The organism is Sphingopyxis bauzanensis, from assembly GCF_002205675.1.
Taxonomy (GTDB): domain Bacteria; phylum Pseudomonadota; class Alphaproteobacteria; order Sphingomonadales; family Sphingomonadaceae; genus Sphingopyxis; species Sphingopyxis bauzanensis.
The window spans coordinates 112,468-168,423 of sequence record NZ_NISK01000002.1; the positions used below are offsets into that span (position 1 = coordinate 112,468).

The 55,956-nt window shown below is 63.1% G+C and carries 58 protein-coding genes and 1 tRNA gene (1 of these 59 only partly in view); 29 read left to right on the forward strand and 30 right to left on the reverse strand.

Annotated features, from left to right (window positions below; translation table 11 throughout):
- Positions 1-105 precede the first annotated feature (105 nt).
- Positions 106-555, reverse strand: a complete 450-nt coding sequence (locus CDQ92_RS07090) for a peptidylprolyl isomerase (RefSeq protein WP_088440731.1) — start codon at positions 553-555, stop codon at positions 106-108.
- Positions 556-722: 167 nt separating this feature from the next.
- Here CDQ92_RS07090 and mgtE point away from each other — a divergent pair, with 167 nt between their 5' ends.
- Together mgtE and CDQ92_RS07100 are read left to right on the forward strand one after the other, a co-directional pair.
- On the forward strand, positions 723-2,177 hold the full coding sequence (mgtE, locus tag CDQ92_RS07095; RefSeq protein ID WP_088440732.1) for a magnesium transporter: 1,455 nt from the start codon (positions 723-725) through the stop codon (positions 2,175-2,177).
- Between the two features lie 233 nt (positions 2,178-2,410).
- Positions 2,411-2,539 carry an entericidin A/B family lipoprotein gene (locus tag CDQ92_RS07100; protein ID WP_088440733.1) on the forward strand — a complete coding sequence of 43 codons (129 nt, stop codon included), beginning with the start codon at positions 2,411-2,413 and terminating at the stop codon, positions 2,537-2,539.
- Between the two features lie 20 nt (positions 2,540-2,559).
- Here the strand turns inward: CDQ92_RS07100 and tatC are convergent, their stop codons facing one another.
- The 9 genes from tatC to CDQ92_RS07145 all read right to left on the reverse strand — a co-directional run bounded on the left by tatC (position 2,560) and on the right by CDQ92_RS07145 (position 9,862).
- Positions 2,560-3,369, reverse strand: coding sequence for a twin-arginine translocase subunit TatC (tatC, locus tag CDQ92_RS07105; RefSeq protein WP_088440734.1), 810 nt, complete (start codon positions 3,367-3,369; stop codon positions 2,560-2,562).
- Positions 3,366-3,752, reverse strand: coding sequence for a Sec-independent protein translocase protein TatB (gene tatB / locus CDQ92_RS07110; protein ID WP_088440735.1), 387 nt, complete (start codon positions 3,750-3,752; stop codon positions 3,366-3,368). The genes tatC and tatB overlap by 4 nt, the downstream gene beginning before the upstream one ends.
- A gap of 33 nt (positions 3,753-3,785) precedes the next feature.
- A complete protein-coding gene (locus tag CDQ92_RS07115) occupies positions 3,786-4,019 on the reverse strand; it encodes a twin-arginine translocase TatA/TatE family subunit (protein WP_088440736.1) in 234 nt (77 codons plus the stop codon).
- A 24-nt stretch (positions 4,020-4,043) separates the two neighbouring features.
- Positions 4,044-4,643: an SMC-Scp complex subunit ScpB gene (gene scpB, locus CDQ92_RS07120; protein ID WP_088440737.1), complete on the reverse strand. Its 600-nt coding sequence runs from the start codon at positions 4,641-4,643 to the stop codon at positions 4,044-4,046.
- Positions 4,640-5,428, reverse strand: coding sequence for a segregation and condensation protein A (locus tag CDQ92_RS07125; RefSeq protein WP_188682288.1), 789 nt, complete (start codon positions 5,426-5,428; stop codon positions 4,640-4,642). The genes scpB and CDQ92_RS07125 overlap by 4 nt, the downstream gene beginning before the upstream one ends.
- Before the next feature lie 7 nt (positions 5,429-5,435).
- Positions 5,436-6,443 (reverse strand): beta-N-acetylhexosaminidase, encoded by a 1,008-nt coding sequence (nagZ, locus tag CDQ92_RS07130; protein ID WP_088440738.1) that lies wholly within the window; start codon positions 6,441-6,443, stop codon positions 5,436-5,438.
- A 108-nt stretch (positions 6,444-6,551) separates the two neighbouring features.
- A complete protein-coding gene (locus CDQ92_RS07135) occupies positions 6,552-7,331 on the reverse strand; it encodes an SPOR domain-containing protein (RefSeq protein WP_088440739.1) in 780 nt (259 codons plus the stop codon).
- Positions 7,331-9,058, reverse strand: a complete 1,728-nt coding sequence (argS, locus tag CDQ92_RS07140) for an arginine--tRNA ligase (protein ID WP_088440740.1) — start codon at positions 9,056-9,058, stop codon at positions 7,331-7,333. Before argS ends, CDQ92_RS07135 begins: the two co-directional genes overlap by 1 nt.
- Before the next feature lie 132 nt (positions 9,059-9,190).
- A complete protein-coding gene (locus CDQ92_RS07145) occupies positions 9,191-9,862 on the reverse strand; it encodes a hypothetical protein (RefSeq protein WP_188682286.1) in 672 nt (223 codons plus the stop codon).
- Between the two features lie 162 nt (positions 9,863-10,024).
- On the opposite strand from CDQ92_RS07145, the gene ispH reads away from it, so the two are divergent.
- From ispH to rnhA, 3 genes are read left to right on the forward strand one after another with little or no spacing between them, the layout of a single operon-like run.
- Positions 10,025-11,011: a 4-hydroxy-3-methylbut-2-enyl diphosphate reductase gene (ispH, locus tag CDQ92_RS07150; RefSeq protein WP_088440741.1), complete on the forward strand. Its 987-nt coding sequence runs from the start codon at positions 10,025-10,027 to the stop codon at positions 11,009-11,011.
- Positions 11,011-11,973, forward strand: coding sequence for a homoserine kinase (gene thrB / locus CDQ92_RS07155; protein ID WP_088440742.1), 963 nt, complete (start codon positions 11,011-11,013; stop codon positions 11,971-11,973). The genes ispH and thrB overlap by 1 nt, the downstream gene beginning before the upstream one ends.
- Entirely contained in the window at positions 11,970-12,428 is a 459-nt protein-coding gene (gene rnhA, locus CDQ92_RS07160) for a ribonuclease HI (RefSeq protein WP_088440743.1), read from the forward strand. The genes thrB and rnhA overlap by 4 nt, the downstream gene beginning before the upstream one ends.
- Positions 12,429-12,446: 18 nt before the next feature.
- Here the strand turns inward: rnhA and CDQ92_RS07165 are convergent, their stop codons facing one another.
- Both CDQ92_RS07165 and CDQ92_RS07170 read right to left on the reverse strand, forming a co-directional pair.
- Complete coding sequence (locus CDQ92_RS07165; protein ID WP_088441443.1) at positions 12,447-12,623, reverse strand: YegP family protein; 177 nt, start codon at positions 12,621-12,623, stop codon at positions 12,447-12,449.
- Positions 12,624-12,714: 91 nt separating this feature from the next.
- Positions 12,715-13,845: an NAD(P)/FAD-dependent oxidoreductase gene (locus CDQ92_RS07170; protein ID WP_088440744.1), complete on the reverse strand. Its 1,131-nt coding sequence runs from the start codon at positions 13,843-13,845 to the stop codon at positions 12,715-12,717.
- Between the two features lie 96 nt (positions 13,846-13,941).
- Between CDQ92_RS07170 and CDQ92_RS07175 the strand changes: the two genes are divergently transcribed.
- The 7 genes from CDQ92_RS07175 to CDQ92_RS07205 all read left to right on the forward strand — a co-directional run bounded on the left by CDQ92_RS07175 (position 13,942) and on the right by CDQ92_RS07205 (position 21,014).
- Positions 13,942-14,424, forward strand: coding sequence for an A24 family peptidase (locus CDQ92_RS07175; protein WP_088440745.1), 483 nt, complete (start codon positions 13,942-13,944; stop codon positions 14,422-14,424).
- A gap of 54 nt (positions 14,425-14,478) precedes the next feature.
- Entirely contained in the window at positions 14,479-15,516 is a 1,038-nt protein-coding gene (cpaB, locus tag CDQ92_RS07180) for a Flp pilus assembly protein CpaB (RefSeq protein WP_088440746.1), read from the forward strand.
- Position 15,517: 1 nt separating this feature from the next.
- Positions 15,518-16,999, forward strand: a complete 1,482-nt coding sequence (locus CDQ92_RS07185) for a type II and III secretion system protein family protein (protein ID WP_088440747.1) — start codon at positions 15,518-15,520, stop codon at positions 16,997-16,999.
- A gap of 25 nt (positions 17,000-17,024) precedes the next feature.
- On the forward strand, positions 17,025-17,669 hold the full coding sequence (locus tag CDQ92_RS07190) for a CpaD family pilus assembly protein (protein ID WP_088440748.1): 645 nt from the start codon (positions 17,025-17,027) through the stop codon (positions 17,667-17,669).
- Entirely contained in the window at positions 17,666-18,940 is a 1,275-nt protein-coding gene (locus tag CDQ92_RS07195; RefSeq protein ID WP_088440749.1) for a pilus assembly protein CpaE, read from the forward strand. The genes CDQ92_RS07190 and CDQ92_RS07195 overlap by 4 nt, the downstream gene beginning before the upstream one ends.
- Before the next feature lie 57 nt (positions 18,941-18,997).
- Entirely contained in the window at positions 18,998-19,966 is a 969-nt protein-coding gene (locus CDQ92_RS07200) for a type II secretion system F family protein (protein WP_088440750.1), read from the forward strand.
- A 70-nt stretch (positions 19,967-20,036) separates the two neighbouring features.
- The gene (locus CDQ92_RS07205; protein ID WP_088441444.1) at positions 20,037-21,014 is read left to right on the forward strand and encodes a type II secretion system F family protein; all 978 of its coding nucleotides are present in this window, start codon (positions 20,037-20,039) and stop codon (positions 21,012-21,014) included.
- Positions 21,015-21,074: 60 nt separating this feature from the next.
- On the opposite strand, the gene CDQ92_RS07210 is transcribed toward CDQ92_RS07205, so the two are convergent.
- Together CDQ92_RS07210 and CDQ92_RS07215 are read right to left on the reverse strand one after the other, a co-directional pair.
- Positions 21,075-22,076: a fumarylacetoacetate hydrolase family protein gene (locus tag CDQ92_RS07210; RefSeq protein WP_088440751.1), complete on the reverse strand. Its 1,002-nt coding sequence runs from the start codon at positions 22,074-22,076 to the stop codon at positions 21,075-21,077.
- 59 nt (positions 22,077-22,135) lie between these two features.
- Positions 22,136-22,549 carry a hypothetical protein gene (locus tag CDQ92_RS07215; protein ID WP_088441445.1) on the reverse strand — a complete coding sequence of 138 codons (414 nt, stop codon included), beginning with the start codon at positions 22,547-22,549 and terminating at the stop codon, positions 22,136-22,138.
- Positions 22,550-22,697: 148 nt separating this feature from the next.
- Between CDQ92_RS07215 and CDQ92_RS07220 the strand changes: the two genes are divergently transcribed.
- The 4 genes from CDQ92_RS07220 to CDQ92_RS07235 all read left to right on the forward strand — a co-directional run bounded on the left by CDQ92_RS07220 (position 22,698) and on the right by CDQ92_RS07235 (position 25,060).
- Positions 22,698-23,930: a sensor histidine kinase gene (locus CDQ92_RS07220; RefSeq protein WP_088441446.1), complete on the forward strand. Its 1,233-nt coding sequence runs from the start codon at positions 22,698-22,700 to the stop codon at positions 23,928-23,930.
- A gap of 188 nt (positions 23,931-24,118) precedes the next feature.
- Positions 24,119-24,325: a cold-shock protein gene (locus CDQ92_RS07225; protein WP_088440752.1), complete on the forward strand. Its 207-nt coding sequence runs from the start codon at positions 24,119-24,121 to the stop codon at positions 24,323-24,325.
- 3 nt (positions 24,326-24,328) lie between these two features.
- Positions 24,329-24,592, forward strand: coding sequence for a translation initiation factor IF-1 (gene infA / locus CDQ92_RS07230; protein ID WP_088440753.1), 264 nt, complete (start codon positions 24,329-24,331; stop codon positions 24,590-24,592).
- 228 nt (positions 24,593-24,820) lie between these two features.
- Positions 24,821-25,060, forward strand: a complete 240-nt coding sequence (locus CDQ92_RS07235) for a hypothetical protein (RefSeq protein ID WP_088440754.1) — start codon at positions 24,821-24,823, stop codon at positions 25,058-25,060.
- Here the strand turns inward: CDQ92_RS07235 and aptA are convergent.
- Positions 25,057-26,379 (reverse strand): omega-aminotransferase AptA, encoded by a 1,323-nt coding sequence (gene aptA, locus CDQ92_RS07240; protein WP_088441447.1) that lies wholly within the window; start codon positions 26,377-26,379, stop codon positions 25,057-25,059. The genes CDQ92_RS07235 and aptA overlap by 4 nt on opposite strands.
- Before the next feature lie 237 nt (positions 26,380-26,616).
- Here aptA and CDQ92_RS07245 point away from each other — a divergent pair, with 237 nt between their 5' ends.
- From CDQ92_RS07245 to CDQ92_RS07280, 8 genes are all read left to right on the forward strand, one after another.
- Complete coding sequence (locus tag CDQ92_RS07245) at positions 26,617-27,963, forward strand: glutamine synthetase family protein (protein ID WP_088440755.1); 1,347 nt, start codon at positions 26,617-26,619, stop codon at positions 27,961-27,963.
- A gap of 14 nt (positions 27,964-27,977) precedes the next feature.
- Positions 27,978-29,246 carry an NAD(P)/FAD-dependent oxidoreductase gene (locus CDQ92_RS07250; protein ID WP_088440756.1) on the forward strand — a complete coding sequence of 423 codons (1,269 nt, stop codon included), beginning with the start codon at positions 27,978-27,980 and terminating at the stop codon, positions 29,244-29,246.
- The gene (locus CDQ92_RS07255) at positions 29,243-30,586 is read left to right on the forward strand and encodes an aspartate aminotransferase family protein (protein ID WP_088440757.1); all 1,344 of its coding nucleotides are present in this window, start codon (positions 29,243-29,245) and stop codon (positions 30,584-30,586) included. The genes CDQ92_RS07250 and CDQ92_RS07255 overlap by 4 nt, the downstream gene beginning before the upstream one ends.
- Positions 30,587-30,593: 7 nt before the next feature.
- Complete coding sequence (locus tag CDQ92_RS07260; RefSeq protein WP_088440758.1) at positions 30,594-31,985, forward strand: glutamine synthetase family protein; 1,392 nt, start codon at positions 30,594-30,596, stop codon at positions 31,983-31,985.
- Positions 31,986-32,076: 91 nt separating this feature from the next.
- Entirely contained in the window at positions 32,077-33,183 is a 1,107-nt protein-coding gene (locus CDQ92_RS07265) for an ABC transporter substrate-binding protein (protein WP_088440759.1), read from the forward strand.
- Between the two features lie 85 nt (positions 33,184-33,268).
- Complete coding sequence (locus tag CDQ92_RS07270; protein ID WP_088440760.1) at positions 33,269-34,174, forward strand: ABC transporter permease; 906 nt, start codon at positions 33,269-33,271, stop codon at positions 34,172-34,174.
- Complete coding sequence (locus CDQ92_RS07275) at positions 34,174-35,016, forward strand: ABC transporter permease (protein WP_088440761.1); 843 nt, start codon at positions 34,174-34,176, stop codon at positions 35,014-35,016. The genes CDQ92_RS07270 and CDQ92_RS07275 overlap by 1 nt, the downstream gene beginning before the upstream one ends.
- 127 nt (positions 35,017-35,143) lie before the next feature.
- Positions 35,144-36,274: an ABC transporter ATP-binding protein gene (locus tag CDQ92_RS07280; protein WP_088440762.1), complete on the forward strand. Its 1,131-nt coding sequence runs from the start codon at positions 35,144-35,146 to the stop codon at positions 36,272-36,274.
- Positions 36,275-36,375: 101 nt separating this feature from the next.
- Here the strand turns inward: CDQ92_RS07280 and CDQ92_RS07285 are convergent, their stop codons facing one another.
- The 5 genes from CDQ92_RS07285 to CDQ92_RS21430 all read right to left on the reverse strand — a co-directional run bounded on the left by CDQ92_RS07285 (position 36,376) and on the right by CDQ92_RS21430 (position 41,244).
- On the reverse strand, positions 36,376-37,314 hold the full coding sequence (locus CDQ92_RS07285; RefSeq protein WP_088440763.1) for a DUF808 domain-containing protein: 939 nt from the start codon (positions 37,312-37,314) through the stop codon (positions 36,376-36,378).
- A gap of 16 nt (positions 37,315-37,330) precedes the next feature.
- Positions 37,331-38,704, reverse strand: coding sequence for an aspartate aminotransferase family protein (locus CDQ92_RS07290; protein WP_088440764.1), 1,374 nt, complete (start codon positions 38,702-38,704; stop codon positions 37,331-37,333).
- 186 nt (positions 38,705-38,890) lie between these two features.
- Positions 38,891-39,631 carry a gamma-glutamyl-gamma-aminobutyrate hydrolase family protein gene (locus CDQ92_RS07295; protein ID WP_088440765.1) on the reverse strand — a complete coding sequence of 247 codons (741 nt, stop codon included), beginning with the start codon at positions 39,629-39,631 and terminating at the stop codon, positions 38,891-38,893.
- Positions 39,632-39,674: 43 nt separating this feature from the next.
- Positions 39,675-40,646: a glucokinase gene (locus tag CDQ92_RS07300; protein ID WP_088440766.1), complete on the reverse strand. Its 972-nt coding sequence runs from the start codon at positions 40,644-40,646 to the stop codon at positions 39,675-39,677.
- A 244-nt stretch (positions 40,647-40,890) separates the two neighbouring features.
- The gene (locus tag CDQ92_RS21430; RefSeq protein WP_201792037.1) at positions 40,891-41,244 is read right to left on the reverse strand and encodes a hypothetical protein; all 354 of its coding nucleotides are present in this window, start codon (positions 41,242-41,244) and stop codon (positions 40,891-40,893) included.
- Here CDQ92_RS21430 and CDQ92_RS07305 point away from each other — a divergent pair.
- Positions 41,239-41,949 carry a Fic family protein gene (locus CDQ92_RS07305; RefSeq protein ID WP_201792038.1) on the forward strand — a complete coding sequence of 237 codons (711 nt, stop codon included), beginning with the start codon at positions 41,239-41,241 and terminating at the stop codon, positions 41,947-41,949. The genes CDQ92_RS21430 and CDQ92_RS07305 overlap by 6 nt on opposite strands.
- Before the next feature lie 639 nt (positions 41,950-42,588).
- Here the strand turns inward: CDQ92_RS07305 and CDQ92_RS07310 are convergent.
- The 6 genes from CDQ92_RS07310 to CDQ92_RS07335 all read right to left on the reverse strand — a co-directional run bounded on the left by CDQ92_RS07310 (position 42,589) and on the right by CDQ92_RS07335 (position 49,736).
- Positions 42,589-42,665 (reverse strand) — tRNA-Arg (locus tag CDQ92_RS07310).
- Between the two features lie 44 nt (positions 42,666-42,709).
- Positions 42,710-43,237: a DUF1254 domain-containing protein gene (locus CDQ92_RS07315; protein ID WP_088440768.1), complete on the reverse strand. Its 528-nt coding sequence runs from the start codon at positions 43,235-43,237 to the stop codon at positions 42,710-42,712.
- 1 nt (position 43,238) lies between these two features.
- Positions 43,239-43,814 (reverse strand): DUF1214 domain-containing protein, encoded by a 576-nt coding sequence (locus CDQ92_RS07320; protein WP_088440769.1) that lies wholly within the window; start codon positions 43,812-43,814, stop codon positions 43,239-43,241.
- A gap of 39 nt (positions 43,815-43,853) precedes the next feature.
- Positions 43,854-46,514 (reverse strand): pyruvate, phosphate dikinase, encoded by a 2,661-nt coding sequence (gene ppdK / locus CDQ92_RS07325; protein ID WP_188682292.1) that lies wholly within the window; start codon positions 46,512-46,514, stop codon positions 43,854-43,856.
- Between the two features lie 112 nt (positions 46,515-46,626).
- Positions 46,627-48,858: a glycine--tRNA ligase subunit beta gene (gene glyS / locus CDQ92_RS07330; protein ID WP_088441448.1), complete on the reverse strand. Its 2,232-nt coding sequence runs from the start codon at positions 48,856-48,858 to the stop codon at positions 46,627-46,629.
- The gene (locus CDQ92_RS07335; protein ID WP_088440771.1) at positions 48,855-49,736 is read right to left on the reverse strand and encodes a glycine--tRNA ligase subunit alpha; all 882 of its coding nucleotides are present in this window, start codon (positions 49,734-49,736) and stop codon (positions 48,855-48,857) included. Before CDQ92_RS07335 ends, glyS begins: the two co-directional genes overlap by 4 nt.
- A gap of 253 nt (positions 49,737-49,989) precedes the next feature.
- On the opposite strand from CDQ92_RS07335, the gene CDQ92_RS07340 reads away from it, so the two are divergent.
- From CDQ92_RS07340 to CDQ92_RS07355, 4 genes are all read left to right on the forward strand, one after another.
- Positions 49,990-50,205 (forward strand): helix-turn-helix transcriptional regulator, encoded by a 216-nt coding sequence (locus CDQ92_RS07340; protein ID WP_088440772.1) that lies wholly within the window; start codon positions 49,990-49,992, stop codon positions 50,203-50,205.
- Positions 50,180-50,812 (forward strand): hypothetical protein, encoded by a 633-nt coding sequence (locus CDQ92_RS07345; protein ID WP_237246115.1) that lies wholly within the window; start codon positions 50,180-50,182, stop codon positions 50,810-50,812. Before CDQ92_RS07340 ends, CDQ92_RS07345 begins: the two co-directional genes overlap by 26 nt.
- Before the next feature lie 68 nt (positions 50,813-50,880).
- A complete protein-coding gene (locus CDQ92_RS07350) occupies positions 50,881-51,822 on the forward strand; it encodes a TraB/GumN family protein (RefSeq protein ID WP_088440773.1) in 942 nt (313 codons plus the stop codon).
- 53 nt (positions 51,823-51,875) lie between these two features.
- Positions 51,876-52,718 carry a TraB/GumN family protein gene (locus CDQ92_RS07355; protein ID WP_237246116.1) on the forward strand — a complete coding sequence of 281 codons (843 nt, stop codon included), beginning with the start codon at positions 51,876-51,878 and terminating at the stop codon, positions 52,716-52,718.
- Between the two features lie 112 nt (positions 52,719-52,830).
- On the opposite strand, the gene CDQ92_RS07360 is transcribed toward CDQ92_RS07355, so the two are convergent.
- The 4 genes from CDQ92_RS07360 to aspS form a co-directional block, all read right to left on the reverse strand.
- Positions 52,831-53,367, reverse strand: a complete 537-nt coding sequence (locus CDQ92_RS07360; protein ID WP_088441451.1) for a J domain-containing protein — start codon at positions 53,365-53,367, stop codon at positions 52,831-52,833.
- A 54-nt stretch (positions 53,368-53,421) separates the two neighbouring features.
- On the reverse strand, positions 53,422-54,207 hold the full coding sequence (locus CDQ92_RS07365; protein WP_088440774.1) for a polyphosphate kinase 2 family protein: 786 nt from the start codon (positions 54,205-54,207) through the stop codon (positions 53,422-53,424).
- Between the two features lie 97 nt (positions 54,208-54,304).
- Positions 54,305-55,180: an alpha/beta fold hydrolase gene (locus CDQ92_RS07370; protein ID WP_088440775.1), complete on the reverse strand. Its 876-nt coding sequence runs from the start codon at positions 55,178-55,180 to the stop codon at positions 54,305-54,307.
- Between the two features lie 2 nt (positions 55,181-55,182).
- Positions 55,183-55,956, reverse strand: the final stretch of a protein-coding gene (gene aspS, locus CDQ92_RS07375; RefSeq protein ID WP_088440776.1) for an aspartate--tRNA ligase. Its footprint extends 1,008 nt past the window's final position; the window shows 774 of its 1,782 coding nt (coding positions 1,009-1,782); the start codon falls outside the window, past its right edge; it ends in the stop codon at positions 55,183-55,185.

Consider the following 55,956-nt stretch of genomic DNA (forward strand, 5'->3'; position numbering starts at 1 on the left):
TGCGATGAGTCTGGCCGATGGCGCCATCCATTGCGGCCGTCTGTAATCCGGCAAAGCGCCGCGCGGCGGACCGCCGCCTCCGCATCGACGGAGGCGGCGAACCAATCAGGAAACGGTCGCTTTAACGATCTTGCCGGGCTCACGCGGCGGCTCGCCCTTGGGCAGCGCGTCGACATTTTCCATGCCTTCGATCACTTCGCCCCAGGCGGTGTATTGATTGTCAAGGAAACGCGCGTCGTCGAAGCAGATGAAGAACTGGCTGTTCGCGCTGTTCGGGTTCTGTGCGCGCGCCATCGAGCAAACACCGCGCACGTGTGGCTGCGCGTTGAATTCGGCGGGCAGGTCGGGCATCGGGCTGCCCCCCATGCCGGTGCCAGTCGGATCGCCGCCCTGCGCCATGAAGCCCGGGATGACGCGGTGGAACACGACGCCGTCGTAAAAGCCTTCGCTGGCGAGCTGGGTGATGCGCTCGACGTGCAGCGGCGCCAGATCGGGCCGCAGGCGGATAACGACATCGCCGGTCGACAGCGAAAGGGTAAGGGTCTGGTCGGTCATGATCGGCTCCTGTCAAAAATAATCGCGGTGCCATAGCGACCAACGGCGTCAAAGCCACGCTTTAATTGCCGCAGTCGCCTCGCTGACGTTGCCATCTGGCGGTGCCGCGACTAGGGGAAAGGCACGGCCCGCCGACTGCCGTCGGCTCAAACAGGGAGGACCGCGCGATGGATAACCGCGAAGATTCCCGGTCCACCGACGATATCGCCATCACCGACGAGCGCGACCGTGAAGCGGTGGTGCGCGAAACTGAAACCGAACTCGATGAAGACGACCGGCTGAGGCCAGAATTCGTCCGCGACGTCATCGAACTGGCCGAGGCAGGCGAAGGCGAAGCGGCGCGCGAGCGTATCGGCCGCCTGCACCCTGCCGACATCGCCGATCTGTTCGAACTGGCGCGTAGCGACGAGCGCCCGATGCTCGCCGCGGTGCTGGGGAATATGCTGTCCGCCGACGTGCTGGCGGAAATGAACGATTATGTGCGCGAGGAGCTCATCGACCTGCTCGCGCCAGAGCAAGTCGCCGAACTCGCGTCCGAACTCGATACCGACGATGCTGTTGCGATCATCGAGGATATGGAAGCCGACGAGCAGCAGGCGGTGCTCGACGCGATGGAGCCCGAAGATCGCGCCGCGATCGAGGACGCCCTCTCCTTCCCCGAGGAATCCGCCGGGCGCCTGATGCAGCGCGACCTGGTCGCGGTGCCCGAGCATGTCACCGTCGGCGACGTCATCGACCGGCTGCGCGAAGACACCGCGCTGACGAGCGATTTCTGGGAAATCTTTGTCGTCGATCCGATGCATCGCCCGGTGGGCTCTTGCCAGCTAAGCTGGATCCTGCGCACCCCGCGCGACATCGCGATCAGCGATGTAATGAAGCGCGAACAAACGCTGATTCCGATCGACATGGACCAGGAAGAGGTCGCGCTGCGCTTTCAGAAATATGCGCTGATCTCGGCTGCGGTTGTCGACCGCGCCGGACGACTCGTCGGGATGATCACCGTCGATGACATCGTCCACATCATTCAGGAAGAAGCGGGCGAGGATATTCTCCGTCTGTCAGGCGCCGGTGATGGCGACATCAACGAGCCGATCCGCGAAACCTATAGCGCGCGGGTGCGCTGGCTTGTCGCCAATCTCGGTACCGCGCTGCTCGCATCGTCGATCGTCGGATTTTTCGGCGCGGCGATCGAACAGATGGTCGCGCTCGCGGTGCTGATGCCCATCGTCGCCGGGGTCGGCGGCAACGCCGGGACACAGACGCTGGCGGTGACGGTGCGCGCGCTCGCGATGAACCAGCTCACCGATTCGAACAGCTGGCGCGCCATCTGGCGCGAGATGAAGATTGCGCTGCTCAACGGCGCGACGATTGCGCTGCTCGCCGGTACGGCGACGGCATTCTGGTTCGCCAACCCGCAACTGGGCGCGGTGATCGCCGCGGCGATGGTGGTGAACATCTTTGTGGCGGGCGTGGCCGGGGTGGCGATCCCGCTCTTGCTCGACCGGCTCGATCAGGATCCTGCAGTTGCAAGCTCGATTTTTGTCACCATGACCACCGATTCCATGGGCTTTCTGGCCTTCCTGGGCCTCGCGGTAGCAAGCGGCCTGACCACCATGGCCTGAGCAAGATATTGAAATCAAAAGTCGATTCTGCGGGTCCAAAATAATGCAAAAAAAAATTCATCGGCTGCATTTTTTTCGGGAACTTATCTGACATTTGGCTCGTTTCCCATTCGAGCAGCGATCATCGCCCCCCCGCAGCGCTGCTCAGCAACATTGGCCCGGCCCGCATTTCCCTCCCCCCCCTCGAAAGCGCGCCGGGCCATTTTGCACCCAGTTCAGAGAGGTTTGAAAAAATGACGAGTTTCCGAGCTATCATTCTCGCCGTTTTGGCAAGCGTTGCCGTCACCGGCTGCAACACCGTCAAGGGTGCAGGCCGCGACATCGAATCGGTTGGTCAGGCTGGCAGTGACGCCATCGACTGATCGGGTCTAGATCACTTACCCTAAGCCTCTTCGAGAGGCTCGACAGGCGCCTCTTCGGCGCCTGTTTTGCGTCGGCGCTGGGTAAACCAGATCGCGAACAGCGACAGTTCGTAAAGCAGGATCAAGGGGAGCGCGAGCAGGAACTGGCTGAGGATATCGGGCGGGGTCGCAACGGCAGCGATCGCGAAGGCGGCGACAATCATGTATCGCCGCGCCGATACCAACTGCTCGCGCGTCACCAGCCCTGATCGCTCGATCAGCATCAGGAAAATCGGCAGCAGGAACGCGATCCCGAACGCCATGATGAACTGCATGATGAAGCTGAGGTAATTGGCCACCGACGGCAGCGCTTCCTGCTCGATCCCGCCCATATCACCCTGAAAGCCGAGCAGGAATTTCAGCGCGACGGGGACCGTCACGAAATAGGCCAGGCACGCGCCAGCGGTAAACAGCACCGGGGTCGCCAAGATGAAGGGAAGCAACGCGCGCTTTTCTTTGCGATACAGGCCGGGCGCAACGAATTTCCACAGCTGGTTGGCAATCACCGGGAAGGCGATCATCATCGATGCGAACAGCGCGACCTTGATCTGGACGAAAAACGCCTCGAACAGCTGGGTATAGATGATCTTGCCCTGTCCCGCCGCGACGAGCGGCTGGACGAGGATGCTGAAAATCGGCTCAGCAAAATAGAGGCACACGCCAAAGGCGAGCGCGATTGCGACCAGCGATTTAAGCAGCCGCGAGCGCAGTTCGATCAGATGATCGAGCAGCGGCATCTTGCCGCCCGCGCCATCGTCTTCACTGGCAGTGATCGGCGTTTCGGCGGTCATGGCAGCGGACCGTCGCGCGGCGGCACCGCATGTGTTTCGGGTGTTTCGGGTTGCGCGGTCGCCGCAGCGGCTTCGTCCGCATCCTGCTCGCTCGGAGCGTCGAGCGCCGCAGCAGCTTTGGGGGCCGGGGCGCTGACATCGTCGATCCGCGGAAATTCGCGCATGATCGCGTCATTCTGCTCGCGCCACTGTTTCTCCAGCTCTTCCAGCTCGGCCTCGCGCATCATCGTGTCGAGCCCCGACCGGAAATGCCGCGCCATCCCCCGCGCCTTACCCATCCATTTGCCGACGAAGCGCATTGCCTTCGGCAAATCTTTGGGGCCGATGACGACCAGGGCCACCACGATGACGAGCAGCAGCTCGGTGGGCGCGACGTCGAACATCGATTACAACTTCCCTCCGCCGCCGGACCAGAATCAGAGCTTGTCGTGCTCGGCCGTCGGGGTCGAAATCGGGGCGCCGTCGGGCGCGCGCTGTCCGTCGATATGCTTGGGGGCTGCCGGCGGCACATCGTCTTCGGCCATGCCCTTTTTGAAGCTTTTTATGCCTTTGGCGACATCGCCCATCATGTCGGAAAACCGGCCCTTGCCGAACAGCAGCAGCACGAGAATGCCAACCACGAGCCAGTGCCAGATGCTAAAGCTACCCATCTAAATTCTCCTTGAGAAGGTCATCTAGGCTTCTTCGCCGTCTTTTACTAGGTCCAGCTCGCCCATCGCATCGTCAAAAGCGAGGTCGACCGGATCGAGCAGGCCTGCCGCGCGCAGGTCGTCAATGCCCGGCAAATCCTTGCGGCTGCCAAGGCCAAAATGCTGCAAAAATGCGTCGGTTGTTTTGTAGATGAGCGGCCGCCCCGGCACCTCGCGGCGCCCGGCAGGCGCGATCCATTCAGCCTCCATCAGCACGTCAAGCGTGCCCTTCGAAGTCTGGACGCCGCGGATCGCCTCGATCTCGGCGCGGCTGACGGGTTCGTGATATGCGACGATCGCCAGCACTTCAGCAGCGGCGCGCGACAATTTGCGTGGATCGTCACGCTCGCGGCGGAGCAAATGCGCGAGGTCGGCGGGGGTTTGGAAATGCCAATGCCCGCCGCGTTCGACCAGTTCGATGCCGCTGCCCGCGTGGCGGGCGGCAATCGCCTGAATGAAGGCGCGCACGTCGCCGATGCTCCAGTCGTCGCCCAGCCGCGCGACGATCTGCCGCGCATCGAGTGGCTCGTCGCTGGCAAACAGCATCGCCTCTATCGCACGTTCGCGGTCGTCGATCGGGTTCATGCAGCGGGTTGTCCCATAGTCGCGGCCCTCAGGTAAAGCGGTTCGAATGCGCCTGCTTGTTTCAGGTCGACGCGCCCCTGCCGGGCCAGTTCGAGCGCGGCGACGAAACTCGAAGCAATCGCAGAACGGCGCAGCGGACCGTCATAGTCGGGCGGCAGGAAATCGGCGAGTTCGGCCCAGTCGAGCTTGATCCCGATCATCCGCTGCAAATGGTGAAGCGCGGCATCGAGCGTAATCACCGGGCGCCGTGACACCATATGGACGACGGGCTCACTGCGCAGCTTGACCTGACCATAGGCCGCCAGCAGGTCGAAGAGGCTGGCATCCCAGCGCCGCAGCTTGACGTCGCGCAGCCCCTCGGGTTTGGCGCGCAGGAACACGTCGCGGCCGATGCGGTCGCGCGCAAGCAGTCGCGCCGCCGCCTCGCGCATCGCCGCCAGCCGCTGCAAGCGCAATTGCAGGCGCAGCGCGAGCTCGTCGGGCGAGGGCTCCTCGAGCGGATCCTTGGGGAGCAGCAGCGCCGATTTGAGGTAAGCAAGCCACGCCGCCATCACCAGATAGTCGGCGGCGACCTCCAGCTTCAGCTCGCGCGCTTCCGCGATGAAGGTCAGATATTGCTCGACCAGTGCGAGGATCGAAATCTGCTTGAGATCGACCTTCTGGCTGCGCGCGAGCGTGAGCAGCAGGTCGAGCGGCCCTTCCCAGCTTTCCAGCGACAGCTGCAGCGCGCCGTCATGGTCTGGCGCGGTCGGCGCCACCTCGAAATCGAGCGCCAGTTCGTCCATTGCCCGCTCAGGCAACCGCGAGCAGCGCGTCGCGCTGGTCGACCAACGTGGCAAAGGCCCGGTCGTCCGCCACTCCAGAGACACGGTCCATCGCGCCTTCGAGCCGCGCGCGCGACACGGTGCTGATCGGATCGAGCGCATTGGCGATGCCCACCATATCGTCCATCTTGGCCCAGCAATTGAGCGCGATATCGCAGCCCGCCGCGACCGCGTCGGCAGCGCGCGACGGCACGTCGCCCGACAAGGCCTTCATATCGAGATCGTCCGACATCAGCAGGCCGTGAAAGCCAACCCGCTGGCGGATCACGCTGTCGATGATGGTTGGTGACAAGGTCGCGGGTCGCTCAGGATCCCATGCTTCGAATATGACATGACAGGTCATCGCCATCGCCGCATCACGCAGCGCGGCGAAGGGCGCGAGGTCGGTCTGGAGTTCGCGATCGGTCGCGGTGACGATCGGCAGCGCCTCATGCGTGTCGAGCAGCGCGCGGCCGTGGCCGGGAATATGTTTGACGATGCCGACAACGCCGCCATCCTGCAGTCCGCCCAGAATTGCGCGCCCCAATGCCGCAACGCGCATCGGTTCGCTGCCAAGCGCGCGGTCGCCGATGATGTCGCTCGCGCCCGGCTGGCGCACGTCGAGCAAGGGCAGGCAATCCACATTGATGCCGACTTCGGCGAGCATCGCGGCGAGCGCCATCGCGTTCAGCCGCGCCGCCTCGATCGCGCTCGCGGGCGCGCGTTCGTAGAGCGCGTCGAAGGTCGCGCCACTCGGAAAGGGCGGCCATTCGGGCGACTTCATCCGCGCGACGCGGCCGCCCTCCTGATCGATCAGGATCGGTACATTATCCCGCCCATCCAGCGCGCGCAGCGCATCCGTCAAGCGCCGCAGCTGTTCGCGATTTTCGATGTTGCGCCCGAACAGGATATAGCCTGCGGGATCGCTGTCGCGAAAGAAGGCGCGTTCGTCGTCGGTGAGGGTCAGTCCCGAAAGGCCGAAAATGGCGGGTATCATTGTGCTTCAAACTCCATCGGCCGCCACCCCCTCATGCGGCTACCACCCCATGCAACATGCCATAGCGGCGCGATTGTACCAACGGAGTCTGCGGCCAAACGGGCCGAATCAGCGAACGACGACGCAATTTTCACCCGCAACGCGCAATTTTCCGCACAGATTCGCAGCGTTAGCGGCCGTTCCCGCCGACACGCGCAAGCGATAGACGGTGCCATCGCCCACCTTGGCTGGTGCGACCGATTTGTTGAGGTCGGCGAGATAGGCAAAGCGTTTCGACAGGTTCGTCCACGCCTTGGCCGCGGCGGCATCGCTGCTGAACGCGCCGAGCTGAATCATCGCCGATCCTGCGGCGGCGGGCGCTGCTTTGACCGCTGCGTCGGGCGTCTTGACCGACGTGGCGGCGAGCTTCGGCTGCTCCTTTGTTGCTACGACCGCCGGTCTGGCTTTCGCCTTTGCCGCAGCGGCCTTGTCCGCCGCCGCCTTGGCGCTGGCCGCTTCGCGCTCCTGCGGCGTCACGGCGGGTTCTTCGGGCATCCGCGTCGGATCGACCTTCCCGGCGGGCTCGGCACCTTCGCTGGCCGAGAAGCTGGCATCGCCCTCACCTTCAAAGGTCTTCGCGCCATCATTCTTGGGCGCGATCTTGTAACTGCCGTCCTGCGCCGCGATCAGCTCGCCCTTGCCGCGCGCGCCGCCGTTCTGGACCCACCACAGGCCGCCGAGCACCGCGCCGATCAACAGCAGCCCGCCCAGCACCATGACCAGCAAACGCGCCGGCGAGACGTCGCCATCTTCCTCCACCCCGTCGGCGGCTTCGAGCCAAGGCAGACGGTCTTCGCTTTCCAGCCCCAGTCCGGCATCGCCCTGGTCGGCGTATTTGTCCTCGGCCATCACTTCATCTCCTCGAGCGCCTCAACCCCCATCAGGTGCAGCCCGTTACGGATAACCTGCCCGATTCCGTCGGCCAAATAAAGGCGAGTCGCGGTCAGTTCGGGGTCATTTGCCAAAATGACACGCGCGTCGGGACGATCGTTGCCAAGGTTCCACCAGGCGTGGAACGCCGCGGCGACGTCGCCGAGATAGAAAGCGATGCGGTGCGGCTCCCGCGCCGAAGCCGCCGCCTCGACGATGCGCGGAAATTGCGCGAGCAGTTTGACGAGGCCGAGCTCATAATCGTCGAGGCGGTCCGCGTTCGGTGCGGCATCCGCGACACCTGCTTCGGCCAGCTTGCGCTTCAATGATGCGATCCGGGCATGGGCGTATTGGACATAAAAGACGGGGTTGTCGCGTGACGCCTCGACCACCTTGGCAAAGTCGAAATCCATCTGCGCGTCGGCTTTACGCGTCAGCATAGTGAAACGCACCGCATCCTTGCCAACCTCGTCGACGATGTCGGCCAGCGTCACGAAATTGCCGGCGCGCTTTGACATTTTGAACGGTTCGCCATTTTTGAGCAGGCGAACCATCTGGACCAGCTTGACGTCGAATTTCTTCTTGCCGTCGGTCAGCGCGGCGACCGCAGCCTTGATCCGCTTGACCGTCCCCGCATGGTCGGCGCCCCAGATGTCGATCAACTCGTCGGCGGTTTCGGCCTTTTGGAAATGATAGGCGAGGTCGGCGCCGAAATAGGTCCAGCTGCCGTCCGATTTTTTGATCGGCCGGTCCTGGTCGTCGCCGAACTTGGTCGAGCGGAACAGCGGCAGCTCGACCGGTTCCCAATCCTCGGGCGTCTCGCCCTTCGGCGCTTCGAGCACGCCGTCATAGACCAGGTCATTGTCGCGCAGCCATTTTTCGGCGGTCTCGGGCTTTCCTGCCGCCTGCAACTCGGCTTCGGACGAAAACAGATCGTGATGGATGCCGAGTTTGGCGAGGTCGGCGCGGATCATGTCCATCATCGCACTGACCGCCTCGGCGCGGAACAGCCCAAGCCACGCGCTTTCGGGCGCGCCGACGAAGCGGTCGCCATATTCGGTGGCCAGCTTGCCCGCGACGGGGATCAGATAATCGCCGGGATAGAGCCCTTCAGGCACCGCCCCGACGTCTTCGCCAAGCGCCTCACGGTAGCGCAGATGGACCGATCGCGCGAGCACGTCGACCTGTCCCCCCGCGTCGTTGACATAATATTCGCGGATCACGTCGTAGCCCGAATATTCGAGCAGCGCCGCCAGTGCATCGCCAACCACCGCGCCGCGGCAATGGCCGACGTGCATCGGGCCGGTCGGGTTCGCCGACACATATTCGACATTGACCCGCCGCCCCTGCCCCATGGCCGAACGACCATAATCGTTGGCTGCGCCATGGATCAGCGCCAGCTCTTCGCGCCAGCTGCCATCGACGAGGTGCAAGTTGATGAACCCCGGCCCGGCGACACTCGCCTCGGTCACTTCATCGAGCGCGCCGAGTTCAGCAGCCAGCAGGTCGGCAAGCGCGCGCGGGTTCATCCCGGCAGGCTTGGCGAGTACCATCGCGGCATTGGTTGCGACATCGCCATGGGCGGGATCGCGCGGCGGTTCGGCGCTGATCGCGGCGCGATCGAGCCCGGCAGGTAGGGCGCCTTTGGCGACAAGCGCATCGAGCGCGACGTCGATATGGTCGGAAAAGCGGCTGAACAGGGTCACGGGCTGGGCCTATCTTCGATCAGAACAGTCTTGCGCGCGCCCTATCGCAGCTGAGCGGGCGCGAAAAGCCCCGCGTCGCCCGGTCGGCGCGCGGGGCCATCGAAATGCGAACGGCGCCGCGCGCCGCCGCGGCTATCGTCGGACGTTATATTCGAGCTGTTCCTGCGTCAGCTGGAAACCGATCAGCAGTTCGAAACTGGCGCGCTGCACGGCGGCGCGCACTTCGGGCTGGCTGAGCGGATCGATCGCAGCGTCCTGGTCGCCCGCTTTGCGCTTGCGGGTGATGCGTTCCTGAATGTCGGCCGGCAAAGTCGCGGCGGCGCGATCGACATAAGCCGATGCCTGCGCCCGGCCGGTACCGCGCGTCTGCCCTTCGGGGAAAGCGACCACAACATTGCCAAGTCGCTTGGCAACCACGGCGGTGCCGCCCTGCAGGACCGTGCCATAATAAGGCAAAGTCACCGACCGCGCCGGACCGGCATCGCGGCGCGTCGCGACGACGTCGAAACTGGCGAGCTGATAAACCTTCTCACTCGCATCATTGCACTGCGGCGTCACATTGGTGATTGCAGCAACAATATCGATGGCGCGCGCATCGCGGCTGGTTGCTGGGTCGAAAAGGGTGATGTCGCCGGTGTGCAGCGGCACCGCCACCGCGGGACAGGCGCTACGCGTTGCGGTGATGCCGACACCGCCCGCGACATCGATTTCATTGTCCTTCGCACAGCCCGCCGCCGTCGCCATGGCCGCCGTGCCGCACAGCACAGTCAGGAATTTACGCGACGGGAACGAAATGGACATCATGATAAACGGGCTTTCCAAACAGGCTTGCCAATGCGGCTTGCGGTGCATCGGGATGGTCGATCCCGCGTCATGCGCGCCGCTTCTTATCGGTGCGATGAACGCGGCGCAACACGGACGAACTTCTTTACCCGGCGCCATATGCTGCGCTAGAGCGCCCGCATCATGAACGCTCCCCATCTGACACCGCGCCCGAACGGCGACGAAACCGCAGAACTCAAGGTTTTGATCGCGGCACCGCGCGGCTTTTGCGCGGGCGTCGATCGCGCGATCCGTATCGTCGAACTGGCGCTAGAGCGGTTTGGCGCGCCGGTTTATGTTCGTCACGAGATCGTCCACAATCGCTATGTCGTCGATACGCTGAAGGCGCAGGGCGCGATTTTTGTCGAATCGCTCGATCAGGTTCCCGACGGCGTCCCGGTGGTATTCAGCGCCCACGGAGTCCCCAAAGCGGTCCCCGCCAAGGCCGAAATGCGCGGGCTCGACTATATCGACGCGACCTGTCCGCTGGTATCGAAGGTCCATCGCCAGGCTGAGCGGGCGCATGAATCGGGACGACACATCATATTTGTCGGCCATGCCGGACACCCCGAAGTCATCGGCACGCTGGGCCAGTTGCCTGAAGGCGCGATGACGTTGGTCGAATCGGTCGACGATGTCGCAGCACTGGCGCCGTCCGATCCCGATATGTTGGCGTTCCTGACGCAGACCACGCTGTCGGTCGACGATACGCGCGATATCGTGACAGCGCTGCAACATCGCTTCCCGGCCATCACCGGGCCGCGCGGCGAGGATATTTGCTACGCAACCTCGAACCGGCAGGACGCGGTCAAGGCGATCGCCGAAGATTGCGACTGCATGATCGTGATCGGCGCGCCAAACAGCTCGAACAGCCTGCGTCTCGTTGAAGTTGCGCAGCGGATGGGAACCCCCGCGCATCTGGTCCAGCGCGGCATCGATGTAGATCCCGACTGGCTCACCGATATCGCAACGCTCGGCATCACGGCAGGCGCCAGTGCGCCCGAGACGCTTGTCCGCGAAGTCATCGACGCCGTCGCTGCGCACCGGCGGATCGTCGAGGAGGTCGTGGTCACGGCCGAGGAAAATATGGTGTTCAAACTGCCGCGCGGGCTAGAACCGGCGTCCGCCTGATGGCGGTTTATACGCACGTTGACCCTGACGACCTGGCCGCACTTGTGGCGCGATATGAGATGGGCAGCGTCCTGTCGTGCAAGGGCATTGCCGAGGGCGTCGAGAACAGCAACTTCCTGCTCGAGACGACCGGCGGGCGCTTCATCCTCACCCTCTATGAAAAACGCGTGCGTGAAGGCGACCTGCCGTTCTTTGTCGATCTGCTCGATCATCTTGCGGCCAGCGGTTCGCCAGTCCCCGCAATGATCCGCGACCGCAGCGGCAGCGCCGTTCAGCAGATTTCAGGGCGCGCCGCCTGCATCATCCAGTTTCTGCCGGGTATCTCGCTGACCCATCCCACGCCAGCGCAGTGCGAGGCGGCAGGTGTCGCTTTGGGCGCCATGCACCGCGCGCTGGCCGGATATGATGGTGCCCGCGCGAACAGCATGGGCCATCGTCATTGGCGAGAGGTCGCAAATGCTACCGGCGATCTCGACGCGGTCCGTCCGGGCTTGCAAGCGACTGTCGACGAAGAGCTTGGCTTTTTGGATGCCCATTGGCCGACAGACCTGCCCGCGCATGTCATCCATGCCGACCTGTTTCCCGACAATGTGCTGATGCTCGGCGACCGGGTAACGGGGCTGATAGACTTCTATTTCGCTGCCAGCGATTTCCGGGCGTATGATCTCGTGATCACGCACGCGGCGTGGACCTTTTCCGCCGATGGCAGCACCTGCGACCCGGCCCTGGCGCAGGCACTGATGCGCGGTTATGCACGCGAAATCGCGTTGACTGATGGGGAGATTGCCGCCTTGCCGACGCTCGCGCGCGGCGCGTCGCTGCGTTTCCTGCTGACCCGCGCGCATGACTGGGTCCACACCCCTGCCGACGCGCTGGTCACCCGCAAAGACCCCTCGCCCTTCCTCGCGCGCCTGCTGCGCTATCGCGCCGACGACGCTGCCCGTCTGTTTTCCCCCGCATGAGCGACGCACAAAGCAAGACGGTGATCGTCGCGACCGACGGCGCGTGCAAGGGCAACCCTGGTCCGGGCGGCTGGGGCGCGGTGCTGCGCTGGGGCGATGTGGTGAAAAAGCTGTCGGGGGGCGAACCCGACACGACGAACAATCGTATGGAGCTGATGGCGGCGATCGAAGCACTGGCCGCGCTGAAACGGCGCTGTAACGTCGAGCTATCCACCGACAGCGTCTATGTCCGCGACGGCATCACCAAATGGATCTTTGGCTGGCAGAAGAACGGCTGGAAGACCGCCGCCAAAAAGCCGGTGGCCAATGCCGACCTGTGGCAGCGGCTACTCGCCGAGGCCAAGCGCCACGACATCGAATGGCTGTGGGTCAAGGGCCACGCCGGGCATGGCGATAACGAGATCGCCGATCAGTTGGCGAGCGATGCCGCATTGGAAGTAGCGCGGGCGCGCTAAACGCCCGCGCCCGCCAAATCATTCGGCCTCGCGCGTTTCGGCTGCGGGTCCGTTCTTCTTGATCGATTCGATCGCATTGATCGCCGACGCCTTGCTGGAATAACCCTCGGTCCAGAAAATCGTTTCGCTGTTATATTTGAAATAGGCGACATGCTCGCCGGCCTTGTTCTTCTTGATCTCGAAATAATGGGCCATCGGATCCTCCATCGGTCGTTGTCGCGCCCAAGGTGTCGCGACGCATCCATCGTAAGCAGACGGCTGCGGCGCGCAAGACGCCAGATTGATATCAGGCGAAGCGCGACGCCGCGAAGGGCGCCGGATCGACGGCGCCGATCTTGCCGTTGGGCGCCGGCGCCCCGAGCTGTGCGGCAAGCATCGCCGCGATGGCGGGCGCCGTCTGGATACCGAAGCCGCCTTGCCCGGCGCACCAGATGAAACCGGGCTGGTGCGGGTCAGCACCGAACACCGGGATACGGTCGGGCGCAAAGCTGCGCAGTCCCGCCCATTTGCGCTCGACCGCGGCGACGGGCCAGTCGACGACTGCTTGCAAACGGTCAATCGCGATCGCGACGTCGACATCTTCCGGCGCGGCATCATGCGGATCGACCGGCGTTTCGTCATGCGGGCTGAGCCACACCCGACCTTGGCTTTCGCCCTTGAAATAGAAATCACCGCCGACGTGGATGATCAGCGGCAACTCGGCTGGGACCGGCACACCCAGCCGCAGCTGAATCACGGTGCGGCGATAGGGCTGGATCCCGATCGGCGCGACCCCGCACGCCGCGGCCACTCGGTCGGCCCACGCACCCGCCGCGTTGACAATCAGCGCCGCGTGGATCGACTCCCCGCCCACTTCGACGTCCCACCCGCTCGCAGCCCGCCGCGCCGATCGCAGTGGCGCGCGGGTCGCGATACGCGCCCCGGCGCGCCTGGCGGCGCGCAGATAGGCCGCGTGAAGCGCCGCGACATCGATGTCGCTGCAAGCCGCCTCATAGGCCGCTTCGCTCCACTCCGGGCGGACACCCGGGATTCTTGCGGCGATCTCGGCCGCGCCCATCCGCACAACTGCGACGCCTTTGGCGGAAAACTTGGCGGTAAAGGCATCAACTGCGGACGCTTCGCCGCGCTGGCCGATCGTCAATGCGGCGCGCGGCGACAGGAATCCATGTTCGGAAAATTCGGGCGCCGGGCGGGCAAGGGTGTCGAAGGATGCAGCCGACAGCGGCTGGACTCGCGCGCCACCATAGGTCTCATGCCAGAATGCGGCCGAACGGCCGGTCGCGTGATAGCCCGGCGCATCTTCCGCCTCGATCAGCATGACCCGGCGCCAGGGCGCCAGCGCAGCGGCCAGACTGGCGCCGGCGATGCCTGCGCCGACGATCAGCACGTCGGTGGCAGAAGGCGGCGCGGCGGTCATGCCCCGCCGCATATCCAATGGCCCGCGGAATGCAAGCCGCACCGCCCACCCCGCATGGTTACTCTTTGGTAAGCCATGTTGCGTAGGAGGTCGCCGATGGACAGCGGCACGATCTCCCTTGGCCTGATGGCCGTGTTAGGCCTGTTGATGATCGCCGCGGCGATCAGCGACCTCCGGTCACGGACCATCTCGAACGAGCTCAACGCGGCCGTGGCGCTGCTGGCGATCCCCTTCTGGATCGCGAGCGGCCTTGCGATCTGGCCCGACATCGCGCTTCAGTTCGCCGCCGCCTTTGCCGTCTTCCTCGTTTTCGCCGGATTGTTCGCAATCGGCGCGATGGGCGGGGGCGATGTAAAGATGATCGGGGCGGTCATGCTCTGGATCCCGCTACCCCTGTTCATGCCGACACTGACCGTCATGGCGATTGGTGGCGGCATCCTGTCGGCGATCATGCTTATACATTTGAAATTACGCCGTTCGGATAAGCCGGTGGAGGTGCCCTATGGGGTGGCCATTGCCGCTGCCGGACTTTGGGCGCTTCACCAACAATATCTTAACCAGTTTCAGGCTATCGGATGAACCTGAGGGCAAACACCGCCGTGTCTGGCTGGTGTTAGGAGGCGAAAAATCGTCATGGATACGCGAAAGATTATGCTGATCGTTGGCGCGCTGGTCATTGCGATCGGTGCGGCATTCGGGGTCAATCAGATGATGCGGGGAGCTTCGACGCCGGAAGCTCGGGCCGCAGCGGCGCCGGAGATTACCGGCCCGATGATCCTGGTCGCAACGCGGCAGCTGCCAGTGGGGACGATCATCGGCCCAGACAGCTTCCGGTTCCAGCCCTGGCCGAAAGAGTTGGTCGAAAAGGCGTATTTCATGAAGGAAAAGACCGACGTCAACACGTTGGTCGGCACCGTCGTGCGCTATCCGATCACCGCCGGTCAGCCGCTGACCCAGGGCGCGCTCGTCCATCCTGACGATCGCGGCTTCCTTGCTGCGGCGCTTGGCCCCGGCATGCGTGCCGTGACGGTCAAGGTCAGCCAGGAACAGGGTGTCGCCGGCTTCGTCTTCCCGGGTGACCGCGTCGACGTGCTGCTCGCCCAGACGATTGAGGTCAAGGAAGGCAGCTCCTATCCCGACGACCAGATTTTCACAGCCGAAACGATCGTGCGCAATGTCCGCGTGCTCGCCACCGACCAGCGCTACGACGCCGAGGACGAGACCGGCAAAACCCCGGTCCGTACCTTTGGCTCGGTCACGCTCGAGGCGACGCCCGATCTCGCAGAACGCATCGCGGTGGCGCAGAGCATGGGCAAATTGTCGCTCGCGCTGCGCCCGCTGGCCGAAAGCAGCGGCGAACTCGAAGCGGCGATTGCGTCGGGCGAAATCAGCGTTCCCGCCAAGGGCGGCACCGAAGCTGAACGCCGCATGCTGGCGCAGGCTCAGGCGCGCCCCGTGACGTCGAAGACGGCGACAACCGGCGGCGACGTATCGCGTTTCTGGATCCCGGTCAGCGGCCGTGTCGGCGGCGGATCGCGTCCGCAGCAGCAAGCAGCTGGAATGCCCGCGGCGCCTTCAGGTGGCAATTATGGGCCGGCAGCATCGAGTGGGCCGGTCGTCCGCATCACCCGCGGCGACAAGGTGACCGAAGTTTCGGTTGGGGGTAAGTAAGATGAACAGCAAAGCCAATTTCAAGGCAGCGGCCCTCGCCCGCACCCTGGCCATCGGCCTGGTGGCAGCGACACTGGTTTCCGCTCCCTCAGCGCCGGTCGCGGCGCAGGCGACCCAGAACGCCAGCAGCAGCATCGACCTGTCGGTCGGCCGTGGCCGCCTGATCAGCCTTCCTGCCGCGATGACCGACATCTTCGTCGCCAATGACGAGGTCGCCGATGTTCAGGTCCGCTCAGGTCGTCAGCTCTATATCTTTGGCAAAAAGCCGGGTGAGACCAGCATCTACGCCACCGACGCCAGCGGCCGGGTCGTGTTTTCGACCGTCGCCCGCGTTGGCAACAATATCGAAACGATCGACCAGATGCTTTCGCTGGCGATGCCCGAGGCGAGCATTTCGGCGAACACGATGAACGGCTTTGTGCTGCTCACCGGCACGGTCCAATCGCCCGACGATGCGGCCGAGGCCGAAATGCTGGTTCAGGCGTTTGTCGGCGAAGGCACCAAAGTGTTGTCGCGGCTGCGTACCGCGACGCCGCTGCAGGTCAACCTGCAGGTGCGCATCGCTGAAGTGAACCGTTCGCTGGTCAAGGAAATCAGTGGCAATGTGCTGACCCGCGATACCGACGGCCCGCTCGGCAACGGATTCCTCGGCGGCGTTTTCGGCGGCCGCAGCGCAGGATCGATCACCACCGACGCGAATGGCAACACGACCTATAACATCACGACACCCTCTGGCACGCGTAGCCTGGCCGGTGCCGGACGTCTGTTCGGGCTCGATCTGATTTCTTCGCTTGATCTGGGCGAACGGTCGGGCATGGTGGCGACACTGGCGCAGCCGAACCTGACCGCGATTTCTGGCGAGACTGCAGATTTCCTCGCCGGCGGCGAATTCCCCGTCCCGATCCCCGGGAACCTCACGGGGACGACGATCGAATATCGCAAATATGGCGTCAGCTTGGCCTATACCCCGACGGTCCTTTCCAACGGCCGTATCAGCCTGCGTGTTCGCCCCGAGGTGTCCGAACTTTCGACCGAAGGCGCGATCGAACTCGACGGTTTTCAGGTGCCTGCACTCACCGTGCGCCGCGCCGAAACAACGGTCGAGCTGGGATCAGGCGAAAGCTTCATGATCGCCGGGCTGATGAACAACCGCTCGATTGGTGCGATCGACAAAATGCCCGGTCTTGGCGACGTGCCGCTGCTTGGCATGCTGTTCAAATCGGACAGCTTCCGGCGCGGCGAAACCGAGCTGGTCATCGTGGTAACGCCCTATCTGGTGCAGCCGGTGTCGGCGAACGAGATCAAGTTACCGACCGACGCGTTTCAGGACGCCAACGACCTGCAGCGGTTGCTTCTCAACCAGACGGGTGACGGCGTGACGGGCGGCGACCGCCCGAAACCGCGGCTCGATACCAATGTCGGCGATGCCGATCGTCCGCGGGGCAGCAGCGTCGACGCCGCGCCCGGTTTCAGCATCAAGTGATGGGCAGGATTTCAGGAGCAAAGTGATGAAGAAAATCGCAACTTGGACAATCCTGGCCTTGAGCACATCGCTCGCGGGATGCTCGGGCGCCGCCCACAGCAACCGCAGCCTCGATTCGGTGCATCAGCCAGTCGTGCGCAATGCCATCCATCAATTCGATGTGGCGGCCACGAGCGGCGACCTGCCGCCTAGCGAACAAGGCCGCCTGCAAGGCTGGTTCGACGCGATGGGCGTGCGCTACGGCGACCGGATTTCGATCGAGGATCCTTCGGCTTATGGCGCCGCCTCGGCGCAGGCAACGGTACGATCGATGATCGAACGTCGCGGACTGCTGATCAGCAATGATGTGCCGGTGACCACTGGCGCAGTGCCGCAGGGCCATCTACGCATCATCGTCACGCGTGCCTCCGCTTTCGTTCCTGGCTGCCCCGATTGGGCAACGAAATCGTCACTCAATCCGACCAACGCAACCTCGTCAAATTACGGCTGCGCGACCAACAGCAACCTTGCTGCGATGGTCGCCGACCCGAACGACCTGATTAAGGGTGCGCGAAGCACCAGCAACGATCCCTCGATGGCAACGCGGGCGATCAAAACCTTCCGCGAAAAGCCGCCAACGGGTGGCGGCGAACTGCGTGGCCAGGCAACCAGCGAAGGAGGCGGCAAGTGAACGCGCCATTCAAATCAGCGGGACTGCGCGATCCGTTCAGCGCCTATGTCTGTGACGACGATACGCTGGAGTTGATCCGCGCAGCAGCAAATGACATGGGCTGGCCGATCGAAAAATGTAACAAGGGCGGTCTGCGCAATGCCGTCCAGTCACTTTCGGTGTCCGCCAGCCCGAACATCCTGTTCGTTGACATGTCGGAATCGGGTGACCCGATCAATGATATCAACGCGCTCGCCGAAGTCTGCGAACCCGGCACCGTCGTGATCGCGGCAGGCCAGGTCAACGATGTCCGCCTGTACCGCGACCTGCTGTCGAGCGGCATCCAGGATTATCTGCTCAAGCCGTTGTCGCTGGAACAGGTTCGCGAATCGCTGACGATGGCGCAAGCGATGCTGACCGCGCCAAAACATGCCGACGCACTCGACGATAAACCGCATCACATGATGGCGGTGGTCGGGGTTCGCGGCGGCGTCGGGGCTTCGCTCGTATCAACCTCGCTCGCTTGGGCGATGAGCGAACAGGCGGGCCGCCAGACCGCGCTTCTCGACCTTGACGTCCACTTCGGCACCGGCGCGCTGACGCTCGATCTCGAACCCGGCCGCGGCCTGATCGACGCAATCGACAACCCCAGCCGCATCGACGGCCTGTTCATCGAACGCGCCATGGTACGCGCGTCGGACAAGCTCAGCCTGCTATCTGCAGAAGCGCCGATCCACCAGCCGGTGATGACGGACGGTTCGGCCTTTTTCCAGCTGGAGGAAGAGCTGCGCGGCGCGTTCGAAATGACGATCGTCGATATCCCGCGTCAGGTGCTGATCCCCTTCCCCCACCTTGTGGCGGAAGCCGGAACGATCCTGCTGGTTAGCGACGTGACGCTAGCGGCCGCGCGCGATACGATTCGCCTTTTGTCCTGGTTCAAACAGAATGTGCCCGGCGCTCGCGTGGTACTGGTGGCCAATAAGTTCCAGAATGCCATTGGCGAATTGTCACGCAAGGAATTCGAATCTTCGATCGAGCGCCAGATTGACGTCGTCATCCCGTTCGATCCGAAACTGGTCTGCCAATCGGCAAAGCTCGGAAAGTCTTACGCCGAGGTCTGTAAGGGTACGAAAGCGGCCCTGGTGTGGAGCAATCTGATGCGCCTGATCCTCGATGGCGCCGATATCGAAGCCGAAGAAGCGCAGGCAGCCGCGGCCAAGGGCAAATCGGGCGGCTCGCTGCTCGGCAAGCTGGGGCTGATGACGAAAAAGGGCGCAAAACAGGCGGCTTGACGGACAGCTTTGCGGGTCGTCAACACCATTAAGCGATAGAAGCGGACAACTGCCGACATGAACCTGCCAGTCATCCTTATCATTGCGGGCGCCTTTGCGGCCTTTGCCCTGCTCGTCATTCTGCTGGGCGGGCCATCCGTCGGCAAGGCAAAGACGCGCCGACTGGCGATGGTGAAGGATCGCCACGCGGCCTCGACCGAGGCCGTGGTGGCGGCGCAGATGCGCAAGACCATCCAGTCGGCAGGCCGCGGCGGTACAACGCTGACGAGCCTGATGCCGCGCCGAGAAGAGATGGAAAAGCGCCTTCGCCGCACCGGCAAGGGATGGACGCTGACGCAGTATATGATTGCGTCGATGGCGCTGTTCGTTGTCGTTACCGGCGGATTGCTCGCCGTTCGCGCGCCGTTCATGATGGCGGCAATGATCGGGCTCTTCCTGAGCCTCGGCCTTCCCTATCTGGTTGTCGGCCGTGCGATCAAAAAGCGTGTCGCGAAGTTCAATACCCGCTTTCCCGACGCGATCGACCTGCTCGTGCGCGGCCTGCGGTCCGGTTTGCCGGTCACCGAAACCTTCCAGATCGTCAGTCAGGAACTCCCTGGACCGGTCGGTGAAGAATTCAAAGGCGTCATTGAGCGCATCCGCATCGGCAATACGATGGAGGCCGCTCTGCAAGAAACGGCTGTGATGCTCGGTACGCCCGAGTTCCAGTTCTTTTGCATCACTATCCAGATTCAGCGTGAGACGGGCGGCAATTTGGCTGAGACGCTGTCCAACCTGTCTGACGTGCTGCGCAAGCGAGCGCAAATGAAGCTGAAGATCCGCGCCATGTCGTCCGAAGCGAAAGCCTCGGCCTATATCGTTGGCGCGCTGCCCTTCTTTGTCTTTGGCGTGGTCTGGTCGATGAACCCTGAGTACCTCGCTGGCTTTTTTTACGAGCAACGGCTCATCATCACTGGTTTGGGGGGCTTGATCTGGATGAGCATAGGCGCAGGCATCATGGCCAAAATGATCAGCTTCGAAATTTGAAGGCGCGAAAACCGTGAACAGCAGCCTCCTTCTCACCACCTTCACCGGCGCTCAAGCCGGCCCAACACTCATGGGCGTCGACGTCATCTGGGCCGGCACTTTACTGGCCGCGGTCGGCGTCTTCGCAGTATTGTTCGCCATTTATGGCGCGCTGACTGTGCGCAATCCGATGACCAAGCGCGTCAAGGCGCTCAACGACCGCCGCGAACAACTGAAAGCGGGAATCACCGCATCGACCGCAAAACGCCGCGCCAAGCTGGTTCGCAAAAACCAGCATGCCGACAAAATGCGCACCTTCCTGGGCAAGCTGCAAGTGCTGCAGGAAGAACAGATCAAAGAGGTTCAGCAGAAACTGGCACAGGCTGGTATCCGATCAAAGGATCTGGCCGTCGCGGTGATCTTTGGCCGGTTGGTGCTGCCTATCGTGTTTGGCGGTCTCGCTGCTTTGCTGATCTATGGGCTCGACATGTGGCCTGACCTGACGCCGTTCAAGCGTTCGGGCGCGACCATGGCGGCGCTCGTCCTTGGTTACAAAGCGCCCGATCTGTTCGTCCAGAACAAGCGAACCAAGCGGACCGATGCCATTCGAAAAGGCCTTCCTGACGCGCTCGATCTGCTCGTGATCTGCGCCGAAGCCGGTTTGACGGTCGATTCTGCCTTTTCGCGCGTGTCGAAGGAACTGGGCCGCGCTTATCCCGAACTGGGCGAGGAATTCGCGCTCACCTCGATCGAGCTCGGCTTTTTGACCGAGCGCCGTCAGGCGTTCGAAAACCTGGCTTACCGCGTCGATCTGGAATCGGTGAAGGGTGTGGTCACGACCATGATCCAGACCGAAAAATACGGTACACCGCTCGCCAGCGCACTGCGCGTACTATCGGCAGAATTCCGCAACGAACGCATGATGCGCGCCGAAGAAAAGGCCGCGCGCTTGCCCGCGATCATGACGGTGCCGCTGATCCTGTTCATTCTGCCGGTGTTGTTCATCGTCATCTTGGGTCCGGCGGCCTGTTCGCTCAGCGATGCGATGTCGGGCGGCAGCTTCGGCTGATCGTCACGACGGTTCGAAGACACGATACAAGGGGCGGGCGCAAACCCGCCCCTTTTCGTTTTACATCACCTGCTGTTCGATCGCACCAAAGATGCTGTGGTGGCGCTCGTCATCCATCCAGATACGAACGCTGTCGCCCTTTTGCATGAACGGCGTCTTCGGCTCGCCCTGCTGGATCGTTTCGACCGTCCGCACTTCCGCGAGGCAACTGTACCCCAGGCCACCCTCGGCAATCGGCTTGCCAGGTCCGCCATCGGCGTCGCGGTTCGATACCGTCCCCGATCCGATGATCGTCCCCGCCCCCAGATCGCGCGTCTTGGCCGCATGGGCGATCAGCGCCCCGAAATCGAACGTCATGTCTACACCGGCATCGGCACGGCCGAGCGGCTGGCCATTGAGGTCGACGCAGAGCGTGCCGTGCAGCTTGCCATCCCGCCAGCGTTCGCCCAGCGCCTCGGGCGTCACGAACGCCGGCGACATCGCGCTTGACGGCTTTGACTGGAAAAAGCCGAACCCTTTTGCAAGTTCGCCCGGGATCAAACCGCGCAGCGACACGTCGTTGGTCAGCCCGATCAGCAGAATCTTGTCGCGCGCCGCGACCGCGTCGATCCCCGCCGGTACATCTCCGGTTACCACGACGACCTCAGCCTCCATATCGCAGCCCCACGCGGGATCGCCGAGCGGGATCGGGTCGCGCGGGCCAAGGAATACATCGCTGCCCCCCTGATACATCAGCGGATCGTGCCAGAAACTGTCGGGCATCTCGGCGCCGCGGGCCTGCCGCACCAGCGCGACATGGTTCACATAAGCGCTGCCGTCGGCCCATTGATACGCCCGCGGCAGCGGCGATGCGGCCTCGCGTTCGTGGAACCGCTCCTTGGGGATCGCATCGTGATTCAGGTCTTCGGCCAGCGCGGCGAGCCGCGGCGCGGCATAGGCCCAATTGTCGAGCGCAGCCTGCAAAGTCGGAACGATGTGACCGGCGTCGGCATACCAGGCCAGATCATCCGAAACGACGACGAGGCGGCCGTCGCGGCCCTGTTTGAGCGAAGCTAGTTTCACGAAAACTCCTTTGGCTGGCGACGCGGCTGAACCGACATCGCTTGGCTAAGGAGCGAAAATCAGCGCGACGTCGTAATCGAAGCGAAACAGGTAAAGCCGCTCTGCCCCGCCTGCAAGCGCCGGATGTACTGAAGATACGCCTGCGACTGATTATACGTCGTGCCGGGCAGTGTCTGACCGCGGAACGCACGCTTCACTTCTTCGCCGGTAAAGGGCCGCAGCGCGCCCGGAAATGCGCCCTTGGTTCCCGGCGCGACCAGCTTGCCCTGGGTGTCGATGAATTTTCCGACGCCGCCCGGGCCAGGGACGGGAATTTGGCAGTTCATCACCGACACCGCGGTCTGCGCAAAGGCGGGGCGGATCGTCAGTGCCGCCGACACCCCCACCGCTCCCAACGCCAGCATGCGCCGCCGCGAGGGAATGGCATCGCCTGCTTCGACGGCGTTTTCAGTGGGAATTTCGCGCTTATCCATCATCGGCGCATAACCCAATGAGGACGCAAGGAAAAGCAAAACACCGCTGACGACCGCCTACATCCCGGTTTGGGACATTCGCCGCACAAGCGTTAACACCTGCAAACGGCCTTGCGTCCGCCCCTTGCTTCGTGCGAGGCGGCGGATGATGTTCGACCGCCTGTCCAGCCTCGTCATTGGGCTCACAATGATCGTCATCGCGGCGATTTTTGCCGTGCTGACGGGCGGCGACCTGCTGGCCATCGCGATCATGACCTTCGCCGGCTTTGCTGGTGCCGGCATCGTTTACAGAGCGCTTCCGCTTGCGGCCCCCGATCGCTCGGGCACCCTGCCCGCCCCGGCGGAGACTGCGCCGATATCGCTGCTTCGTCACCCCGATTTTGCGCATTGGGTCGATCAGGAAAAAGAACCGTTGCTCGGCACCGCCGATAATATCGTGACCATCGCCAATGACGCCGCGGTCAGACTGCTCGGGCGCCATATCGTCGGCGCCGACGTGCGAACCGCGATACGTCACCCGGCGGCAACCGAATGGCTGTCACGCATCCAGGGCGGCACGCCGCTGGAACCGGTCAATCTGATCGATTTTCCGCGGCCGGGCCAGCGCTGGACGATGCGGATCGCAGAGCTGTCGGGCAGTGAAAACATCATCTTTCTGTCCGACCGTTCGGCGATCGACGCCGCCGACCGCATGCGGTCGGATTTTGTCGCCAACGCCAGCCACGAATTGCGTACACCGCTCGCGGCGATCCTCGGCTATGTCGAGACATTGCAGGAAATGAACGGCGAAACCGACGCGCCAACCCGCGACCGGTTTCTATCGATCATCGAGCGCGAAGCGCGGCGGATGCAGCAGCTTGTGATCGATCTCCTGTCGATCTCGCGGGTCGAGGCCGACCGTTTTCGCCGTCCGACGGCGACGGTCGATCTCGCCATGATCGTTCGCACCGCCATTGGCCAGCTGAGCGACAGCGAACCCGCGCGCGCGAAGGATCTGGTGGCCAAGCTCGGCGACGGTGCGCAGCCGATGCTGGGCGATGAGGCCCAGCTCAGCCAGCTCGCGCACAACATCATTTCGAACGCGATGAAATATGGCCACGCCGGAACCCCGGTGACGGTCGAGCTGATACGCGAGGGCAGCCGCGTGCGCCTGTCGGTCAGCGATCAAGGCGACGGCATCGCGCCCGATCATCTGCCGCGGCTGACGGAACGTTTCTATCGCGTCGACGAGGCGCGCAGCCGCTCGGTCGGCGGCACCGGGCTTGGCCTCGCGATCGTCAAGCATATCGGCGAGCGCCACCAGGGGCAGCTCGATATTGACAGCCAAGTCGGCAGAGGAACGCGGGTTTCGGTGACATTTCCCTTGCTGAGCGAAGGCTGACGGCCCGCGCGCGGGACCGCGAAAACCGGCTAGTCCTTGACTTTTGGCCCTGAATGGCCCATCTTCAACAGGCTATCGTCGCTTTCGACGGATTTTGTTGCCGCATTGGCAGGACATTCCTTCCTCACGCTTCCTGGCGCCGCCGATATGAATCGGTGGTAACTCCGCTTCCGTGAAAGGAACGACCCATGCCCACCGGCACCGTAAAATTTTTCAACACCGACAAAGGCTATGGCTTTATTGCCAACGAGGATGGCTCGGGCGACAGCTTCGTCCACATCACCGCCCTCGAACGCGCCGGCATGTCGACGCTGAACAAGGATCAGCGCGTTTCTTACGATCTGGAAACCGACCAGCGCGGCAAAGTGTCCGCCGTCAACATCCAGTCGGCCTGATCTTTGGCCAAAGAGGAACTACTGACCCTCGACGGCCAGATCGATGAGATCCTTCCCGACGGACGCTTTGGCGTCACGCTGGAAAATGACCATCGGATCATCGCTTATACGGCAGGCCGGATGCGACGTTTTCGTATCCGGTCGGTCGTCGGCGATGCCGTTCGCGTCGAAATGACACCTTATGACCTGACCAAAGGCCGCATCATCTATCGTGATCGCGGCGCCGGTCCGGCCGGTAGCGGTCCGCGCAAGGGCAACCGGCGCTGACCCCCGATAACAAAAACATGAATGAATACAGGATAATATGAACTTAATTTCGAATAGCTTTCCTTCCCTTCTCCGCCCCTATGCCGCGATCAACGCGCCAGCGCGGAAAACCAGTCGGCGATCGCCGACCCTGTCGCAAAGCGAATTGCGCCGCCTGATCGCCCAGATGATCGACTGACCCAAATCAGACCGACCGACTAACCCACCCCAGACCAAAGGATACCCGCCATGTCGAACACCAGTGACTTCTATCAGGCCCAGGCCGATAAATGCGCCGTCGACGCGGCGGCCAGCACTTTGTCGCAGGTTCGCGACCGCAATCTGCGCGCCGAACAGGCGTGGCGCACGATGGCCGAACGTCTGGTTCAGACCGAAGCCACGCGCGCCCGCCAGGTCGCTGCGACCGCAGCCAAGGCCGAGGCGAACGCCGAAGCCGCCGCGATGCAGATGGACGACCTGGACCGTTAATCGACCGCGTCGAGCAGGTCGGCAATCTTCCCGAACATCTCGTCAATCTGCGTTTTTTCGACGATCAGGGGCGGCGACAGGGCGATAATATCGCCCGTCGCGCGCACCAGCAGGCCATTGTCGAAACAGGCATGGAACAGTTCCATCGCGCGCGCCGTCGGCGCGCCGGGGCGCGGTTCCAGTTCGATTCCGGCCACCAGCCCGATGGTGCGAACATCGATGATGTGCCGCTTGCCCTTCAGGCTATGCGCCGCATCTTCCCAATAGCTGCCGAGCTCGCTCGCGCGGTCGAACAGACTGTCGCGCGCGTATAGGTCGAGCGTCGCCAGCCCCGCCGCGCTCGCCAGCGGGTGCCCAGAATAGGTGTAACCATGGAACAGTTCGATGCCCGCATCGACGCTGTCGAGCACCGCATCGTGCAGTTCGCGCTTCACCGCCACCGCGCCCATCGGCACCGCAGCGTTGGTTAGCCCCTTCGCCATCGTGATGATGTCGGGTGTCACCCCCCACTGCCCCGCCGCGGTCGCGCCGCCGACGCGGCCAAACGCCGTGATTACCTCGTCGAAGATCAGGATGATGCCGTGCTTGTCGCAAATTTCGCGCAGCCGCTGGAGATAGCCGACTGGCGGAACGAGCACCCCGGTCGATCCCGCCATCGGCTCGACGATCACCGCTGCAATCGTCTCGGCGCCGTGCAGGTCGACAAGCCGCTGCAGGTCATCGGCCAGCTCGGCGCCATGCTGCGGAAAGCCGCGCGTGAATGCGTTGCGTGCGATGTCGTGCGTATGGCGCAGATGATCGACGCCAGGCAAACCGCCTCCGAACGCGCGCCGGTTGTTGACCAGCCCACCAACGCTGATCCCGCCAAAGCCGGTACCATGATAGCCGCGCTCGCGCCCGATCAGCCGCGTCCGTGTCCCCTGCCCCTTGGCGCGCTGGATCGCGAGCGCAATTTTTAGTGCTGTATCAACCGATTCGGAGCCGCTGTTGGTAAAGAATATCCGGTCGAGGCCATCGGGCATCAGCGCCGCGAGCCGCTGCGCCAGCTCAAACGGCAACGGGTGGCCAAGCTGAAACGTCGGCGCGAAATCAAGCGTTGCCGCGGCCCTTGCGATCGCGTCGGTAATCTCGGGGCGGCAATGTCCCGCATTGCTGCACCACAGCCCCGACGTCCCGTCGAGGATTGTCCGCCCATTGCTGCTCTGATAATATATCCCGCTCGCCGATACGAGCTGGCGCGGGTTCGCCTTGTAGGACCGGTTCGCGGTAAACGGCATCCAGAATGCCGCCAGCGGATCATTTTCGCCCTTCATCGCCATCGTCTCCTTGCCCTGCGCATCAGTACCGCCCATCCTTGCCCTGCTTGACGACGAGGCGAGCGCCTGGTCAAGCCCGGTCCGCCCAGATTGAAGCCTTGCCAATAGTGCGCAAGCAAAGAAACCAGCATATAACCATGCCAAAAGTGGCTGAATAGCGTCCCCCTCTGGCGCTCCATCGATCCTTGCGATACGCTGCCACTGCACAACGGGCCAACCTTTCGGCCCAATCGGGGGCGCATGTCAGTCAATCTGGAACAATGGATCAGCGACCATAAGATCGACGAAGTCGAATGTATCGTCCCCGACATCAACGGGGTCCAGCGCGGCAAGGTGCTGCCGGCCAAGAAGTTTCTGGCATCGGTGAAGGACAAGTCGCTGCGCATCCCTGGTAGCGTGTTCATCTGCACGATCGACGGCCATTATCCTGAGGATATCGACGACATCTGGGACAAGGATCCCGACAAGATCCTGATCGCCGATCCCGACACCATCTGCGTCGCGCCGGGATTCAAGTCGCCGACCGCCTTCGTGATCGCCGACGTGCTCAACCGCGACGGCAGCGAGGTCGATATCGCCCCGCGCACCATCCTGAAAAAAGTGCTCGCGCTCTATGCCGAAAAGGGCTGGCGGCCGGTCATCGCGCCCGAGGTTGAATTTTACCTGGTGTCGCAGAATGTCGATCCCGACTTTCCGCTGACCCCGCCGACCGGTCAGTCGGGACGCAGCGAGTCCGCCAGTCAGCCTTACGGACTGGAAGCGATGAACGAATATGAGGATATCATCGATCATATCTATGACGATTGCGAGCTGATGGGGCTCGATATCGACACGATGATCCACGAAATGGGCGCCGCGCAGCTCGAGGTCAATTTCGAGCATGGCGATCCGCTGCGGCTCGCCGACGAGGTGTTCCTGTTCAAGCGGGCGGTGCGCAGCGTTGCCAAGCAGCACGGCGTCTATGCGACGTTCATGGCCAATCCCATGGCGGGCCAGCCCGGCAGCGCGATGCACATTCACCAGTCGGTCGTCGACGCGGCGACCGGCAAGAACCTGTTCTCGACCGCCAACGGCCGCGATAGCGCGATGTTCCGCAGCTATATCGCCGGCCTCGTCCGCTACATGCCTCAGATCGCACCGCTGTGGGCGCCCAACGTCAACAGCTTCCGCCGCATGCGTCCCGACAGCGCGGCGCCGATCAACGTCCAGTGGGGCGAGGATAACCGCTCGTGCGGGTTCCGGGTGCCGATTTCGGAAAAGGCCAATCGCCGCGTCGAAAATCGCCTGCCCGGCGCCGACAGCAACCCCTATCTGGCGATCGCGGCGTCGCTGATCTGCGGTTACATCGGCGTTGTCGATCGCATGGTCCCGGCGAAATCGATCACCGGCAGCGCGTACAACCGCGCCCGCACCCTGCCCCGCACGCTGGAAGCCGCGCTCGACCGGTTCAGCTCGTGCAAGAAGGTGCGCAATCTGCTCGGCGACGATTTCTTCGAAATCTTCTTCGCGGTGAAGGATTATGAGCTGTTCAACTACCAGTCGGTGGTGTCGAGCTGGGAACGCGAACATCTGTTGATGCGGGTCTGACCCGCATTCCCACCATGGCCGATCCGCTGAACCACAGCTATTACGCCGCGACCGCGCACGAATGGCGACCGCGCAACGATATCCGGGGCGACTCGCGCTGCGATGTCGCGGTGATCGGTGGTGGATTCACGGGACTTAGTGCCGCCCTAGCCTGCGCCGAGCGCGGCTTCTCGGTTATCCTCATCGAAGCCGACCACGTCGGCTTCGGCGCCTCGGGACGCAATGGCGGGCAGCTCATTCCGGGCCTCCGTTGGGCGGCATCGGAACTGGAAGAAGAATTTGGCCGCGAGCGCGCCGATGCACTGTTCGATCTGTGCTGGCGCGACAACCGGGTGGCGGCGCGGATTGCCAAGCACAGCATCGATTGCGACCTGAAATCGGGCCTTCTGGAAGCAGCGTGGACGCCAAAGGATTTCGGCGCAATGCGGCGCGAGGCGGACTATCTCGCCGGGCGCTTCGGCTACCAGAGTGACGTCGTCGCGAAAGCGGATATGCCCAATCTTATCGCCAGCCCGCTTTATCATGGCGGCATCCATGACCCGCAGGGCGGCCATTTTCATCCACTGAATTACGCGATCGGTCTTGCCCAAGCCGCCGAAGCGGCGGGTGTTTGCATCTGGGAAGGTCAGCGCGCTTACGAGATCACTGATACGGCCGATGGTCTGGGTGTGATGACCGACCGCGCGCATGTCGCAGCGCTCTATGTCATCGATGCCACCGACAGCTGGATCGGTCAGATCGAGCCCGACCTTGGCCGCTACACCGTGCCGATCATGAACTATAACATCGCGACGGCACCGCTCGCGAACGCCGACGAGTTACTCCCCAGCGACGCCGCGGTCGCCGACAGCCGGTTCGTGCTCAACTATTTCCGCCTCTCCGCCGACAAGCGCCTCATCTTCGGCGGCGGCGAACGCTATTCGCAAACCCCACCGCACGACATTGCAGCGTTCGTGCGGCCGTTCATGGCGCAGGTGTTCCCGCAGATCGCCGATGCCAGGATCGATTATGGCTGGGGCGGCGCGGTGGCGGTGACGATGAACCGGTTGCCGCATATCGGACGGCGCGGGAGTGTCTTTTTCGCCCACGGCTTTTCGGGTCACGGCGCGCTGGTGACGACGCTGGCGGGCGAACTGATCGCCGAGGCGATGGCGGGGACCGCCGAGCGCTTCGATGTGCTCGCCAATCTGCCCAGTCGCCCCTTCCCGGGCGGTAAATGGCTGCGCCAGCCGCTCGCGACCTTGGGGCTGCTCTACTATGCGATGAAAGACCGGCTCGGATGATTTCATCCGGCTCCATCGCCCACATGGCGAACCGCGAAGCCGAACGCTTCCGCGCTGCCAACCCACGCGCCCTTGCCCACCATGCCGCGGCGACCGGCTGGTTCCAGTCGGTGCCGTTCCACTGGATGAAGGACTGGCCGAGTCCGGTGCCGATCATCGCCGCGTCGGCCAAGGACGCAGCGCTGACGAGCATCGACGGCCAGACCTATGACGATTTCTGTCTCGGTGACACTGCAAGCCTGTTCGGCCATTCACCGCTGCCGCTCGCCGCGGCACTGGCGAAGCAGGCGAGTGAAGGGCTGAGCTACATGCTCCCAACCGAGCGCGGCGCCGCATTATCCGCGCGATTGGCGGCGATGTTCGGCCTGCCGTTATGGCAGGTCACGACGACCGCCAGCGAAGCCAATCGTGCGGTCATCCGCTGGTGCCGCGGGATCAGCAGGCGCGCCAAGATCCTGACTTTCAACGGCGCCTATCATGGTGCGGTCGACGACGCCTTCGTCGACCTGAAGAACGGCCAGCCCGTCATGCGCACGAGCCTGGTCGGCCAGGTCCATGATCTGCGCGACACGACCACCGTGATCGAGTTCAACGACGAAGGCGCCCTCGCCGACGCGCTGCGCGGCGGCGACATCGCCTGCATCCTTGCCGAGCCGGTGATGACCAACGTTGGTATGGTCCGCGACGGCCCGGGATTTCTCCAGACGCTCCGGACTCTCTGCGACGAGACCGGCACCCTGCTGGTGTTCGACGAAACGCACACCATCTCGTCGGGCTATGGCGGCCATGGCATCACCCATGGTCCAAAGCCCGACCTCATAGTTGTCGGCAAATCGATCGGCGGCGGCGTGCCGTGCGCGGTCTATGGCTTCAGCAGCGAAGTCGCCGCGCGGATGGCGGCACGCAACCAGTCGCGACCAGCGGGTCACAGCGGCATCGGGACGACATTGTCAGCCAACGCGCTCGCGATCACGGCGATGGATGCGATGCTGTCCGAGGTCATCACCCGCCCCGCCTACGATCACATGCTACGCGGCGCCGCACGCTTGGTAGCCGGGCTCGAAGCCCAAATCGCGAACGCCAATCTCGACTGGCACGTCACCCAGGTCGGCGCGCGGGTCGAGTTCCTCACCTGCCCCACGCCGCCGCGCAATGGCGGCGAAGCGAAGGCGGCGATGCAGCCCGAACTCGAGGCGGCGATCCACCTCTTCCTTGCCAACCGCGGGATTTTGCTGGCGCCGTTCCACAATATGATGTTGGTGAGCCCGGTTACCGGCGACGACCAGATCGACCGGTTGGTGGAGGGCTTCGCGGACTGCACCAAAGCGCTGAAGGAGTAGAGGGGCGATGTCGAAATCATCGGGCGTGATCGCGCCGCGATCGGAGGCCGAGGCTTTTTTCAAGGCCCATCCCGACGTCGATTCGATCGAGATGATCTACACCGATATGGGCGGCGTGCCGCGCGGCAAGCGGCTGCGCCAGCATGAGGTGATGGCGGTGTATGAAAGCGGGCGGATGTTCCCCGGTTCAATCACTGTCGTCGATATCACCGGGCAGGACACGGTCGAAACCGGGCTGGTGTGGGAAGATGGCGACGCCGACCGATCGATGAAGCCCATCCCCGGCACCCTCGTCCGCACCCCGTGGGGCGGCGACCATGCCGCGCAGTTCCTCGTCGATTTCTACGAGCTCGACGGCACCCCCCACGACCTCGATCCCCGCCATGTGCTCGGCGGCATTATCGATCGTTTTATCGCCGACGGGCTGACCCCCGTGCTCGCGGTCGAGCTGGAATTCTATCTCGTCGACCCGCGCCGCGCCCGCGACGGCACGGTGCGCCCCGCCCGCCCCGGCTACAGCCGCGATACACCGCGCAATGTCGAGGTGTACGGGCTGCGCGAGCTCGACGATTTCCGGCCCTTCTTCGACGCGCTTTATGCCGCGACCGATGCGCAGGACATTCCGCTCGAAAGCGCGATTTCCGAATTTGCGCCGGGCCAGTTCGAGCTGACGCTTCGCCACAAGCCCGACGCGCTGCGCGCCTGCGACGATGCGATCATGTACAAACGGCTGGTCAAAGCCGTAGCGCAGCAGCAAGGCTTTGAGGCCACTTTCATGGCCAAGCCGTTCGCCGAGCAGGCGGGCAGCGGGATGCACATCCATGTGTCGGTCAACGACGGTTCGGGCACCAACATCTTCGCCAGCGACGACCCCGAAGGCACCCCGGCGCTGCGTCACGCGATCGGCGGCATGATCGGCACGGTCGGCGATGCCTTCGCGCTCTTTGCCCCGCACGCCAACAGCTATCGCCGCTTCAAGGCGAACAGTTACGCCCCGGTCGCGCCGACCTGGGGCGTCAACAACCGCACCGTGTCGTTCCGCATCCCCGCCGGGCCGCCACCGAGCCGCCACGTCGAGCATCGCGCGTGCGGCGCCGACGCCAATCCTTATCTGGCGGTCGCCGCCGTCTTGGCAGGCATGCACCACGGCATGACGAACAAGACCGATCCCGGCGCTGCCGTCGCCGGCAACGGCTATGATCGCGACAACAGCGGCGACGACAAACCGCCGTCGAACTGGTTTGCCGCGGTCGATCGCTTCCACGGCTCCACGCTGATGCGCGACTATCTGGGCGAGCGCTTTGTCGACATGTTCAGCATCGTCAAACGCGTCGAACAGGACCGCTATTTTGGCGTCGTACCCACGCTTGATTACGACTGGTACCTCCGCAACGCATGAATCTTTCAAAGATTCGTGTTGCGGTGCAAAATAACCTCTTTCCAAGCGGACTTTATTGAGTCAGCTTGACGTCACAATCAGGGAGGCCGTCATGGATCTGAACGAACTGATCAAGCAAACCCGCGGGCGTCGCTCGCTCTTGCAAGCGATGGGGGTCGCGGCAATCGGGATCAGCTTTGGCGGTCTTGCCGCGTGCAGCAAGGGCGAAGGCAAAAAGCTCGCCAATGGCGAAGAGGGCAAGCTCAACTTCTACAACTGGGACACCTATATCGGCGAAACGACCCTCGACGATTTCAAGGAAGCAAGCGGCGCCGAAGTGAAGATGGACCTGTTCGACAGCAACGACGTGCTGTTCGCCAAGTTCAAGGCCGGCAACCCCGGTTACGACGTGATCGTCCCCTCGAACGACTTCGTCGAACGCATGGCGCAGGCGGGGATGCTCCAGACGCTCGACCATGCCCAGATTCCGAATATGAAGAATGTCGATCCGACCTTCATCGACGTCGATTATGACATGGGCCGCAAAGTATCGATGCCTTACACTTGGCTCGCTCTCGGTATCGGCTATCGCAAGTCGAAGATGAAGGCGAAGCCCGACAGCTGGAAAGTGCTGTTCGACAGCCCCGAATATGCCGGTCGCATGGCCTGGCTGTCCGAAGCGGGCGACATGTTCCGCCTTTACGGCAAATATCTGGGCAAATCGGTCAACGCGCTGACCCCCGCCGACATCGCGACGATCGAGGCGATGATGATCAAGCAAAAGCCTAATGTGAAGAATTTCCACGTCGACGACGGGCAGGATCTGTTGCTCAAGGGCGATATCGACCTGGTGCTCGAATATAATGGCGACATCGCGCAGGCGATGCTGGAGGATGACGACATCGATTTCGTCGTACCGAGCGAAGGAAGCCAGCTCAATTCGGATAATCTTTGCATCCCGAAGGGCGCACCTCATCCCAAGAACGCCCACGCCTTCATCAACTATATCCTCGATGCCGAGGTCGGCAAAAGCATCACCGAAACGATCCTCTACCCGACCCCCAATGCCGCAGCCAAAGCGCTGATGCCCGATACCTACAAGAACAATCCGGTCATCTATCCGCCCGCCGATGTGCTGGCGAAATGCGAGTATGCCAAGTTCAATCCGACCTTGCAGCCGTTGTTCGAAGAAGCCTTTACGCGAGTGCGCGCGGCTTAATCCGGTGCCTTTGCTTCGTCGCTGCGCTCGCAGCGACGGCCGATTTATCGCGTCTAAGACGCTCTGACTGGGAGGCACTCGGGGGGTGGCCGAACAGGATTGGAAAACGAGCAAAAGGACTTTCGCAGCGGTATCGCTGCCGACCTTGTTGTGGGTGGTCGTCTTCTTCCTCGTGCCGATGGCCATCGTCTGGCTCTACAGCTTCGGCGAGAATCGCGGCCTGACCGAGATCGAATTCTCGGGCACGCTCGACAATTACAAGCGCGCGACCGAGTGGCTCTACCTCGGCATTTTCGGGAAAAGCTTTGCGGTCGCGGCGCTCGTCACGCTGATTTGCCTGATCATCGGTTTTCCGGTCGCGATGGCAATCACCTTTGCGAGCGAAAAATGGCGGCCGTGGCTGCTCCTCGGCATCATGCTGCCGTTCTGGACCAACCTCCTCATCCGCACCTATGCGCTGATGATGCTGCTCGGCACGCAGGGTTTCGCCAACAAGGGGATGGGCGCATTGTGGGAAGGAACGAGCTGGATCAAGACGCTCGTCGGGCTGCAACCGCTGCCGACATGGGAGCCGGTGCAGCTGCTGTTCAACAATTTCGCGGTCGTTTTCGGGCTCGTCTATGTCCATCTGCCCTTCATGGTGCTGCCGCTTTACGCCGCACTCGACCGGCTCGACCGCAGCCTGATCGAGGCGAGCCTCGACCTTGGCGCCGGGCATTTTCGCACCATCATGCGGATTGTCGTGCCGCTGGCGGCGCCCGGCATCATCGCCGGGGTGATGATCACGTTGATCCCCGCGCTCGGCGCCTACCTCACCCCCGATCTGATGGGCGGCACCGACAGCCAGATGATCGCCAACGTCATCGAACGCCAGTTCAAGAAAGCGAATGACTGGCCCTTTGGCGCGGCCCTCTCCTTCCTCCTCATTTATGCGATGTTTGCGCTGATCGCGATCCAGTCGATGCACAAAAAAGTGCCCGAGGTCCGCTGATGGCCCTCTTCGCCCGCGCCCCCGTCGCCCCGCTCGAATATAGCCGCACCTTGTGGATGCGCCTCTGGGTCGGGGCGGTGATGGTCTTCCTCTACGCACCCCTTGTCGTGCTGATGATCTTCAGCTTCAATGACAGCAAGCGCAACGTCGTGTGGCGCGGCTTCACCACCAAATATTATGAAAAGGCGCTGGGCAACGACCAACTGGTCGAGGCGCTGATCAACTCGCTGACCATCGCGGCGCTGGCGACGCTCGCCAGCCTGGTGCTCGGTACGCTCGCCGCGGTGCTGCTGTGGCGCTTTCGCTTCCCGTGGAAGGGAGCAATCGACGGCACGATCTCGCTGCCGATCATCGTCCCCGAAATCTGCCTCGGCGTCGCGTTCCTGATGTTTTTTGCCGCGGTCGGGTGGCCGACCGATCTCGTCTGGCCGTTCAACCTCGGCGCGATCACCATCGCGCACATCACCTTCTGCTTCCCCTTCGTCACCATGGTCGTCCGCTCGCGCCTCGCGAGCTTCAACCGCGAGCAGGAGGAGGCCGCCAAAGATCTGGGCGCGAGCGAAGCCCAGGTGTTCCGCGACGTGCTGATCCCGCACATCAAACCCGCGCTGGTCGCGGGCGCTTTGCTCTCCTTCACGCTCAGCCTCGACGATTTCGTTATCACCTATTTCACCAGCGGCCCCGACACGATCACCTTCCCGGTGAAAGTCTATTCGATGGTCCGCTTCTCAGTGACCCCCGAAGTCAATGCGGCGTCGACCCTGCTCATCATCCTGACCGTCATCCTGACTTTCATCGCGCTCAAGGCCCAGGGCGTGAAGGCGATTGCGGAGACGCATTGATGGAACGCTTTTTTCCCGATCGCTCCCCTTCCCCGTTCGCACCCGGCGAAGTCGAGATGCCTCTCGGTGGCACACACTCTCACGGTGTCTCGACTTCGCTCGACACGAACGGAATTAGGATCCTTTCATGACCGAAACTGCCAAGTCGATCATCCAGATCCAGAATGTCTCGAAACGCTTTGGCAAGGTGACGGCGGTCGACAATGTCAGCCTCGACATCAACGCCGGCGAATTTTTCGTTCTGCTTGGCCCGTCGGGCTGCGGCAAGACCACCTTGCTGCGGATGATCGCGGGCTTCGAGCTGCCGACCGAGGGCAGGATCCTGATCGACGGGCAGGATATGGCGGGCATCCCGCCGAACAAGCGGCCGGTCAACATGGTGTTCCAAAGCTATGCGGTGTTCCCGCACATGAGCGTCACCGACAATGTCGCTTACGGCCTGAAAATCGCCGGGGTGAAGGGCGGCGAGATCAAGGATCGCGTTGCCGAAGCACTCGATCTGGTCAAGCTCGGCGGTTTTGGCGAGCGCATGCCCGACCAGATGTCGGGCGGCCAGCGCCAGCGCGTCGCGCTCGCGCGCAGCCTGGTGATGCGGCCGAAGGTGCTCCTGCTCGACGAACCACTGTCGGCGCTCGATGCGAAGCTCCGCGCGCAGATGCAGTTCGAGCTGTCCGAATTGCAGGAAAAGGTCGGGATTACCTTCGTCACCGTCACCCATGATCAGGACGAGGCGCTGTCGATGGCGTGCCGCATCGGGGTGATCAACAAGGGCGAAGTCGCCCAACTCGCGACGCCGTCGGACCTCTATGAATATCCGTCCAACCGCTTCGTCGCCGATTTTGTCGGTTCGGTGAATATCTTCGAAGGCAAGCTGACCCTCGACGAGCCCGACAAGGCGGCGGTCGACTGCGCGGGGGTCGGCAAGATTTACCTGAACCATGGCGTCACCGGCCCGCACGGCGCCGATGTGTGGATCGCGCTGCGCCCCGAGAAAATCTACCTTCACGTTCCCGGCGAAGGCAAGGCAGTCAAAGCGGCGGCGCAGGACGCCCCGGATGGTTACAATTTCGCGCGCGGCAAGATCAAAGGCATGAGCTACCTCGGCGATATCACTTTGTTCGAGATCGAGCTGGAATCGGGCGCGCGCATCCGCGTCTCACGTCCCAACCTGTCGCGCCACGATCAGGAGGATTTCACCTGGGGCGACAAGGTCAGCATGCACTGGCGCGCGGATAGTCCGGTAGTGTTGCTGGGGTAATCCCCTGTATTCGTCATTGCGAGCGAAGCGAAGTAATCCAGAGCGGTGACCGCCTACCCTGGATTGCCGCGTCGCTTCGCTCCTCGCAATGACGAGGATGACTAGTGCGCCGCCTTTTTCCCCGGCAATAGATGCAGCACCGCCACAATCACCCCGCCGAGCACCAGCCCGAACACCCCGGCCCCGCCGGCATTGATGAGCCATCCCCACAAGCCCGCTGCCGGCAGATTGCCCGCCACCGCATGAGCAAAATCGTGCAGGCCATGCCCCAGATTGCCGATATGATATTCGTCGAGCGCGTGCAGGATGATCTGGCCCCCGACCCACAGCATCGCCGCCGTCCCGACGAGCGCCAGCGCGCCGAGCAGCTTTGGCATGAATGCCACCAGCCCGCGCCCGATCGCGCGGCGAACGCTGTTGCCCGCTTTCGCCATGTGCAGTCCGATGTCGTCCATTTTAACGATCAACCCGACCGCGCCGTAAACCGCAATGGTGATCGCAATCGCCACCACCACCAGTGTCGCAGCGCGCATCGCAAAGGCTTCGTCGATCACTTCGTTGAGCGCGATCACCATGATTTCGCCTGACAGGATGAAATCGGTGCGGATCGCGCCCTTCACCATCGTTTCTTCATGGTCCTTGTCGGCCACGATCTCAGCGGCCTCGGCAAGCGGCACCTTGTCCTTGTGCAGCGAGTGCCAGACCTTCTCTGCGCCCTCGAAACACAGATATGCCCCGCCGACCATCAACAGCGGGGTGATCGCCCATTGCGCGACTGCAGAGAGCAGCAGCAGGGCAGGCAGGATCAGCACCAGCTTGTTGAAAAACGACCCCTTGGCGATCCGCCAGATGATCGGCAGCTCGCGGTTCGGCTGAAACCCGGTGACATAGCGCGGCGTCACCGCGGCATCATCGACCACCACCCCCGCGGCCTTGACCCCCGCTTTCGACGCGGCGGCGCCGATATCGTCGATGCTCGCGGCGGCCACTTTCGCAATCGTGGCGACATCGTCGAGCAGGGCAAAAAGGCCGGAGGGCATGGGAGAGGATCTTTCGTTAAAGGACGCGGAGTTTCGGCATGACCTCATCGAGTGATTTGCGGATGATGGCAACCATATCGTCGATCTGCTCGGTCGAAATGACCAGCGGCGGGCACATCACCAGGCTGTCGCGAATGCCGCGCACCATCAGCCCATTTGCGATGCACGCATCGCGCGCCATCGGCCCCGCGGTTCCTTCGGCCCCGCCGAACCGCCCCCGCGTTTCTTTGTCGGCAACGATCTCGACCGCGCCTAGCAGCCCGATCGAACGCGCTTCGCCGACCAGCGGATGATCATTCAACGTCGCCAGCGCGTTGGCCAGATGCGGCCCCGTCACGCTACCGGTGCGCTCGACCAGTCCCTCGCGCTCGATAATCTCGATATTCTTGAGCGCCACCGCCGCGGCCACCGGATGTCCCGAATAGGTGAAACCGTGGACGAAGTCGCCGCCGGTCTTGAGCACATCGACGACATGCGCCGCGACCGCGGTCGCCGAGATCGGCAGATAGCCCGAAGACAGGCCTTTCGCCATCGGCATCAGGTCGGGGGTAAAACCCATCGTCTCATGGCCCCACATCTTGCCGGTGCGCCCGAAACCGCAAATCACTTCGTCGGCGACGACGAGCAGGCCATATTTGCGCGCGACTGCCTCGACCTTCGGCCAATATCCCTTCGGCGGAATGATGACCCCACCCGCGCCCTGCACCGGCTCGCCGATAAACGCGGCGCAATTTTCAGGACCGACTTCCAGGATCTTGTCCTCGATCGCCTGGACGCAGGCGTCGCAGAAGTCCTCCTCGGTCATCCCCTGCCCTTCGTTATAGGCATAGGGTTGGCGGACATGCTCGACCCCGGAGATGGGCAAGTCGCCCTGCGCATGCATTGCCTTCATCCCGCCCAGCGAGACGCCCGCGACGGTCGAACCATGATAGGCGTTCCAGCGGCTGATAAAGACGGTGCGCTTGGGCTCGCCCTTCAGCTTCCAATAGTGGCGCACCATCCGGAACACCGTGTCATTGGCTTCGCTGCCCGACGCGTTGAAAAAGACATGCGGCAGACGGTTGCCGGTCAGTTCGGCGATCTTGGCCGCCAGCATGACCGTTGGCGGCGTCGCGGTCTTGAAGAAGGTGTTGTAAAAGGGCAGCTCGCGCATCTGCGCTGCCGCGGCCTCGACCAGTTCCTCGCGGCCATAGCCGACATTGACGCACCACAGCCCCGCCATCCCGTCGAGGATGCGGTGGCCGTCGCCGTCGTGGATGTAGCAGCCCTCGGCATGGGTGATGATGCGGCTGCCGCCAAGCTTTTCGATTTCGGCCCAGTCGGCCTGCGCGGGAAGGTGGTGCGCGACGTCGAGGCGGCGCAGTTCGGCGATGTCGTGATTGCGGGGCATATTTCTCTTCCTGACTCCCCTCCCTTTCAGGGATGGGTTGGGGGTGGGTGGAACGTCTGAGGGAAGAGCGCTCGCCTGCGGCGAGCCACCCACCCTTAGCACCTCCCTTGCAGGGAGGGGAATATTCCAGTCAGGGCGAGAAGCTGATCCGCGCGAGATAGCGGTCATAGCGGGTGACACGACGGTTCATAATTCGCCTCTTAGCGCATGGCCCAGCAGGCGGAAATAGGTCTGGCTGTCATCGCTTTCGTCGGTCGCCCATTCGGGATGCCATTGCACCGCGAGCAGCGGCGCGCCGTTCGGTCGCGCGCTATACGCCTCGATCAAACCATCGGGCGCGCGCGCCTCGACCGCCAACCCGTCGGCGAGCGCGCCGATGCCTTGGAAATGCACCGAATTAACCTGAAGCGTCGGCGCATCATAAGCCGCCGCCAGCAGCCCGCCCGCTACGAGCTCGACCGGGTGGCGATGATCAAACATCGCATCGAAATCGGCCTCATCGGGCGCGTGGTGCCGCAGCAATTGTGCACTCGCCGATGTATCGCGGCGCAGCGTCCCGCCAAGCGCGACATTGATTTCCTGAAACCCGCGGCAAATGCCGAACAGCGGCCGCTGCGCCGCGATCACCGCCTCGACAAGCTCGATCATCATGCGGTCCCGATCGGGGTCGAACGGCCCCTCACCCACCGCAGCATCACCATAGCGCGCGGGTTCGACATTCGACGGTGTCCCGGTCAGCAGCACCCCGTCAAGCCGTCCAACGACCTCCTCTGCGCGCATAAAATCGGGCAGAGAGGGAATGATCAGCGCCGCGCAATCGGCATATTGCATCGCCGCGATCGCATAGCGATTCATCACCGCCTGCGCGGTCTCGACCCCGACGGTGCGGTTGCAGGCGATGATGCCAAGGACCGGGCGCTCAGACATGCCCCTTAGCTGCCGATTTTAATCGGACAGTGCCAGTGTTAATTTAGGCCTTCTGACGCGCGAACGCCGCTGCCGCGCCAAACAGGCCGGGCTGGGGATGGGTAATCAGCTTCACCGGCAACGCCGCCATAAAACCCTCGAACCGACCCTTTTCGATGAAACGTTCGGGAAAACCCGAGCGCACGAGGCTGTCGCGGATCCGAAGGCCAAGGCCGCCCGCGATGACGACGCCGCTCGCGCCTTGCGCCAGCGCGAGGTCGCCCGCGACGCTGCCCAGCGACAGGCAGAAACGATCGACCGCCGCCGCAGCAAGGCTGTCCTGCCCGCCGATCGCATTGGTCCAGATCGCCTTGTCGTCAAGCGGCGTTACCGCGCGCCCTTCAAGCATCGCCAGCGTCTCGTAAATATCGACGATACCTGGCCCTGAAACGATGCGCTCGACCGATACGCGCCGGTGCCGCTTGCGCAGCCGGGCCAGGATCGCATCCTCGATACTGTCGAGCGGGGCAAAGTCGATATGGCCACCTTCGGTCGCTTGCACGCGATAATCAGCCCCGTCGCGCCAGATATGCGCCACACCCAGACCGGTTCCGGGGCCGATGACGCTGATCGTCCCCGTTGTCGGCAAGGCCTGATCGGGTCCGGTCAGCCGCTCGAAATAGCTCTCGTCGGCTTGCGCGACCGCGTGACCGACTGCCTCAAAATCATTGACCAGAACATGGGCGTCGACGTGCAGCTTTTCACCGATCAGCGCCGGACGGATGATCCACGGATTGTTGGTGAAGCGGATGATCTCGCCGCGCGTCGGCCCTGCGATCGCGATTGCGACCGCCCGCGGCAACGCCCCGCCCTGCTGCCGGCCAAAATCTTCCCACGCCGTCTGGAAACTCGCATGGTCCTTCGTATGCAGCGTCGTCGCGTCGCCGAGCGACAGCACGCGCCCGTCCGCAATCTCGGCCATTGCGAACCGCGCATGGGTGCCGCCGATGTCGACCGTGACGATGCGTTCGCTCATATCTCTCCCTCGCCGATCGTTTGCGGTTTGCTCGACAGCGGGAATGTCGCATGGTCAGCGGCGATGCAACAGGGCATAGCTATGCGCGCTTGCTCATCAGGACAAGCCAAACCACCGCGCATAGCTGGATGGTGAGCCACCAGGTGGAACGTCCGAGGCCCCTTGGCTTGGACTTTTTGGGTATTTTCGGGTCAATTATCGGGTATCGCAGCCTATCCTTGCCTTTTGGGTATTTATGGGTATATTATTGGGTATGGCCCTGAAAACCGATTCCTTGCAGATTACGCCTCAAGTCCTCGCCCTCGTCGCCGAGATCGATGAATTCAAGGGCGCGTGGCGAGCGCTTGGTACGCTCGCGCCGGAACGCCTTTCGGCGCTGCGCCGCGTGGCGACGATCGAGAGCGTCGGCTCGAGCACGCGCATCGAGGGGAGCAAACTCACCGATGCCGAGGTCAAACGGCTTCTGTCCAACCTCGAAATCAAATCCTTTGAATCGCGCGACGAGCAGGAAGTTGCTGGCTACGCGCAGGTCATGGAAATGATCTTCGCGCATTTCGATGCGATTGACCTGACCGAAAATCACATCATGCAATTGCACCGCGATCTGCTGTCATTCAGCGACAAGGATGAACGCCATCGCGGCGCATATAAAACGCTCGCCAATCATGTGAGCGCGTTCGATGCGGACGGCAAAGAGATCGGCGTTGTCTTCGAAACGGCCACGCCCTTCGACACGCCGCATCGCATGAAAGAACTGATCGAATGGACCTACAAGGCGCTGAACGAACAGAGCCTGCACCCGCTGCTGGTGATTGCGACCTTCATCGTGGTGTTTCTCGAAATCCATCCGTTTCAGGATGGCAACGGACGGCTTTCGCGCGTTCTGACCACGCTGCTGCTGATGCGCAGCGGTTATGCCTATGTGCCCTATTCCTCGATGGAAAGCGTGATCGAAAACAGCAAGGAAGGCTATTATCTCGCGCTGCGCCAGACGCAAAAAACGATCCGCGGCGACGCGCCCGACTGGCAACCCTGGATCACCTACTTCCTGCGCGCACTCCAGCAGCAAAAACGCCGCCTTGAGAAAAAGATCGAGCGGGAACGCCTCGTGCTGGGCACTCTGCCCGAGCTGTCACTCCAGATCGTCGATGCCGTCAAGGAACGTGGGCGCGTCACGATCGGCGAGATCGTCAACCTTACCGGCGCGAACCGCAATACCGTGAAGAAGCACCTCGCCACACTGACTCAGGCCAAGCACCTTACGCAGCACGGAACGGGCAAAGGAACGTGGTATGGCTTGTAAACGCTTGGTGATTTTGGTCGCAGTGGCAAGCACTCCACGATAGTATGGCGAGAAAATAGGATCAGGAAACCAAAAGAAAAAATGCGTTCCATTAGGTGACTTCAGATATCGGATTGCTGCGCACGATCAAATCGGAATGCTGCGCGAGATCACGTCGGAATGCTGCGCACGATCAAATCGGAACACTGCGCGTGATGACCCTGGAATCCGCACGCTCATGTCCGAAGAACATGACAACGGCAAAAAGCCCACACATATCGCCTATTCATTTCGCTGAAAGGATCCGCTGGTCGGTAAACCGAATCTGATCGCGGCATAACTTCCGCATCGTCCGGAATCCCGTATGCGACGAGCACCTCTTGGGCAGTCTGCCTACCCACGACCTGGCCGACCGATTTGCAGATGAATCGGGAAAAAAGGAAAATTATAAAAGGAAAGTTTGCGCCACCCTCAATGGCGCTCTGAAATGCGAGAACGCACGAGGGGGGTACCCATCTTTGGGTTTCGTTATGAAACTAAAGCAGCTTCGTCTTTGGCAACGGTGGGCATCCAACCGCCGAAATCAATCGTGGTGCTTGCTACGTGCTTGCTAGCTCGACGCCAGTACGCCGAGCAAATTTGCCAAGCTATTGAAAGAAATGGTGCACCCGGAGCGATTCGAACGCCCGACCCTCAGATTCGTAGTCTGATGCTCTATCCAGCTGAGCTACGGGTGCGTGGAGAGGCGCCTTTAAGGGGCGTCGCGTGGGGGCGCAACCCCCTATTTCAGCTTTGTGACCGTGGCACAGGATGATTGGCGGCGCACCGCATCAAGGCCGCCGATTTCCTTGGGGTCTTTCAAAAGCAGGCGGATCAGCGCGATGCCGCGATCATGGTTCGTGCGAACCACTTCGACGCCCGCGGGGACCGCCTGCCCTTCGCGCGCCAGGATGATTCGGAACGGCTTGTCCGCTGCCTCAACATCGTTGCGGACAAAGATCACGTCGGTCGCGGCATCGAAGACGCTGAGCGAGCTGTAACGATCCGGAACCGGCGTCACGTCGATTGCCAGCGGCCCCGCCGACAGATCATAAGGGCAGCTGGAATATGCAAGATCGGGGCTGGGCCGCACAACTGGCTGGCGATCGGGATTGGCCAGATTGCCATGCGACATGGTATTGACGCCGCTTTGCCCCAGCCGGTCCGATGCGATTTTCATCAGCCCATAGGGAATCGCACCGATTGCCGCCCATGCGGTTGCGGCAGAAAGGATGAGACCAAAGGCGAGCGGGCCGAGCCAGTTACGCATGTCAGCAGCCCTCCTTGACGATTTGCGGCAGCACCGCCTTCGCCGGGTCGGCCCGGAATGCGGTTCCCGGATTGTACATGCGGAGCGTCAGGTGGAACGGCTGGTCCCTGGTGCCCGGCAGCCACGCGCCATCGGCAGGCTTTGTGGGCGCGATTGTGACGCCCCATTCGCCCTTGGCATCAAGCGCAACACTGGCGCCGTTGACCGACCAGATATCCGCCGGATTGGCAACCAGATAGCCTTTGGCATCATAGATGGTTACGCTCCACCAGCGCGCATCGAGCGGTTTTCCCGACAGGCGGTAGCGGCAATTGCCATCGAGCGGCGCGCCCGCGGCATCGGTCGTCGCCGACCAATAGACCGTTTCCTTCGCGGGTAGTGCGAGCAGGCCGGCGCGGGCGACCAGCGCGCGGGTGACGGGATCTGTCGCCTTGGTGCCAAAGCCCAGCGAGGTCGTCCACGGCCCGTTGGCAATCGCGCCATTGCTGAGCCCGCCGTTGGTGAGCGCCCAGGCGGCACCGAGGCCGACGGTCAGGCCGCCGACAAGGGCGGTCGCATAGCGGTGCCAGCTCTTCATGACGTGCTCCCCCTGTCGTCACCTTCACGGGGGCGACGACTATTTCGCCTTCAACGCCGCCTGGGCTGCCGCCAGCCGTGCAATCGGCACACGGTACGGCGAGGCGCTGACATAGTCGAGGCCGGTTTTTTCGCAGAAATGGATGCTCGGCGCGTCGCCGCCGTGCTCGCCGCAGATGCCAAGCTTCACGTCGGGACGCGTCTTGCGCCCGCGCTCCGCCGCCAGTTCGATCAGCTGCCCGACGCCTTCGACATCGAGGCTGACGAACGGGTCGGTCAGGAAGATGCCCTTATCGACATATTGGGTCAGGAAGCGTCCCGCATCGTCGCGGCTGATGCCGATCGTCGTCTGGGTCAAATCGTTGGTGCCAAAGCTGAAAAATTCCGCCGTCTCGGCAATCTCGCCGGCCATCAACGCGGCGCGCGGCAGTTCGATCATCGTGCCGACCAGATAGGCGATCTCGCGGCCCTTTTCGGCGAACACTGCCTTGGCCTGTGCGTCGACGACCGCCTTCATCAAGTCGAACTCGCGGCGCGTCGCGACGAGCGGGATCATCACCTCGGGGATCGGCGCCGCGCCGGTGGCAGCGGCCACGTCGCAAGCCGCCTCGAAAATCGCGCGCGCCTGCATCTCATAGATTTCGGGGTAGGTGACGCCGAGACGGCAGCCGCGATGGCCCAGCATCGGGTTGAATTCATGCAGTTCGTTGGCACGCGCCTTCAGTGCCTCGATGCCCACGCCCGCCGCCGCGGCGACGTCGGCGAAATCCTCTTCGCGCGTCGGCAGGAATTCGTGGAGCGGCGGATCGAGCAGGCGGATCGTCACTGGCAGCCCCGCCATGACCTCGAAAATCCCCGCGAAATCCGCCCGCTGTTCGGGCAGCAATTTGGCGAGCGCAACGCGGCGACCCGCCTCATTTTCGGCCAGAATCATCTCGCGCACCGCGGTGATCCGCGCGGCGTCGAAGAACATATGTTCGGTGCGGCAAAGCCCGATGCCTTCGGCGCCGAAATCGCGTGCGACCTGCGCGTCCTGCGGCGTTTCGGCGTTGGCGCGCACCTTCATGCGGCGGACCTTGTCGGCCCACACCATCAGCGTACCGAAATCGCCGACCAGTTCGGGCAGCAGGGTCTTGACCTCGCCGGCCATCACTTCACCAGTCGATCCGTCGAGGGTGATGATATCGCCCTCGCGCAGTTCTCGCCCGGCGACGCGCAGCACGCGCGCATTGCCGTCGATCGACAGCCCGCCCGCGCCCGACACGCACGGACGCCCCATGCCGCGTGCGACGACCGCGGCGTGGCTGGTCATCCCGCCGCGCGCGGTGAGGATGCCCTTGGCGGCGTGCATGCCGTGGATGTCTTCGGGCGACGTCTCGACGCGCACCAGAATGACCGCCTCGCCCATCTCCGCGGCTTTTTCGGCCGCATCGGCGGTGAACATGATCTTGCCCGACGCGGCGCCGGGGCTGGCGGGCAGCCCCTTGGTCAGCACATCGCGCGGCGCGTTGGGGTCGAGCGTCGGATGGAGCAACTGATCGAGCGCGCCTGGATCGACGCGGCCCACGGCTTCCTCTTCGGTGATCAGCCCCTCGGCCGCCATATCGACCGCGATCTTCAGCGCTGCCTTGGCGGTGCGCTTGCCTGACCGCGTCTGGAGCATCCACAAAGTGCCGCGCTCGACGGTGAATTCGATGTCCTGCATGTCGCGGTAATGGGTTTCGAGCGTATCGAAGACGCGGCCCAGCTCGCCAAACGTCTCCGGCATTGCCTCTTCCATCGACAGCGGCTTGGCGCCCGCCCGCTCGCGCGCTGCGGTGGTCAGATATTGCGGGGTGCGGATGCCCGCGACGACGTCCTCGCCCTGGGCGTTGATCAGCCATTCGCCGTACCAGGCGCGCTCGCCGGTCGCGGGGTCGCGGGTGAAGGCGACGCCCGTCGCCGAGGTGTCGCCCATATTGCCGAAGACCATCGCCTGCACATTCACCGCAGTGCCCCATTCGGCAGGGATCGAGTTCAGGCGGCGATAGACTTTCGCGCGGTCGCTTTCCCAGCTGGCGAACACGGCGCCAACCGCACCCCACAGCTGATCGTTCGGATCCTGCGGGAATGGCGCGCCGGTTTCGCGTTCGACGATCGCCTGATATTCCTTGACCAGCGCCTGCCAATCTTCAGCCGACATCTCGGTGTCGAGGTAGAAACCCCTGTCTTCTTTGGCAATTTCCAGCGCTTCCTCGAACTCGGCATGGTCGAGCCCCATGACGACGTCGGCGTACATCTGGACGAAACGGCGATAGCTGTCCCACGCGAAACGCGGGTCTCCCGACGCTTCGGACAGGCCGATGACGGTCTTGTCGTTGAGCCCCAGGTTGAGGACGGTATCCATCATCCCCGGCATCGACACACGCGCGCCCGAGCGCACCGACACGAGCAGCGGATCGGCGGCGTCGCCAAACACTTTGCCGGTGATGCCTTCGATGTGGTTGATACCCGCGGTGACCTGTTCAATCAGGCCCGCGGGGAATTGTTCGCCATTGGCATAATAAGCGGTGCAGACGTCGGTGGTGATCGTAAAGCCCGGGGGCACCGGCAGGCCGATCGAGGCCATTTCGGCAAGGTTCGATCCCTTGCCGCCCAGCAATTCCTTCGAACGCTCGGCCGTCGTGGCCGCGCCGCCAAACAAATGCACCATCTTCGTCATCATATGCTCCTGCTGCCCCGGGGAGGAGGTTGCGGCTGGATAGGGTCGGGAATGTCTATCGTCGATTCAGATTTACTTCGTTCGTTATAAGGAGCGGCGCATAGCCGATGCGTCAGCCCTCGATCTTCGAGAAATCGGCAACGCCATGCACCGCGCCGGTAAATCGGGCGAGCAGGCCGAGCCGATAGGCGCGCAACGTTTCGTCGGGGTCGTTGACCATCACGCCGTCGAAAAACGCGTCGATCGGGGCGCGGAGCGAGGCGAGCGCGGCCATGGCGTCGGTGAAGCGTTCTTCGGCGACGGCGGTGGAGGCGGCGGGTTCGGCGCTGTCGAGGGCGGTAAGGAGGGTCTTGTCGATATCCGTCGCCCCCGCGAAATCTGGGGCCGCTATCGTGGGCTCACCATCGCCAGCGATCTCAGCTTTCGCTGGGATGACGATATCTTTGCCCGCCTGTTTCAGAATATTCGCGGCGCGTTTATACCCCGCCAGCAAATTCGCCCCGTCATCACTCGCCATAAACGCCTGCAACGCATTGACCCGCGCAAGCAGCCGAACCAGATCATTCTCGCCGCCGAGCGCAAACACGGCGTCAATCAGGTCGTGACGAACGCCGGCTTCGCGTTGCTGCACCTTGAGGCGGTCAATCAGAAATTCGAGAACCTGGGAAGCGGCAGTTTTGGGATTTAGCGCATCTGTCTCCAGCCTCGGCTCAATGCCCTGAAGGCGCATGAGAAGATCATATTTCTCGTCATTCGACTCTGCGCCAAAGACGTCCGCAACTTTGCCAAACCGTTCAAAATATGCGCGAGCGATTGCTTGCTGGTAGCAGGCCAAAGATAGACGAAATAGGAGCGGTCTGAGATGAACGCGAATGCCACCGCGCTCAATCAATTGAAGAATTGAAATAGCAGCCCGCCTCAAAGCAAACGGATCCTTGGACCCCGTCGGTTTCAGGCCGTAGCCAAAAAAGCCAACCAACGTATCCAGCTTATCCGCCAACGCCACAGCCACCGTCACCGGCGCCGTCGGCACGTCATCGCCCTGCCCGACCGGCTTGTAATGATCGCGGATCGCATCCGCGACCGCATCGGGCAGGCCTTCGGCGCGGGCGTAGTAGCCGCCCATCAGGCCTTGCAGTTCGGGGAATTCGCCGACCATTTCGGTGACGAGGTCGGCTTTCGCCAGTTCCGCTGCCTGCCGCGCGAGGGCGGGGTCGCAGTTCGGGACGATGCCTTCGCTCGCCAGCCATTCGGCCAGCTTCGCGACGCGCTCGACCTTGTCGGCGACGGTGCCGAGCTTTTCGTGGAAGGTGATGCGATCCAGCTTCTTTGCGTGGTCTTCCAGCTTGATCTTGCGATCCTGCTCCCAAAAGAAACGTGCATCCGAAAGCCGCGCCGCGAGCACCTTGCGGTTCCCCGCAACGATCTCCGCGCCGCCATCCTGCGCCGCAATGTTCGCGGTGCAAACAAAGCCGTTCGCCAGCTTGCCCGCCGCGTCATTCACTACAAAATATTTCTGGTTCACGCGCGCCGTCAACTGGATTACCTCGGGTGGCACTTCCAGAAACGCTTCGTCGAAACGCCCCAGCAACGGCACCGGCCATTCGGTCAGCCCGGCATTCTCGATCACCAGCCCTTCGTCCGCGACCAGTGTCAGCCCCGCGTCGGCGGCGGCCTTGGCGGCGCCGTCTCGGATGATCGCCTGCCGCTCCTCGTGATCGACGATGACATGGCACGCCCGCAGCTTTTCGGCATAGTCCAACGCCGAGCCGATCGTGATTTCGCCCGGGCAGTGGAAACGGTGGCCGCGCGTCGCAAAACCTGCGGCAATTCCGCCGATCTCGCTCGGCACCAGCTCTTCGCCAAAGATAGCAACGATGCCCGACAACGGGCGGACCCAGCGCAGGCTTTCGCTGCTCGCGCTGTCCTTGCCCCAGCGCATCGATTTGGGCCAGGCAAAGGCGCGAATGATCGCGGGGATAGCCTCGGCCAGCAGCTGGGCGGTCGCGCGACCGGGCTTGTCGATCACCGCAAAATATACGCCGTCGCGGTCTTCGAGCTGGTCCTGCGTCAGCCCGGTCTTGCGAAGGAAACCTTCGAGCGCCTGCGGCGGCGCGCTGCTGCGCGGGCCTTTGAGTTCTTCGCTGACCGCGGCGGTTGCTTCCGGCAGGTCGCGCGCAATCAGCGCGAGGCGCCGCGGCGTCGACCAGATGCTGAGGTCGCCGACGTCGATGCCCGCGGCAGACATCTGGGCGCGAAACAATTTGTCGAGTTCGGCGCGTGCGCCAGCCTGCATCCGAGCAGGAATTTCCTCGCTGCGCAGTTCAAGGAGGAAGTCGGTCACAGCGTCCACCCCGGGTATTTCGCGCTCCATGCGTCGGACTGGCTGTCGATCCATGCCTTGCAGCTGCCTTTGGCGAGGTCGCGCACGCGCGCCATGTAGTTGGCGCGTTCCTGGACGCTGATGACGCCGCGCGCCTGGAGCAGGTTGAACAGGTGGCTCGCTTCGATCGCCTGATCATAGGCGGCGAGCGGAACGTTCGCTTCGATCGCGCGCTGGCATTCGGCCTCGGCCGCCTTGAACCCCGCAAACAGCCCGTCGGTGTCGGCCACCTCGAAATTCCATTTCGAGAACTGCTTTTCATTCTCAAGGAACACGTCGCCATAGCTCACGCCCGGCACGTCGCCGACGGGGTCGGAAAAGCGCAGGTCGTATACATTGTCGACATTCTGGATATACATGGCGAGTCGTTCGAGCCCGTAGGTCAGCTCGCCCGCGACGGGTTTGCAGTCGAAGCCGCCCATCTGCTGGAAATAGGTGAACTGGGTGACTTCCATCCCGTCGCACCAGACTTCCCAGCCCAGCCCCCACGCACCGAGCGTCGGGCTTTCCCAGTCGTCCTCGACAAAGCGGATGTCGTGGAGCAGCGGGTCGATACCGATCGCGGCGAGGCTGCCCAGATATTGTTCCTGCAGGTCGGCGGGCGATGGCTTCAGGATCACCTGATATTGGTAATAATGCTGGAGTCGGTTCGGGTTCTCGCCATAGCGGCCGTCGGTCGGGCGGCGGCTCGGCTGGACATAAGCGACGTTCCATGGCTCGGGGCCGAGGCTGCGCAGCGTGGTTGCGGGGTGAAATGTCCCTGCGCCGACGCGCATGTCATAGGGTTGCAGGATCGCACAACCGCGCGCCGCCCAATAGGCGTGCAGCGTCAGGATCATGTCCTGAAAGCTTAAGGATTTCTTCTCCGCCGCGTCGGCCACTGTCCGCTCTTTCGCAGGTGCAACAAGTGTCGCTGCCCTTGGCGCAGGGCGCGTGCAGGGTCAAGGCGCGTGCGGCGCGGATGTTGGCGAACTGTCGCGCAGCCCGTCATTTCGGGGCGATGTAAGGTCTTGTTGACACAGTCAGCGAATCATGTCATTTAGTCAATAACACCTGACATTCGGTCAGTGTTGCCTGACAACGGGATCGACGATGAACAACCAGCTCAAGGTGCTGCGCGCGATGCGGAACTGGAGCCAGGCCGAACTGGCCGACCGGCTCGACGTGTCGCGCCAAGCGGTGAACGCGATCGAGACGGGGAAATACGACCCGTCGCTGCCGCTCGCCTTCAAACTGGCACGATTGTTCGCGATGCCGATCGAGGAGATTTTCGACGATGGCCATGAAGGACATGACGATGGACATTGATCCCAAACCGCGCCGCGCCCCCTCGATGTGGGTGCCGGTCGCAATCGGCCTTGGCACTGCGATGCTGGCGGGCGGTTTTGCTGGCTATAATCAGTCCGCTACGGAATCGGGCGAGGCTGCGATAGCACCCTGGGTAGGGCCGCTGTTCGCTGTCGCGCTCGGCGGCATTGCGCTGGCGCTCTATGTTCGTCGCCACGCTGACTCGTTCCGCAGCTGGTCGCCGCGCAAGCGGCTCTATTGGATCAGCGTCATCCTGTCGGGCGCGCTCGGATTCGTCACCGCGCTGGTGTTGCAGACCGGGCCGCAAGGCGCCGACGGCCTGCTCAGCAACAGCGCGATGACGCCGAATATTGCCATTGGCCTGTCATTGCTGTGGATCGTCGGGCTGATCGTCGCGCTGTTCCTCTATCACCGCACGATCGACGATCATGAGCGGCGGGCCTATCATCTCGGGGCGCTCGCGGGTTTCTACGCCTTTGTCATGCCCTGCCCCGTCTGGTGGGTGCTGTGGCGCGCCGATCTGGCGCCGCCGGTCGACGCGATGCAGCTGTTTGCCCTGTCGCTGATCGTCAACGGAATCGTATATTTCTGGTTCAAGTTCCGCTGAACACTTTCCCTCTCCCCTTCCCACCCCCCTCCGGCCATAAGCGCCATAGATAAAAGGACATTCTTCCGATGAAAAAATGGTTCAAAATCCTCGCCACGACCTGCGCGGTCATCCCCTTTGCGCAGTGCGCGGTGCTGCCCGGCAGCAATGTCGCTGCAGCCACTGAACCCGCTCCGGCCGCCGCGGCCGCTGCGCCGACCGACGCCGATCCGGCACTGTGGGTGGTCAAGGACGATGACACGACAATCTATCTGTTCGGCACTGTTCATGTGCTGAAACCCGGCCTCAGCTGGTTCGACGAAGCGGTGAAGACCGCGTTCGACAAATCGGACGAGATGATGCTGGAAATCGTCATGCCCGAAGATCAGGCCGCGGTGGCCAAAACGATGATGCCGCTGGCGATGGACACCACCGGCAAGACCATCCCCTCGCGCCTGACCCCCGAGCAGCTCCAGGCCTATCAGGCCGCGATGGTCAGCGTCGGGCTGCCGGCCAATGCGTTCGACAGTTTCGAGCCCTGGTTTCCGGCGATGACGCTGTCGGTGCTACCGCTGACCAAGCTGGGTTATGATCCGGAACAGGGCGCAGAGAAGCTGCTGACCAAATTCGCCAAAGCCGATGGCAAGCCGGTTGCAGGGCTTGAAACGCTCGAAGAACAGCTCGGCTTCTTCGACCAGTTGCCTGATACGCAGCAGGTCGCCTTCCTCAATTCGGTGGTCAAGGATCTCGACAAGCTCGGCCCGACGCTCGACAAGATGGTCGGGCTGTGGGCGAAGGGCGATCCCGACGGGCTCGCCGTCGTGATGAACGACAGTCTGGCGGCGACGCCGGAACTTGCCGCCATGCTGCTGTATGAGCGCAACGAGCGCTGGGCCGACCAGATCAAGACGCGGATGGACAAGCCGGGCACGGTGTTCATCGCGGTCGGCGCCGGGCATTTGGCGGGCGAAAAGAGCGTGCAGGATTATCTGAAGGACCGCGGCCTGACTGCGACGCGCATCGACTATTGACGACGGCAACGCATCCCGCCGGCCATTGGGGTCGCCGCTTTGCGGCGGCCCTTTTGCCGTTGTTGCTGGCGGGGTGCGGCACGCCCGAACCCGCACCGCAGGCAAAGCCGGCGATGTGGCTGGTCACCGATGACGACACCAAGATTTACCTGCTCGGCACGATGCACGCGCTGCCGCCCGGAACCGATTGGGATGGCGGCGCAGTAGGGCAGGCGATCGCCGCCGCCGACGAACTGATGATGGAATTGTCGCCGCAGCAAGCCGGTGCCGCAGGACGGATATTCCGGGAACTGGCGACACGGGCAGCCCCGCTACCGATCGAGGCGCGGCTGTCCGGAAAACCGTTGGCCCGCTTTCGCGCCTTCGAGGCGAGCGGTGGCAAACTGGACGCGGACCAACTCGACGATTGGGCAATCGTGATTTTAATCGGACAGCGTGCCGCGCGCGATGCCGATCTGTCACCGGCAGCAGGCGTCGAACGCGCACTGACCGATAAATTCCGCGCGGCGGGCAAGCCAATCCGCGGGCTGGAATCGGCGCGAGGCCAGCTGATGCTGTTCGAAAATCTTGACGCGCGGACCCAGCGCACATTGTTGACCCGCGCCGCCGTCGGCGCGAACGAGGCGGTCGATGACGTTACCAAACTGACCGCCGTGTGGAGCCGCGGCGATGTCGCGGCGATGGAACAGATGGTCAACGACGATGTCGACGCGGTGCCGGCTGCCCGCCTGGCGATCGTCACCGACCGCAACCGCCGCTGGGCCGCATGGGTGAAACGACGGATGGCTGAGCCCGGCACGGTGATGATGGCGGTTGGCGCAGGACATCTGCTGGGCGTCGATGGCGTACCGGCGATACTGGAAGCCGACGGCATGAGGGTAACGCGCGTGCAGTGAGGGGCGGTTTCGCCACGGTTTGCCGGTCGCCGATTTGGGAAGTGGCTGTCATTCTCCTCTCTCAAGGGGAGAGGGCTTTACGTCCGCAATCGGTCGCGGCCGACCGCATAACTTAAGCCGGTTTCCAGCTTTTCCGGTCTTCAGCCTGTTTCAGAACCTCGAACGCCGCCTGCCCTGCCGAGAAGCGTTTGGCGGCGGCGGCATCGCCCGGCTTGACGTCGGGGTGCGTTTCCTTGGCGAGCGCGCGCCACGCCTTTTTCGTCGTCTCGAAATCGGCGTCGGGTTCCAGATCGAGGATCTCCAGCGCGCGCATTTCGTCGGCGCTGCGGCTGCCGTCGCCCGATCCGCCCCAGGCATAATGCTGCGCCTTGGCGTAAGCCCCGGCATCGCGCGTCTCGTCAGCGGCGCGCGCGGCGGCATCTTCGGCGCTCAGGCCTTCGAAATAGTCCCAGCCGCGATTATATTCGGCGGCATGGGTTTCGCAGAAATACCAGCGTTCGGGGCTGTTCGGCGATTTCGGCGCGGGGCAGTTGCCGGGATTGGTGCAGCCGTGCCGGTCGCACAGGCGAACCTTTTGCGCTTCGTTGCCCGAGCCATAGGGGCGCCAGCGGGGAAATCCCCAATCGTCGGATCTTTTGGCGCGGCTCATCACCCCCATGTAGCGAGCAAGGCCGGTGATGGCTACCCGTAGGCCGCGAAAAACCTAGACTTTGGGCTTGTAGCCAAAGGCTTTGGTAGCCAGTTTGACGACCGCCGGGTCCAGATCGGGGGGCGTCATCGGCACGATCGCCTCCAGCGCCTCGGCGATATGGGTCAGCGCGGCGATGCGCGCCGCTTTCTTGTTGTTGCCATCGATCACCTTCCACGGCGCCCAGCGCGTGTTCGTCTGCGCGAACATCTCGTCCATCGCGGCGAGATAGTCTTTGCGCTTGGCGCGGTTGCGATAGTCATCGGCGCCGGTTTTCCACCGCTTCCAGGGGGCATCGAGGCGGTCGGCAAAGCGCTTGTCCTGCTCTTCCTGCGTCACGTGAACGAAAAGCTTGACGAGGTTGGTGCGGCTGCCGGTCAGCTGCGCCTCGAACTCGTTGATCTCGTCATAGCCCTTGCGCCATTCGGCCTCGGTTGCGAACCCCTCGACCCGCTCGACGAGGACGCGGCCATACCAGCTGCGGTCAAAGATCGAAATCTCACGATTGCCGGGCAGTCGCTTCCAGAAGCGCCACAGGAAATGGCGCGCCTTTTCCTCGTCGGTCGGTGCGCCGATCGGCCACACCTCGAAATAGCGCGGATCGAGCAGCGCGGTCATGCGTTTGATGATGCCGCCCTTCCCCGCCGCGTCCCAGCCCTCGAACATGATGACGCTGCGCTGGCCGTGCGTAATATGTGCCGCCTGCACACGCTCAAGCCGCTCCTGCAGCGTTTCCATGGCGTCGTCATAGTCGCCGTCATATTTGGTGCCGGATTCGTGATCGGAAAGGGAAATGGTCATGACGCTATCCCTAGCCCAACCCATGCAGTCAGACCAAGCCCGAAGCGGCGATGTCGATTTATGGGACAGCGCTGTCAAAACAGCGCAGGCACCGGGGTCAGAATTCGGTAGCGATCAGGTCGGCGAGGCGCTGCGGCGCCTCCATCGGGATGAAATGGCTTTGATCGGCCCATTGCTCGTCGCGCACCGCGCCCAACGCAGCGCCAAGGTCAGGCCAGGTCGGGCTGACCGAGAAATCGAGAGTGCCCGCGCGTTCCCCGGTCCTGGCGCGGATCACGCTCGTCGGCACGGCGAGGCATTCCAGCCAGTCGTGCGGATTAGTGCGCAGGGCGTTCTGATACACCGACGCTTCGAGCGCGGGCGGGCAGGCAAGCTCCCAGCCCTCACCATCCGGGGCAGCGAGCAGGCCGAACCGGCAATAGTCGGCGAGCGCCTCTCGCTGCCAATGCGCGTAGGGCGGACGCGATGCGAAATGCGCGTTCATGGCTTCCCAGCCATCCCAACGGCTGCGCCGCCGCGCCACTGGATGCTCCGCCGGATCGGGTACCGGTGCATCGGCCGCTCCGATATAAATTTCGGGCGGCATGATTACCGGATCGATCAGAAAGATATGCGCAAAGGCATTGCGCCGCTCGGCTGCGAGCCGGGTCAGGACGTAACCGCCCATGCTGTGGCCGCATCCAATGAGCGGCGTTCCGGCAAATCGGTCGACCAGCGGCAGCAGCGCGTCGGCGGTCTTGGCCCAGTCGGACAGCGACGCGGGCTTGGCGCTGCGACCATGGCCCAGTTGATCGGGCGCAATGACGTGCGTTCCATGCGGCAAGGCCGCGACCACCCGATCCCACAACCGCGCGTGAAAACCCGTCGCGTGGAGCAGCAGCAGCGAAGGCCGGTCCGACGGCTCACCCCATTCGAACCAGCAAATCTCGCCCGCCGGCGTGTCCAGCCGGTGCTCGCGCGGCGCTTCACTCACGCTCAGCCCTTTGGTCCATCCACGATGCGGATGCCGAGTTCCTTGAGCTGCTTGTCGCTGACCGGTGCCGGGGCATTCATCATCAGATCCTCGGCCTTCTGGTTCATCGGGAAGACGACGACCTCGCGGATGTTCGGCTCGTCGGCGAGCAGCATGACAATGCGATCGACGCCGGGGGCCGAACCGCCATGCGGCGGCGCGCCGAATTTGAAGGCGTTGATCATGCCGCTGAAGTTCGCGTCAACATCGGCTTGGCTGTAGCCCGCGATTTCGAATGCCTTGTACATGATGTCCGGGCGATGGTTTCGGATCGCGCCCGACGACAGTTCGACGCCGTTGCAGACGATGTCATATTGCCAGGCCAAGATGTCGAGCGGGTCTTTTGTTTCGAGCGCTTCGAGCTCACCCTGCGGCATCGAAAACGGGTTATGGCTGAAATCGATCTTGCCGGTATCCTCGTCGGCTTCGAACATCGGGAAGTCGACGATCCAGCACATTTCGAATTTGTTCGGGTCGATGAGGTCGAGCTGCTCGGCGACGCGGGTGCGCGCGAGGCCCGCGAGCTTCGCCGCCATAGCCTCCTTGCCCGCGGCAAAGAACAAGCCGTCGTCGGGGCCGGTGCCGAGCTCGGCGGCGAGCGCATCCATCTTGTCGCTGCCGTGGTTCTTGGCGATAGGACCGCCCCATTCGCCGCCCTTGCGCGTTGCATAGCCGAGGCCCGCAAAGCCTTCGCCCTGTGCCCAGCTGTTCATGTCGTCGAAGAATTTGCGGCTCTT

Excerpts from the sequence above, each read along its gene's own strand:
- CDQ92_RS07295 (WP_088440765.1), bottom strand. The coding sequence starts at position 39,631 with ATGTCTGAGCGCCCGGTCCTTGGCATCATCGCCTGCAACCGCACCGTC.
- CDQ92_RS07090 (WP_088440731.1), bottom strand. The coding sequence starts at position 555 with ATGACCGACCAGACCCTTACCCTTTCGCTGTCGACCGGCGATGTCGTT.
- nagZ (WP_088440738.1), bottom strand. The coding sequence starts at position 6,443 with ATGATACCCGCCATTTTCGGCCTTTCGGGACTGACCCTCACCGACGAC.
- CDQ92_RS07235 (WP_088440754.1), top strand. The coding sequence starts at position 24,821 with ATGTCGAACACCAGTGACTTCTATCAGGCCCAGGCCGATAAATGCGCC.
- CDQ92_RS07220 (WP_088441446.1), top strand. The coding sequence starts at position 22,698 with ATGTTCGACCGCCTGTCCAGCCTCGTCATTGGGCTCACAATGATCGTC.
- thrB (WP_088440742.1), top strand. The coding sequence starts at position 11,011 with ATGGCGGTTTATACGCACGTTGACCCTGACGACCTGGCCGCACTTGTG.
- CDQ92_RS07285 (WP_088440763.1), bottom strand. The coding sequence starts at position 37,314 with ATGCCCTCCGGCCTTTTTGCCCTGCTCGACGATGTCGCCACGATTGCG.
- CDQ92_RS07115 (WP_088440736.1), bottom strand. The coding sequence starts at position 4,019 with ATGGGTAGCTTTAGCATCTGGCACTGGCTCGTGGTTGGCATTCTCGTG.
- tatB (WP_088440735.1), bottom strand. The coding sequence starts at position 3,752 with ATGTTCGACGTCGCGCCCACCGAGCTGCTGCTCGTCATCGTGGTGGCC.
- CDQ92_RS07265 (WP_088440759.1), top strand. The coding sequence starts at position 32,077 with ATGGATCTGAACGAACTGATCAAGCAAACCCGCGGGCGTCGCTCGCTC.
- ppdK (WP_188682292.1), bottom strand. The coding sequence starts at position 46,514 with ATGACGAAGATGGTGCATTTGTTTGGCGGCGCGGCCACGACGGCCGAG.
- cpaB (WP_088440746.1), top strand. The coding sequence starts at position 14,479 with ATGGATACGCGAAAGATTATGCTGATCGTTGGCGCGCTGGTCATTGCG.
- aptA (WP_088441447.1), bottom strand. The coding sequence starts at position 26,379 with ATGGCGATGAAGGGCGAAAATGATCCGCTGGCGGCATTCTGGATGCCG.
- CDQ92_RS07335 (WP_088440771.1), bottom strand. The coding sequence starts at position 49,736 with ATGATCCTGACGCTGCACGCCTATTGGGCGGCGCGCGGTTGTGCGATC.
- CDQ92_RS07320 (WP_088440769.1), bottom strand. The coding sequence starts at position 43,814 with ATGAAGAGCTGGCACCGCTATGCGACCGCCCTTGTCGGCGGCCTGACC.
- CDQ92_RS07260 (WP_088440758.1), top strand. The coding sequence starts at position 30,594 with ATGTCGAAATCATCGGGCGTGATCGCGCCGCGATCGGAGGCCGAGGCT.
- CDQ92_RS07350 (WP_088440773.1), top strand. The coding sequence starts at position 50,881 with ATGAAAAAATGGTTCAAAATCCTCGCCACGACCTGCGCGGTCATCCCC.
- CDQ92_RS07255 (WP_088440757.1), top strand. The coding sequence starts at position 29,243 with ATGATTTCATCCGGCTCCATCGCCCACATGGCGAACCGCGAAGCCGAA.
- CDQ92_RS07215 (WP_088441445.1), bottom strand. The coding sequence starts at position 22,549 with ATGGATAAGCGCGAAATTCCCACTGAAAACGCCGTCGAAGCAGGCGAT.
- CDQ92_RS07135 (WP_088440739.1), bottom strand. The coding sequence starts at position 7,331 with ATGGCCGAGGACAAATACGCCGACCAGGGCGATGCCGGACTGGGGCTG.
- ispH (WP_088440741.1), top strand. The coding sequence starts at position 10,025 with ATGAACGCTCCCCATCTGACACCGCGCCCGAACGGCGACGAAACCGCA.
- CDQ92_RS07290 (WP_088440764.1), bottom strand. The coding sequence starts at position 38,704 with ATGCCCCGCAATCACGACATCGCCGAACTGCGCCGCCTCGACGTCGCG.
- CDQ92_RS07275 (WP_088440761.1), top strand. The coding sequence starts at position 34,174 with ATGGCCCTCTTCGCCCGCGCCCCCGTCGCCCCGCTCGAATATAGCCGC.
- CDQ92_RS07280 (WP_088440762.1), top strand. The coding sequence starts at position 35,144 with ATGACCGAAACTGCCAAGTCGATCATCCAGATCCAGAATGTCTCGAAA.
- CDQ92_RS07340 (WP_088440772.1), top strand. The coding sequence starts at position 49,990 with ATGAACAACCAGCTCAAGGTGCTGCGCGCGATGCGGAACTGGAGCCAG.
- CDQ92_RS07345 (WP_237246115.1), top strand. The coding sequence starts at position 50,180 with ATGAAGGACATGACGATGGACATTGATCCCAAACCGCGCCGCGCCCCC.
- CDQ92_RS07360 (WP_088441451.1), bottom strand. The coding sequence starts at position 53,367 with ATGAGCCGCGCCAAAAGATCCGACGATTGGGGATTTCCCCGCTGGCGC.
- scpB (WP_088440737.1), bottom strand. The coding sequence starts at position 4,643 with ATGAACCCGATCGACGACCGCGAACGTGCGATAGAGGCGATGCTGTTT.
- CDQ92_RS07250 (WP_088440756.1), top strand. The coding sequence starts at position 27,978 with ATGGCCGATCCGCTGAACCACAGCTATTACGCCGCGACCGCGCACGAA.
- CDQ92_RS07185 (WP_088440747.1), top strand. The coding sequence starts at position 15,518 with ATGAACAGCAAAGCCAATTTCAAGGCAGCGGCCCTCGCCCGCACCCTG.
- CDQ92_RS07100 (WP_088440733.1), top strand. The coding sequence starts at position 2,411 with ATGACGAGTTTCCGAGCTATCATTCTCGCCGTTTTGGCAAGCGTTGCC.
- CDQ92_RS07365 (WP_088440774.1), bottom strand. The coding sequence starts at position 54,207 with ATGACCATTTCCCTTTCCGATCACGAATCCGGCACCAAATATGACGGC.
- rnhA (WP_088440743.1), top strand. The coding sequence starts at position 11,970 with ATGAGCGACGCACAAAGCAAGACGGTGATCGTCGCGACCGACGGCGCG.
- CDQ92_RS07200 (WP_088440750.1), top strand. The coding sequence starts at position 18,998 with ATGAACCTGCCAGTCATCCTTATCATTGCGGGCGCCTTTGCGGCCTTT.
- CDQ92_RS07205 (WP_088441444.1), top strand. The coding sequence starts at position 20,037 with ATGGGCGTCGACGTCATCTGGGCCGGCACTTTACTGGCCGCGGTCGGC.
- CDQ92_RS07245 (WP_088440755.1), top strand. The coding sequence starts at position 26,617 with ATGTCAGTCAATCTGGAACAATGGATCAGCGACCATAAGATCGACGAA.
- CDQ92_RS07125 (WP_188682288.1), bottom strand. The coding sequence starts at position 5,428 with ATGGACGAACTGGCGCTCGATTTCGAGGTGGCGCCGACCGCGCCAGAC.
- CDQ92_RS07165 (WP_088441443.1), bottom strand. The coding sequence starts at position 12,623 with ATGGCCCATTATTTCGAGATCAAGAAGAACAAGGCCGGCGAGCATGTC.
- CDQ92_RS07190 (WP_088440748.1), top strand. The coding sequence starts at position 17,025 with ATGAAGAAAATCGCAACTTGGACAATCCTGGCCTTGAGCACATCGCTC.
- CDQ92_RS07225 (WP_088440752.1), top strand. The coding sequence starts at position 24,119 with ATGCCCACCGGCACCGTAAAATTTTTCAACACCGACAAAGGCTATGGC.
- CDQ92_RS07175 (WP_088440745.1), top strand. The coding sequence starts at position 13,942 with ATGGACAGCGGCACGATCTCCCTTGGCCTGATGGCCGTGTTAGGCCTG.
- CDQ92_RS07145 (WP_188682286.1), bottom strand. The coding sequence starts at position 9,862 with ATGATGTCCATTTCGTTCCCGTCGCGTAAATTCCTGACTGTGCTGTGC.
- CDQ92_RS07170 (WP_088440744.1), bottom strand. The coding sequence starts at position 13,845 with ATGACCGCCGCGCCGCCTTCTGCCACCGACGTGCTGATCGTCGGCGCA.
- CDQ92_RS07315 (WP_088440768.1), bottom strand. The coding sequence starts at position 43,237 with ATGCGTAACTGGCTCGGCCCGCTCGCCTTTGGTCTCATCCTTTCTGCC.
- mgtE (WP_088440732.1), top strand. The coding sequence starts at position 723 with ATGGATAACCGCGAAGATTCCCGGTCCACCGACGATATCGCCATCACC.
- CDQ92_RS07300 (WP_088440766.1), bottom strand. The coding sequence starts at position 40,646 with ATGAGCGAACGCATCGTCACGGTCGACATCGGCGGCACCCATGCGCGG.
- tatC (WP_088440734.1), bottom strand. The coding sequence starts at position 3,369 with ATGACCGCCGAAACGCCGATCACTGCCAGTGAAGACGATGGCGCGGGC.